52 protein-coding genes and 1 riboswitch (2 of these 53 running past the window's edge) are annotated in these 56414 nt (G+C 74.0%); of the genes, 24 read left to right on the forward strand and 28 right to left on the reverse strand.

Annotation, left to right across the window (positions count from 1 at the left end; all coding sequences use genetic code 11):
• On the reverse strand, positions 1–4 hold the 5' end (the start) of the coding sequence (locus tag AC0VX4_RS08075) for an ankyrin repeat domain-containing protein (RefSeq protein WP_216879637.1). 413 nt of this gene lie to the left of the window's left edge; 4 of the gene's 417 nt are visible here — the first part of the coding sequence; it begins with the start codon at positions 2–4; its stop codon lies beyond the left edge, outside the window.
• A gap of 146 nt (positions 5–150) precedes the next feature.
• On the opposite strand from AC0VX4_RS08075, the gene AC0VX4_RS08080 reads away from it, so the two are divergent.
• The gene (locus AC0VX4_RS08080; RefSeq protein ID WP_475464195.1) at positions 151–1173 is read left to right on the forward strand and encodes an LLM class flavin-dependent oxidoreductase; all 1023 of its coding nucleotides are present in this window, start codon (positions 151–153) and stop codon (positions 1171–1173) included.
• Positions 1170–2486 carry an MFS transporter gene (locus AC0VX4_RS08085; RefSeq protein ID WP_475464196.1) on the forward strand — a complete coding sequence of 439 codons (1317 nt, stop codon included), beginning with the start codon at positions 1170–1172 and terminating at the stop codon, positions 2484–2486. Before AC0VX4_RS08080 ends, AC0VX4_RS08085 begins: the two co-directional genes overlap by 4 nt.
• Positions 2487–2493: 7 nt before the next feature.
• Here the strand turns inward: AC0VX4_RS08085 and AC0VX4_RS08090 are convergent, their stop codons facing one another.
• Genes AC0VX4_RS08090 through AC0VX4_RS08100 form a run of 3 tightly spaced genes read right to left on the reverse strand, consistent with a single transcriptional unit; the run spans position 2494 to position 5641 of the window.
• Entirely contained in the window at positions 2494–3129 is a 636-nt protein-coding gene (locus AC0VX4_RS08090; protein ID WP_475464197.1) for a cation efflux transmembrane domain-containing protein, read from the reverse strand.
• Entirely contained in the window at positions 3126–4262 is a 1137-nt protein-coding gene (locus tag AC0VX4_RS08095) for a GNAT family N-acetyltransferase (protein WP_475464198.1), read from the reverse strand. Before AC0VX4_RS08095 ends, AC0VX4_RS08090 begins: the two co-directional genes overlap by 4 nt.
• Complete coding sequence (locus AC0VX4_RS08100) at positions 4259–5641, reverse strand: glycine--tRNA ligase (protein ID WP_475464199.1); 1383 nt, start codon at positions 5639–5641, stop codon at positions 4259–4261. Before AC0VX4_RS08100 ends, AC0VX4_RS08095 begins: the two co-directional genes overlap by 4 nt.
• A 141-nt stretch (positions 5642–5782) precedes the next feature.
• On the opposite strand from AC0VX4_RS08100, the gene AC0VX4_RS08105 reads away from it, so the two are divergent.
• Positions 5783–6025: an RNA-binding S4 domain-containing protein gene (locus AC0VX4_RS08105; RefSeq protein WP_475464200.1), complete on the forward strand. Its 243-nt coding sequence runs from the start codon at positions 5783–5785 to the stop codon at positions 6023–6025.
• Between the two features lie 52 nt (positions 6026–6077).
• Here the strand turns inward: AC0VX4_RS08105 and AC0VX4_RS08110 are convergent, their stop codons facing one another.
• Positions 6078–6770 carry an alpha/beta hydrolase gene (locus AC0VX4_RS08110; protein ID WP_475464201.1) on the reverse strand — a complete coding sequence of 231 codons (693 nt, stop codon included), beginning with the start codon at positions 6768–6770 and terminating at the stop codon, positions 6078–6080.
• A gap of 80 nt (positions 6771–6850) precedes the next feature.
• Here AC0VX4_RS08110 and AC0VX4_RS08115 point away from each other — a divergent pair, with 80 nt between their 5' ends.
• Positions 6851–7744: an SGNH/GDSL hydrolase family protein gene (locus tag AC0VX4_RS08115; RefSeq protein WP_242934174.1), complete on the forward strand. Its 894-nt coding sequence runs from the start codon at positions 6851–6853 to the stop codon at positions 7742–7744.
• 75 nt (positions 7745–7819) lie between these two features.
• Here AC0VX4_RS08115 and metX read toward each other — a convergent pair whose 3' ends face one another.
• A complete protein-coding gene (gene metX / locus AC0VX4_RS08120) occupies positions 7820–8950 on the reverse strand; it encodes a homoserine O-acetyltransferase MetX (RefSeq protein WP_144819137.1) in 1131 nt (376 codons plus the stop codon).
• On the reverse strand, positions 8947–10314 hold the full coding sequence (locus tag AC0VX4_RS08125; RefSeq protein ID WP_475464202.1) for an O-acetylhomoserine aminocarboxypropyltransferase/cysteine synthase family protein: 1368 nt from the start codon (positions 10312–10314) through the stop codon (positions 8947–8949). Before AC0VX4_RS08125 ends, metX begins: the two co-directional genes overlap by 4 nt.
• 130 nt (positions 10315–10444) lie before the next feature.
• Positions 10445–10560: riboswitch (SAM riboswitch) on the reverse strand.
• A gap of 177 nt (positions 10561–10737) precedes the next feature.
• Here AC0VX4_RS08125 and AC0VX4_RS08130 point away from each other — a divergent pair.
• Positions 10738–11376, forward strand: a complete 639-nt coding sequence (locus AC0VX4_RS08130; protein WP_020625524.1) for a VOC family protein — start codon at positions 10738–10740, stop codon at positions 11374–11376.
• 18 nt (positions 11377–11394) lie between these two features.
• Here the strand turns inward: AC0VX4_RS08130 and AC0VX4_RS08135 are convergent, their stop codons facing one another.
• Positions 11395–12291, reverse strand: coding sequence for a CPBP family intramembrane glutamic endopeptidase (locus AC0VX4_RS08135; protein WP_475464203.1), 897 nt, complete (start codon positions 12289–12291; stop codon positions 11395–11397).
• A gap of 140 nt (positions 12292–12431) precedes the next feature.
• Here AC0VX4_RS08135 and AC0VX4_RS08140 point away from each other — a divergent pair, with 140 nt between their 5' ends.
• Entirely contained in the window at positions 12432–13508 is a 1077-nt protein-coding gene (locus AC0VX4_RS08140) for a phosphotransferase family protein (RefSeq protein ID WP_475464204.1), read from the forward strand.
• Between the two features lie 15 nt (positions 13509–13523).
• Here the strand turns inward: AC0VX4_RS08140 and gatB are convergent, their stop codons facing one another.
• The 11 genes from gatB to AC0VX4_RS08195 all read right to left on the reverse strand — a co-directional run bounded on the left by gatB (position 13524) and on the right by AC0VX4_RS08195 (position 24800).
• Complete coding sequence (gatB, locus tag AC0VX4_RS08145) at positions 13524–15029, reverse strand: Asp-tRNA(Asn)/Glu-tRNA(Gln) amidotransferase subunit GatB (protein WP_475464205.1); 1506 nt, start codon at positions 15027–15029, stop codon at positions 13524–13526.
• The gene (gene gatA, locus AC0VX4_RS08150) at positions 15026–16642 is read right to left on the reverse strand and encodes an Asp-tRNA(Asn)/Glu-tRNA(Gln) amidotransferase subunit GatA (protein ID WP_475464206.1); all 1617 of its coding nucleotides are present in this window, start codon (positions 16640–16642) and stop codon (positions 15026–15028) included. Before gatA ends, gatB begins: the two co-directional genes overlap by 4 nt.
• 8 nt (positions 16643–16650) lie before the next feature.
• On the reverse strand, positions 16651–16947 hold the full coding sequence (gatC, locus tag AC0VX4_RS08155) for an Asp-tRNA(Asn)/Glu-tRNA(Gln) amidotransferase subunit GatC (RefSeq protein ID WP_049146890.1): 297 nt from the start codon (positions 16945–16947) through the stop codon (positions 16651–16653).
• 204 nt (positions 16948–17151) lie between these two features.
• Positions 17152–17676, reverse strand: coding sequence for a GNAT family N-acetyltransferase (locus AC0VX4_RS08160; RefSeq protein ID WP_323663008.1), 525 nt, complete (start codon positions 17674–17676; stop codon positions 17152–17154).
• Positions 17673–18155 carry a thioredoxin domain-containing protein gene (locus tag AC0VX4_RS08165; protein WP_144825341.1) on the reverse strand — a complete coding sequence of 161 codons (483 nt, stop codon included), beginning with the start codon at positions 18153–18155 and terminating at the stop codon, positions 17673–17675. The genes AC0VX4_RS08160 and AC0VX4_RS08165 overlap by 4 nt, the downstream gene beginning before the upstream one ends.
• Complete coding sequence (locus AC0VX4_RS08170) at positions 18152–19069, reverse strand: inositol monophosphatase family protein (protein WP_475464207.1); 918 nt, start codon at positions 19067–19069, stop codon at positions 18152–18154. The genes AC0VX4_RS08165 and AC0VX4_RS08170 overlap by 4 nt, the downstream gene beginning before the upstream one ends.
• Positions 19066–21459 carry an NAD-dependent DNA ligase LigA gene (gene ligA, locus AC0VX4_RS08175; protein WP_475464208.1) on the reverse strand — a complete coding sequence of 798 codons (2394 nt, stop codon included), beginning with the start codon at positions 21457–21459 and terminating at the stop codon, positions 19066–19068. Before ligA ends, AC0VX4_RS08170 begins: the two co-directional genes overlap by 4 nt.
• 40 nt (positions 21460–21499) lie before the next feature.
• A complete protein-coding gene (locus AC0VX4_RS08180) occupies positions 21500–22258 on the reverse strand; it encodes a PP2C family protein-serine/threonine phosphatase (RefSeq protein ID WP_002854360.1) in 759 nt (252 codons plus the stop codon).
• 11 nt (positions 22259–22269) lie between these two features.
• The gene (locus tag AC0VX4_RS08185; protein ID WP_002854368.1) at positions 22270–23409 is read right to left on the reverse strand and encodes an adenylate/guanylate cyclase domain-containing protein; all 1140 of its coding nucleotides are present in this window, start codon (positions 23407–23409) and stop codon (positions 22270–22272) included.
• Positions 23406–23933, reverse strand: coding sequence for a PH domain-containing protein (locus AC0VX4_RS08190; RefSeq protein ID WP_136940746.1), 528 nt, complete (start codon positions 23931–23933; stop codon positions 23406–23408). The genes AC0VX4_RS08185 and AC0VX4_RS08190 overlap by 4 nt, the downstream gene beginning before the upstream one ends.
• 30 nt (positions 23934–23963) lie before the next feature.
• Entirely contained in the window at positions 23964–24800 is an 837-nt protein-coding gene (locus tag AC0VX4_RS08195) for a biotin--[acetyl-CoA-carboxylase] ligase (protein WP_060774707.1), read from the reverse strand.
• 189 nt (positions 24801–24989) lie between these two features.
• On the opposite strand from AC0VX4_RS08195, the gene AC0VX4_RS08200 reads away from it, so the two are divergent.
• The 6 genes from AC0VX4_RS08200 (at position 24990) to AC0VX4_RS08225 (ending at position 32917) form a co-directional block, all read left to right on the forward strand.
• On the forward strand, positions 24990–26573 hold the full coding sequence (locus tag AC0VX4_RS08200) for an acyl-CoA carboxylase subunit beta (protein WP_041103546.1): 1584 nt from the start codon (positions 24990–24992) through the stop codon (positions 26571–26573).
• Positions 26570–26863: a hypothetical protein gene (locus AC0VX4_RS08205; protein ID WP_248073924.1), complete on the forward strand. Its 294-nt coding sequence runs from the start codon at positions 26570–26572 to the stop codon at positions 26861–26863. Before AC0VX4_RS08200 ends, AC0VX4_RS08205 begins: the two co-directional genes overlap by 4 nt.
• 35 nt (positions 26864–26898) lie before the next feature.
• On the forward strand, positions 26899–28587 hold the full coding sequence (locus AC0VX4_RS08210; RefSeq protein WP_475464209.1) for a DUF885 domain-containing protein: 1689 nt from the start codon (positions 26899–26901) through the stop codon (positions 28585–28587).
• Positions 28584–29279 (forward strand): Maf family protein, encoded by a 696-nt coding sequence (locus AC0VX4_RS08215; protein ID WP_475464210.1) that lies wholly within the window; start codon positions 28584–28586, stop codon positions 29277–29279. Before AC0VX4_RS08210 ends, AC0VX4_RS08215 begins: the two co-directional genes overlap by 4 nt.
• A 164-nt stretch (positions 29280–29443) precedes the next feature.
• On the forward strand, positions 29444–31300 hold the full coding sequence (locus tag AC0VX4_RS08220; protein WP_216879627.1) for an acetyl/propionyl/methylcrotonyl-CoA carboxylase subunit alpha: 1857 nt from the start codon (positions 29444–29446) through the stop codon (positions 31298–31300).
• A gap of 171 nt (positions 31301–31471) precedes the next feature.
• Positions 31472–32917, forward strand: coding sequence for an MFS transporter (locus AC0VX4_RS08225; protein ID WP_060774712.1), 1446 nt, complete (start codon positions 31472–31474; stop codon positions 32915–32917).
• Positions 32918–33032: 115 nt separating this feature from the next.
• On the opposite strand, the gene AC0VX4_RS08230 is transcribed toward AC0VX4_RS08225, so the two are convergent.
• Positions 33033–34463: an NAD(P)H-quinone dehydrogenase gene (locus AC0VX4_RS08230; protein ID WP_475464211.1), complete on the reverse strand. Its 1431-nt coding sequence runs from the start codon at positions 34461–34463 to the stop codon at positions 33033–33035.
• 73 nt (positions 34464–34536) lie between these two features.
• Here AC0VX4_RS08230 and AC0VX4_RS08235 point away from each other — a divergent pair, with 73 nt between their 5' ends.
• The 6 genes from AC0VX4_RS08235 (at position 34537) to AC0VX4_RS08260 (ending at position 40270) form a co-directional block, all read left to right on the forward strand.
• A complete protein-coding gene (locus AC0VX4_RS08235) occupies positions 34537–35382 on the forward strand; it encodes a purine-nucleoside phosphorylase (RefSeq protein WP_475464212.1) in 846 nt (281 codons plus the stop codon).
• Positions 35382–37112: a phospho-sugar mutase gene (locus AC0VX4_RS08240; RefSeq protein WP_475464213.1), complete on the forward strand. Its 1731-nt coding sequence runs from the start codon at positions 35382–35384 to the stop codon at positions 37110–37112. Before AC0VX4_RS08235 ends, AC0VX4_RS08240 begins: the two co-directional genes overlap by 1 nt.
• Positions 37113–37132: 20 nt before the next feature.
• Positions 37133–37822 (forward strand): deoxyribose-phosphate aldolase, encoded by a 690-nt coding sequence (deoC, locus tag AC0VX4_RS08245; RefSeq protein WP_145032306.1) that lies wholly within the window; start codon positions 37133–37135, stop codon positions 37820–37822.
• Positions 37823–37880: 58 nt separating this feature from the next.
• Positions 37881–38186 carry a hypothetical protein gene (locus AC0VX4_RS08250; RefSeq protein WP_475464214.1) on the forward strand — a complete coding sequence of 102 codons (306 nt, stop codon included), beginning with the start codon at positions 37881–37883 and terminating at the stop codon, positions 38184–38186.
• 78 nt (positions 38187–38264) lie between these two features.
• Positions 38265–39332 (forward strand): acyltransferase family protein, encoded by a 1068-nt coding sequence (locus AC0VX4_RS08255; RefSeq protein WP_145032301.1) that lies wholly within the window; start codon positions 38265–38267, stop codon positions 39330–39332.
• Entirely contained in the window at positions 39329–40270 is a 942-nt protein-coding gene (locus AC0VX4_RS08260; RefSeq protein ID WP_145032298.1) for an arsenate-mycothiol transferase ArsC, read from the forward strand. The genes AC0VX4_RS08255 and AC0VX4_RS08260 overlap by 4 nt, the downstream gene beginning before the upstream one ends.
• Before the next feature lie 10 nt (positions 40271–40280).
• Here the strand turns inward: AC0VX4_RS08260 and AC0VX4_RS08265 are convergent, their stop codons facing one another.
• Positions 40281–41615, reverse strand: a complete 1335-nt coding sequence (locus tag AC0VX4_RS08265; RefSeq protein WP_475464215.1) for an O-antigen ligase family protein — start codon at positions 41613–41615, stop codon at positions 40281–40283.
• Between the two features lie 126 nt (positions 41616–41741).
• Here AC0VX4_RS08265 and AC0VX4_RS08270 point away from each other — a divergent pair, with 126 nt between their 5' ends.
• On the forward strand, positions 41742–43121 hold the full coding sequence (locus tag AC0VX4_RS08270; protein WP_475464216.1) for a tyrosine-protein kinase domain-containing protein: 1380 nt from the start codon (positions 41742–41744) through the stop codon (positions 43119–43121).
• Positions 43122–43229: 108 nt separating this feature from the next.
• Here AC0VX4_RS08270 and AC0VX4_RS08275 read toward each other — a convergent pair whose 3' ends face one another.
• A complete protein-coding gene (locus tag AC0VX4_RS08275) occupies positions 43230–43805 on the reverse strand; it encodes a hypothetical protein (protein ID WP_475464217.1) in 576 nt (191 codons plus the stop codon).
• A gap of 309 nt (positions 43806–44114) precedes the next feature.
• Between AC0VX4_RS08275 and AC0VX4_RS08280 the strand changes: the two genes are divergently transcribed.
• Together AC0VX4_RS08280 and AC0VX4_RS08285 are read left to right on the forward strand one after the other, a co-directional pair.
• Positions 44115–45002, forward strand: a complete 888-nt coding sequence (locus AC0VX4_RS08280) for a nucleotidyltransferase family protein (RefSeq protein WP_475464218.1) — start codon at positions 44115–44117, stop codon at positions 45000–45002.
• On the forward strand, positions 44992–45324 hold the full coding sequence (locus tag AC0VX4_RS08285) for a PqqD family protein (RefSeq protein ID WP_141843162.1): 333 nt from the start codon (positions 44992–44994) through the stop codon (positions 45322–45324). Before AC0VX4_RS08280 ends, AC0VX4_RS08285 begins: the two co-directional genes overlap by 11 nt.
• A gap of 6 nt (positions 45325–45330) precedes the next feature.
• Here the strand turns inward: AC0VX4_RS08285 and mfd are convergent, their stop codons facing one another.
• Positions 45331–48987: a transcription-repair coupling factor gene (mfd, locus tag AC0VX4_RS08290; protein WP_475464219.1), complete on the reverse strand. Its 3657-nt coding sequence runs from the start codon at positions 48985–48987 to the stop codon at positions 45331–45333.
• Positions 48984–50048 (reverse strand): TlpA family protein disulfide reductase, encoded by a 1065-nt coding sequence (locus AC0VX4_RS08295; protein WP_475464220.1) that lies wholly within the window; start codon positions 50046–50048, stop codon positions 48984–48986. The genes mfd and AC0VX4_RS08295 overlap by 4 nt, the downstream gene beginning before the upstream one ends.
• 183 nt (positions 50049–50231) lie before the next feature.
• Between AC0VX4_RS08295 and AC0VX4_RS08300 the strand changes: the two genes are divergently transcribed.
• Together AC0VX4_RS08300 and AC0VX4_RS08305 are read left to right on the forward strand one after the other, a co-directional pair.
• Positions 50232–50759 carry a DUF2505 domain-containing protein gene (locus tag AC0VX4_RS08300; protein ID WP_101967314.1) on the forward strand — a complete coding sequence of 176 codons (528 nt, stop codon included), beginning with the start codon at positions 50232–50234 and terminating at the stop codon, positions 50757–50759.
• A gap of 83 nt (positions 50760–50842) precedes the next feature.
• Positions 50843–51418 carry an arsenate-mycothiol transferase ArsC gene (locus AC0VX4_RS08305; RefSeq protein WP_437367050.1) on the forward strand — a complete coding sequence of 192 codons (576 nt, stop codon included), beginning with the start codon at positions 50843–50845 and terminating at the stop codon, positions 51416–51418.
• A 46-nt stretch (positions 51419–51464) separates the two neighbouring features.
• Here the strand turns inward: AC0VX4_RS08305 and pth are convergent, their stop codons facing one another.
• From pth to AC0VX4_RS08320, 3 genes are all read right to left on the reverse strand, one after another.
• Entirely contained in the window at positions 51465–52040 is a 576-nt protein-coding gene (gene pth, locus AC0VX4_RS08310; protein ID WP_475464221.1) for an aminoacyl-tRNA hydrolase, read from the reverse strand.
• A 7-nt stretch (positions 52041–52047) separates the two neighbouring features.
• Positions 52048–52686 carry a 50S ribosomal protein L25/general stress protein Ctc gene (locus tag AC0VX4_RS08315; protein WP_141843152.1) on the reverse strand — a complete coding sequence of 213 codons (639 nt, stop codon included), beginning with the start codon at positions 52684–52686 and terminating at the stop codon, positions 52048–52050.
• Positions 52687–52871: 185 nt separating this feature from the next.
• Positions 52872–54182, reverse strand: a complete 1311-nt coding sequence (locus tag AC0VX4_RS08320; protein WP_475464222.1) for an O-antigen ligase family protein — start codon at positions 54180–54182, stop codon at positions 52872–52874.
• 168 nt (positions 54183–54350) lie between these two features.
• Here AC0VX4_RS08320 and AC0VX4_RS08325 point away from each other — a divergent pair, with 168 nt between their 5' ends.
• Positions 54351–55757: a tyrosine-protein kinase domain-containing protein gene (locus tag AC0VX4_RS08325; protein WP_475464223.1), complete on the forward strand. Its 1407-nt coding sequence runs from the start codon at positions 54351–54353 to the stop codon at positions 55755–55757.
• A gap of 162 nt (positions 55758–55919) precedes the next feature.
• On the opposite strand, the gene AC0VX4_RS08330 is transcribed toward AC0VX4_RS08325, so the two are convergent.
• On the reverse strand, positions 55920–56414 hold the 3' portion of the coding sequence (locus AC0VX4_RS08330; RefSeq protein ID WP_475464224.1) for a hypothetical protein. Its footprint extends 177 nt past the window's final position; the window shows 495 of its 672 coding nt (coding positions 178–672); its start codon lies beyond the right edge, outside the window; its stop codon occupies positions 55920–55922.

The following is a 56414-nucleotide window of genomic DNA, read 5'->3' on the forward strand; positions in this document are numbered from 1 at the left end:
TCATGCCCGCCAGTATGGCGGACGCCGCGGCGATCGACCGCGCCGCAGCGACATCTCCGCGGGTCTGCCCGCAGGTGATGTCGCGGGCCGGCGGTCAGACGAGGACCGGCCCCCGGGAACAGCCCCGCCCGCCCCGCGGTTGCACCCGGCATGACCCGCAAACACCTCGGCTTCCTCAACTTCGGCCACTGGATCCACCGGCCCGGCGCCGAACCGGACGCGCGGCAGGCCCTGGACGACGTCGTCGCGATGGCCGTGGCCGCCGAGGACGCCGGACTCGACGGCGCCTGGCTGCGCGTCCACCACTTCCAGCGGATGTTCTCCTCGCCGTTCCCGATCCTCGCCGCGATGGCCGCCCGCACCGAACGGATCAGCCTCGGCACCGGCGTGATCGACCTGCGGTATGAGAACCCCCTGTACATGGCCGAGGCCGCGGCCACCACGGACCTCATCTCCGGTGGCCGGCTCGAGCTCGGCGTCTCCCGCGGCTCACCCGAGGCCGCCCTCGACGGCCAGGCACAGTTCGGCTACACCCTCGACGAGGGGCAGACCTGGGCCGACGTGACCCGCGAGCGCGGACGCCGCTTCCTCGCGGCCGTGCGCGGCGAGGGCATCGCGACGCCGGACCTCACCTCCGGCTGGGCGCACAGCTCGCAGCCGCTGCGGATCGAGCCGCACTCCCCCGGGCTCGCGGACCGCATCTGGTGGGGGTCCGGCTCTGTGGGCTCGGTGGCCGGCGCCGCCGCGGACGGCTACAACATGCTCTCCTCCACCCTGCTCCTGCAGGACGACGGCCGCCCCTTCCACGTCCAGCAGGCCGACCAGATCGCCCGCTACCGGGAGGCCTTCGCCGCGGCCGGCCACGCCGGTCCGGGCCGCACGGCGGTCACGCGCTCCGCGTTCGTCATCCAGGACCGGGAGGACGAGCTGTACTTCGGCCGGGAGCGGGCTTCGCGCGACTCCTCCGGCATGCTCGAGGGCGGCGCCGCCCGCTCCGGCCCGACCTATGCCGGGTCCGCCGAGGAGGTCGCGGAGAAGCTCGCCGCCGACGACGCCGTCGCCGCCGCCGACTGGGTCCTGTTCGCCAACCCCAACCAGCTCGGGGTCGAGTACAACGCGAAGATCTTCGCCGGCTGGGCGGAGGTCTGGCGCCTGCTCGGCTGGGATGCATGAGCGAGGCCCCGCCGCACCTCCCGACCGCCGACGACGGCGTCGCCCGAGCCCGTCGCGCGCGCTGGGCCGTCACCGCCGCCTTCGCGACGAACGGCGCCCTGCTCGGCGCGCTCATCCCGCACTACCCGGAGGCCAAGGCCGCGTTCGGCCTGGACCCGGCCGCGTTCGGCCTGCTCGTCATCGCGCTCGCCGTGGGCGGCACGCTCGCCGGGCCCCTGCCCGCGCCGATCCTGCGCCGGTTCGGCGCCCGACGCGTCATGCTCGCCGGCAGCGTGGCCATCGCCCTGCTCACGACGGCGGCCGGTCTCGTCCTCGACGTCGCCGGGGCGGGCGCGGGGGCCGGGCACGGTGCGGGCACGGCCGCGGCCTGGCCGCTGTGGGTCTTCGCGGGCCTCGTCCTGGCATCGGGGGTGCTCGACGCCGTCGTGGACACCGCCCAGAACGCGCAGGGCCTGCAGGTGCAGACCCGGCTGGCCCGGCCCGTGCTCACGACCATGCACGCCGGCTGGAGCCTCGGAGCGGCCGCCGGTGCCGGGCTCGGCGCCGCGGTCATCACCGTGGGCGGCCCCGCGGCCCTGCACCTGGGGCTCAACGGCGCCGTGTGCGTCGCGGTGCTGCTGGGGGTCCGGCGCCTGTTCCTGGCGGAGGCTCCCGTGGACTCGGCGTCCGCCCGCGACGCCTCGGATCAGTCACCCGCACCGTCGGAGACGTCCGCACCGCCCGCCCCGGCCGCCCAAGCCCTCCCCCGCCGCGCCGCCGTGGCCGTGCTCGTCCCCGCCGTGGTGATCGCGATGGCCGGCTTCGGCGTGGAAGAGTTCGGCAACGCGTGGACCACCCTGTTCCTGATCACCGAGCGCGGCCTGGACCCCGCCGCGGCGGTGCTCGGCGCGTCGACGCTGCTGGGCGCGCAGTTCGTCGGCCGCCTCGCGGGCGACCGCACCCTCGCCGTCCTGGGACGCCGCGGGGCGCTGACGGCGGGGCTGGGCGCCGTCGTCGTGGGGCTGGGACTGGCCCTGGCGCCGCTGCCGGGGCCGGTGGCCGTGCCTGCTGCGTTCGCGGGGCTGGCGCTGGCGGGGCTGGGCTGCGCCGTGGTGGTGCCCGTGGCCTATGCGCTCGGCGACGAGGCGCCCGGGCTCCGGCCGCAGACCGGGCTGGCGGTGACGAGCTGGTGCATGCGGCTGGCCGGGGTCGGGCTCAGCCCGGCGGTCGGGGCGCTGGCCGGCGCCGTCGGTCTGGCACCGGCGCTGACGGTGTTCCTGGGCCTGGCCGCCGTCGGGGCGGTGCTCGCCGCCCGGCTGCCCGCCGCCCCGTAGGAACCGCTCAGTCGTCGTCGACCTCGCCGGCGAGGGCCTGGGCCGCCAGGTGCTCCTCGGTCGCGGCCTCCCAGATCTCCTTGGCGGCGGAGCCGTTGAGCAGCACGAGAAGCACGCCCACGATGATGTCCGCCCAGCCCGATGCCGTCAGCACCGTGATCCCGGACAGGGCGATCAGCACGACGCCGGCCACGAGGTCGTTGCGCGCCGCGAGCCAGGCCGCCCGGGTGAGGGACCCGCCGTCGACGCGGACGCGGGCCAGCAGGACCACGCACACGATGTTCACGAGGAGCGAGCCGACGGCCGCCCCCAGCAGCACGCCCGCGGCCGGCGGCTCGGGGTCGCCGATCTTCGTGGCCGCCATGACGAGCGCCGCCACGGCCGGCAGCACGATGACCCCGGCCATGACCTTGCCGATGACCGCCTGCCGGGCCGCCGTCCACCCGAGCGCCACGAAGATCAGCAGGTTGACGGCGAAGTCCTCGAAGAAGTCGACGGAGTCCGCCACGAGGGCCACCGAGCCGATCCCCACCGCCAGGATGATCTCGACCACCAGGTAGGCGCCGTTGAGCAGGGCCACCGCCAGGACCGTGCCCCGCAGGGTGCGGGCGCGCCGGCGCTCCGCTGCGGCCGCCCGGTTCACGCGCCCGGCGCGTCGTCCACGAACACGTACGTGTCCACCAGCGTCCGCGCCGCGTTGCCGCCGATGAGCCCGTCCACGATCCGCTCCAGCGGGGCCATCGCCTCGTCCACCTCGATCTGCACGGGGTACTGGGCCACGAGCAGGGCGAGCAGGTCGGCCACGGCCTGCAGCGCGTCCTCCTCCCCCAGATCCGGGTCCCAGCCCACGAGCACGTCGGCCGGCGCGTCCTGGCGCTCCGGGGTGTAGGACACCGCGAACGCGCGGATGCGCCCGCCCTCGGCCTTCGGCGCGTCGCGGAGCACGACGGCGCCCGCGGCCCCGGTGGCCGGGCCCAGCAGCAGCTGCTGGGCGGCCCCGACGCTCAGGGTCGACGGGTCCCACGCGTGCACGGCGTCATAGAACGCGGCGACCGCCTGCGTGAGCTCGACGGAGCCGGTCGAGGCCTCCTCGAGGACCACGCCGTCCGGGTGCTCCTCCCCGCGCACATCCGGCAGGCCGATGGCCCCCGGGGCGATCGCGACGCGGCGGGAGCGCTGCACGGGGGTGAAGCCCTGGGCCACGAGGAACGCCTCGGTGCCGGCGGCCAGTGCGGCGGTCTGGGACCGCACGGCCTCCGTGTCCACGGGCGGGCGGCCCGTCGCACCGTCGGCCTCGGTCTGCGGGTCGGCGCCGGCCACTCCGGGCACCAGGGCGTCCTTGGCGAACCGAGCCTTCAGAGCCGTCGTCGGGATGGCGCCGGCGGCGTGCGCCTCCGCGGCGAGCCCCCGCAGGGCCGCCACGAGCGCCCGGCCGATGCCCCGGCGCCGCTCGGCAGCCGCGGTCTCGACGTACAGCCACAGCCGCCGCGGGTGCACGGACGAGGCGTAGACGACGCCGGCCGCCACCGGCACACCGGCGGCCTCGGCCACGAGCGCGCGGCGCCAGGGCCGTTCCGCGTCCTCGGCGAGCATCGCCCGGTCCTGGTGCTGCTGCGCGTTGGCCGGGTCACCCCACACCTCGAGCAGGGCCAGGTCGTCCCCGGGCTGCCAGGGACGCAGCACGATCTCCCCGCCGGCGACCGCGGCGGAGTCGAACAGCGCGCCGCCGTCGTCGTGCCCCGCGGCCCCGGCCGCTCCCGTCACGTCCCCGCTCACTTGACCAGGCGCTCCAGCAGGTAGGACTTCACCTGGGACAGGGCCACGCGCTCCTGGGCCATGGTGTCCCGCTCGCGGATGGTCACGGCCTGGTCCTCGAGGGTGTCGAAGTCGACGGTGATGCAGAACGGGGTGCCGATCTCGTCCTGGCGGCGGTAGCGACGGCCGATCGCGCCGGAGTCGTCCGTCTCGATGTTCCAGAGGGTGCGCAGCTCGGCGGCCAGGGACTGGGTGGCCGGCTGCAGCTCGGGCTTCTTCGACAGCGGCAGCACGGCGGCCTTGACCGGGGCCAGGCGCGGGTCCAGCTTGAGCACGGTGCGCACGTCCACGCCGCCCTTGGCGTTCGGGGCCTCGTCCTCGGCGTAGGCGTCCACGAGGAACGCCATCATGGCGCGGGTCAGGCCGAAGGACGGCTCGATCACGTACGGGGTGTAGTGCTCGTTGTTGGCCTGGTCGAAGTACTGCATCTTCGTGCCGGAGTGCGTCGTGTGCTGGCTCAGGTCGTAGTCGGTGCGGTTCGCGATGCCCATCAGCTCGCCCCAGCCGTCGCCGCCGGTGAAGCCGAAGTCGTACTCGAGGTCGATCGTGGCGTCCGAGTAGTGGGCCCGCTCGTCCGCGGGGACGTCGAACTTCCGCAGGTGCGCGGGGTCGATGCCGAGGTCGATGAACCAGCCCCAGCAGTCCTCCACCCAGCGGTCGAAGTGCTGGCCCGCCTCGGCCGGCGGCACGAAGTACTCGATCTCCATCTGCTCGAACTCGCGGGTGCGGAAGATGAAGTTGCCCGGGGTGATCTCGTTGCGGAACGCCTTGCCGATCTGGCCGATGCCGAACGGCGGCTTCTTCCGGGCCGCGCCCAGCACGTTGAGGAAGTTCACGAAGATGCCCTGCGCCGTCTCCGGGCGCATGTAGTGCAGGCCCTCCTCGTTGTCCACGGGGCCGAGGTAGGTCTTGACCAGGCCCGAGAACAGCTGCGGCTCGGTCCAGGCGCCCTGGGTTCCGCAGTCCGGGCACACGATCTCGGCCATGCCCTCGGCCGGCCGGCCCTTCTTGGCCTCGAACGCCTCGAGCAGGTGGTCCTGGCGGTGCCGCCTGTGGCACTGGGTGCACTCCACGAGCGGGTCGGTGAAGGTCTCGACGTGGCCGGAGGCCTCCCACACCGCGCGCGGCAGGATGATGGAGGAGTCCAGGCCCACCATGTCCTCACGGGAGCGCACGAAGGTCTTCCACCACTCGGCCTTGATGTTCTCCTTCAGCTCCACACCCAGGGGCCCGTAGTCCCACGCGGAGCGCGAACCGCCGTAGATCTCACCGGCCTGGAACACGAAGCCTCGGCGCTTGGCGAGGTTGATGACGTTGTCCAGCGGGGACTTGGCAGCCATGGGGGCATCACTTCCGTACTCATCGGCGGGGCGGGAGGGGATCACGACGACGACGGCACCCGGCCGCCTTCGACGCGGCGGGCCCGTTCCGGCGCGGCGCGCCGGTCGATCCCGTCCAGCCTACCGGCCATGATGGACACCATGACCGAGACGAACGCACCCGACGCCCAGCCCCTGCCCATCCGTGACGCATCCATCCGCCTCGGCCAGGCGCTCAAGCTCGCCTCCCTCGTGGAGGACGGCGCCATGGCCCGCGACGTCGTCACCGACGGGCTCGTCACCGTCAACGGCGCGGTGGAGACGCGCCGCGGCGCCCAGCTGCACGACGGGGACGTCGTGGAGTTCGCCGGCGAGGCGTTCGTCGTCCAGGCCGAGCAGGCCTGAGCCGGCGCCCCGGCAGGCCACCGCGGCGCCGTCGTCGAGCGTGTCCGGTGCGTCAGCCGCGGGGCGGCACCATGTGGGCGAGGTACTCCTTCACGTGGCCCAGCTCCTGCTCGTTGATCGCGTGGCCGAGCCCGGCGTAGACGATCTTCATGAGGTCCACGTGGGCGTTCAGCCAGGCGTGGGTCTCCTCCACCCGGGGCTCGGAGATGATCGGGTCCTCCTGGCCGCGGCCCCAGAAGACCTTCGGTCGGACGCGGGCGACGTCGTCGTCCCGGGTGAACAGCTCACGCAGCCGCGGCTCGGTGAGCTCCGGGTCCACCACGAAGCCGGACAGCGCCACGGTGCACGCGTAGGCCTCCGGATCCAGGCGCAGCAGCGACGTGGCCATCGCCATGCCCTGGGAGAAGCCGAGCAGGGAGACGGTGCGGAAGTCCCCGCGCACGGCCTGCACCCAGGCGTGCAGGGCCTCGACGGCCTCGCGGACCGGCTCGGCGGTGGAGCCCAGCTCGCCCGTGACCGGGTCCTGGGAGAGCGGGAACCAGGCGTGGGAGCCCGGCTGCAGGGGCAGGGGCGCGCGCACGGCGGCCACCGTCACGTGCTCGGGCAGGTGCGGGACGAGGCCGAACAGGTCGTCCTCGTTCGCGCCGTAGCCGTGCAGGACGATCAGCAGGTCCTCGGTGCGCTCGCCCTCGCGGTGGGACCAGCGGACGACGGGCTCGACGGCGGGGGTGGGGTTCGCGTTCACGCCCGCCAGCCTAGCGAGCGGCACGGTCGGCCCCTCCCGGCGGTTGACCCCTCCCGCGCGGGGCGGGCAGAATCCTACCCGTGGGTAACCCATCTTCCTCCCAGCCTCCGCACGCCTCCGACGCGACCCCGGTCGACGAACCCGCCGCCCATCCGTGGCGCCGCTACGTCGCCATCGGGGACTCGTTCTCCGAGGGCATCGGCGACCCGGACCCGGACCGCCCCGGCTACCACCGCGGCTGGGCCGACCGCCTGGCCGAGGAACTCTCCCGCCTGACCCCGGCCGGTGAGGACCTGGCCTACGCCAACCTGGCGGTCCGCGGGAAGCTGCTGGACCAGATCGCCGAGGACCAGGTCGAGCCGGCGCTCGCCCTGCGGCCGGACCTCATCAGCGTCTGCGCGGGCGGCAACGACATCCTGCGCGGCGCGGACCCGGACGAGATCGCGGCCCGGCTGGACGCCGTCGTCGAGCGTCTGGCCTCCGACGGCGCCACCGTGCTGCTGTTCAACGCGACCGACGTGAAGGGCACGCCCGTCATCGGCCGCATCCGCGGCACCGTGGCGATCTACAACGAGAACGTGCGCACCATCGCCCTGCGGCACGACGCGCTGGTGCCGGACATGTGGTCGCTCAAGGACCTCGCCCGGCGGGAGATGTGGGCCGAGGACCGTCTGCACTTCTCCGCGCTCGGCCACCACACGATCGCCGCGATGGTGCTGGACACCCTCGGCGTGGAGCACGGCCTCGAGCACCTGCGCCTCTCCCCGCCGGCGCCGCGCACGTGGCGCGCGGCCCGCGCGTCGGACGCCGCATGGGTGCGCACGCACCTGGCGCCGTGGGTGGTCCGCCGCCTCCGCGGCGTCTCCTCCGGCGACGGCGTCACGGCCAAGCGCCCCGTCCCCGAGCCGCTCTTCGGCGCGCCGATGCCGCAGGGCTCGGACCACACCGAGCCGCTGGACATCGTCGAGCCCTGAGCCCGGCCGGCGGGGACCCGTGGCCGTTTCCCGAACGACAGTGCCGCGACACGCCGCCGTTTCCCGAACGAAAGTTCAGAGGGCGAGGGTGCGCTTGAGCGTGTCGGCCACCTGGCCGTATTCGGTGAGGAAGCCGTCGTGGCCGATGGGCGAGGCGATCGTGTGCACCGGCGGCCGCGCGGGCAGCGCCGCCGCGAGCGCCTCGGACTCGGCCGGCAGGTAGAGCCGGTCCGAGTCGACGGCGGCCACGAACGCCCGGCCCCGGTAGTCCGCGAGCGCCGCCGCCACGCCGCCGCGCCCGCGCCCGACGTCGTGGCCCATGAGGGCCTCGGTGACCACGAGGTAGGAGTTCGCGTCGAACCGGTCGGTGAGCTTGGCCGCCTGGTGGTCCAGGTAGGACTCCACGGCGTAGCGCCCGCGCCCGCCCGGCACCCCGACGACGGCGCCGAACGGGTCCTCGACGCCCTGCGGTTCGCGGCCGAACCGCTGGCCGAGCTCTCCCGCCGTGCGGTAGGTGGTGTGGGCGATGCGCCGGGCGATGCCCAGGCCGGCCACGGGGCCGGGGCCGGGGTAGTAGTCGCCGCCCTGGAAGTCCGGGTCGAGGCGGATGGCCGCGGTCTGGGCCTGCCCCCACGCGATCTGGTCGGCGGAGGAGGCCGCGGTGGCGGCCAGCACACCCACCCCGGCGACGCGCGCGGGGTGGGTCGCGGCCCACTCGAGGGCGCGGGCCCCGCCCATCGATCCGCCGATCACGGCGCGCCAGGCGCCGATCCCGAGGTGGTCGGCCAGGCGCCGCTCGGCCTCGACCGCGTCCCGCAGCGTGAGGAACGGGAACCGGGAGCCCCAGGGCCGCCCGTCGGGGGCCGGCGTCGAGGGCCCGGTGGAGCCGTGGCAGCCGCCGATCATGGCGGGGGCGACCACGAACCACCGGTCCGTGTCCACGGCGCGGCCCGGGCCGACGAGGGCGTCCCACCAGCCCGGCGTCGGGTCCTCCTCGTGCGCGGCCACGTGCGCGTCGCCGGTGAGGGCGTGCAGCACGAGCACGGCGTTGGCGCCGTCGGCGGCGAGGGTGCCCCAGGTCTCGTAGGCCAGCTCGACGTCGGGCAGCAGCCCGCCGGTCTCGGTGCGCAGCTCGCCGACCCGCAGGCGGTGGCGACCGCCGCGGGGCAGCGCGGTGCGCGACGGACGCGTGGCGACGGCGGTCATGCCCGCTCCCCCGCGTCGTCGTCGCCGCGGCGGGCGGCGGCCGCGAAGCCGCGCTCGAGGTCGGCGAGGATGTCCTCGACGTCCTCCACGCCGAGCGAGAGCCGCACCAGGCCGGGGGTGACGCCGGCGGCGCGCTGCTCGTCGTCGGTGAGCTGGGAGTGGGTGGTCGAGGCCGGGTGCACCACGAGCGAGCGGACGTCGCCGATGTTGGCCACGTGGTGGTGCAGGGTGAGCCCGTCCACGAACGCGGCCCCGGCCTCGCGGCCGCCCGCGATCTCGAAGGAGACGAACGCGCCCGCGCCCTTCGGCAGGTAGCGCTGGGCCCGCTCGTGCCACGGGCTGGACTCCAGGCCGGCGTAGACCACGTGCTCGACGTCGTCGCGGCCCTCCAGCCAGCGCGCCACCGCGGCCGCGTTGGCCACCTGCCGCTCCATCCGCAGGGAGAGGGTCTCCAGGCCGAGGTTCACCAGGAACGCGTTGAACGGGGAGATGGCCGAGCCGTAGTCGCGCAGCAGCTGCACGCGCGCCTTGAGGATGAAGGCCAGGTTGGCGCCGAGCGGCGAGCCCACCCCGAGGTCCCGCGCGTAGACGAGGCCGTGGTAGGACTCGTCCGGCTCGTTGAAGCCGGGGTACCGCTCGGCGTGCTGCGCGTAGTCGAACGTGCCGGCGTCGACGATCACGCCCGCGATGGCCGCGGCGTGCCCGCCGAGGTACTTCGTGGCGGAGTGGGTGACGACGTCGGCGCCGTGCTCGATCGGCCGCAGCAGGTACGGGGTGGCCAGCGTGTTGTCCACGATCAGCGGCACGCCGGCCTCGTGGGCGGCGTCGGCGACGGCGCGCACGTCCAGGACGTCCCCGCGCGGGTTGCCGAGGGTCTCGCCGAAGAACGCCGTGGTGTTCGGCCGGACGGCGGCGCGCCAGGACTCGAGGTCGTCCGGGTCGGTCACGAACGTCGTCTCGACGCCGACCTTGGCGAGGGTGTGCTTGAACAGGTTCTGCGTGCCGCCGTAGAGGCTGGCCGAGGCGACCACGTGGTCGCCGGCGCCGGCGACGTTGAGGATCGCGAACGTCGTCGCCGCCTGACCGGAGGCCAGCAGCAGCGCGCCCACACCGCCCTCGAGCGCGGCGATCTTCTCCTCCACCGGGCCCTGCGTCGGGTTGCCGATGCGGGTGTAGAGCGGGTCGAGGTCCTTGAGGGCGAACCGGTCCGCGGCCACCTGGGCGGACGGGAAGTCGTACGAGGTGGTCTGGAAGATCGGCAGGGCGGTCGCACCGAAGGCGTGCTGGCCGACGGCGACGCCCGCGTGGACCTGCGCGGTGGAGAAGCCCCAGGCGTCGGGGGTCGGGGTGGGCTGGTCGGTCATGGCGGACCCTCCTGAAGGGTTCAGGGGCCGGACCCGGCCGCCCCGCCCGCCGGCCGACGTGCCGATCCGCGGACCGGCGTCGTCGAGGTGCCGGAGATGACCCGGCGCCGTCGAGAGGGGCCGTGGGATCGGCCCGCGCTTGCCGGCATCCGTTGTGGGGCCGGCCTGGTCGTCACCCGGGGCACCCCACCGCGGAAGGAGGGTTGCCGGTCAGCATGCCGGGGCCTGTTGCTGACTCTCGTGACCGTGCCTCCGAGTGTAGCCCGCCGCCCCGCCACGATTTCGTCACGCGTGTCACACGCGGATACGCTCTCCGCACGGGGCACCCGACCCGTCAAGGGCTCGACGCCCCTCGACTCGCACCAGGTCAACCCCCGGGGCAGCCCGGGAACGGAGAGGAACAGCGCAGTGCACACCTGTCGCATGGACCACGTGTCCTACGCCGCCGGCCCCGAGGGCCTGGACGCCACGGTCGCCCGCATCGCCGAGACGCTGGGCATCGAGCGGATCAAGGGCGGTGTCCACCCACGTTTCGGCACCCAGAACGCACTGTTTCCCATGACGGAGGGGCAGTATCTGGAGGTCGTCGAGGCCCTGGACCACCCGGCCTCCCTCAGCGCGCCGTTCGGCCAGCTCGTGCGCGCCCGCACCGAGCAGGGCGGGGGCTGGATGAGCTGGGCCGTGGCCACCCCGGACATCGGCCGGTTCGAGCGCCGCCTCGGCCGCGAGGCCGTCCCCGGCAACCGTCGCTTCCCGGACGGCCGCGAGCTGTCCTGGCGGCAGATCGGCATCAAGGGCACCCTCGCGGACCCGCAGCTGCCGTACATCCTGCGCTGGGCCGACGGTCAGGAGGACATGCACCCCTCGCAGGCGGCCGAGCCGCAGGCCACCATCGAGCACCTGAACATCGCCGGCTCCCCCGAGCGCCTCGCCGAGTGGCTCGGCGGCGAGGACGAGGACGGCCAGGTCCAGGACGTGAACATCGAGTACGTCGCGCCCTCCGGCACCCCGGGCATCGTCTCGGTCACCTTCCGCACCCCGAAGGGTGAGATCACGCTCTGAGCGCGGGGGCGGGGCCGCTCAACCGAGCAGCCCCGCCCGCGCCAGCAGCGGGTAGCCGACGAACCCGACGGCGTCCAGCAGCGCGTGCGCGATGACCAGCGGCATCACCCGGCGCACCCGCAGGAACACGAGCGCGAACACCACGCCCATCAGGGCGTTGCCCACGCCCGGCCCGATCCCCTGGTACAGGTGGTACGCCCCGCGCAGCAGCGCGAGGGCGAACACCACGACGGCCGCGCGGGTCGGCAGGTACAGCCCCTCGGCGCTCACCCACGACGACGGCACGGCCGGTGCCGGATCGCGCGCCAGCCCCGCGGCGCGCAGCCGCTGCAGATACCCGAGCCGGTCGACGAGCCAGGCGCCCACGATGACCTCCTCCAGCAGTCCGTGCCGCAGCGCGGAGAGCAGCAGGACCGGCACCTGGTACCAGCTCTGACCGAGCGCCGAGCCGACGATCGCCGTCGTGATCCCCAGGGCACGGCCGGCGGCGTAGACGCCGAGCGTGCCCAGCCCGATGGCCGCGAACAGGCCCAGGCCCCAGGCCAGGTCGCGGCCGGGGCGGCGCAGGTCGAGGCCGAGCACCCGGAACGGGTTCCGGCCGCGCAGGTGCATCAGGTGCAGCACGAGGGCCACCGGCACCAGCGCGAACCCGATGCCGAGCAGCTGGTAGGTCAGGTCGAAGGCCCAGCGGTCGGCCAGGGCCGGGTTGAGGACGGTGGTCTGCTCGCCGAGCGGGGCCTGGGTGGCCTTGTCGATGAGCTGGACGATCGCGTAGACCGCCGACTTCCCCAGGGAGAGGCCGAGGACGATCGCGATCTCCCACCGCACCGTGCGCGCCGAGGGGGCGGGCAGCGCGGGGGCGGGTCGGACGGCCGGGCCGGCCGGGGTGCGGGACGTGCGCGGGGTGGCGGGCATGCCCCCCAGTATCCGCCCGCCCCCTCTCCCCCGGGCGCTTTCGAACGTGAGGGAGGGCCTATCTCCCGTTCGAAGGTCCCCATCCCCCCGATGTCACGTTCGAAAGTCCGGGAGGGAGGAGGGCGGGTTAGCGTGGTCGTGTGGTCTCCCCGCCTGCCCCCAGCGAGCTCGAGCTGGTCCACCGCGCCCTGCAGCACCTCCGCCCCGGCCTCGACCCCGCTCTCGCCCACCGGCTCCGCACAGCCGACTGGGCCGCGGCGTCCGTGGAGGAGGGCGGGCAGTTCCACCGCGTGCTCGTGCTCGAGGACGTCGGCGTCCTCCGGATGACGCGGGCCCACGAGGTCGGCGCCGCCCCGGCCGCGCGGTGGGCGCCCGAGCGGGACCCCGCGGCACACCTGCCCCGGCGCCTGGCCCTCCTCGACGGGCTCGCCGCGGCCCTGGCCGAACGCGACGTGTCGTGGGCCGTCCCGGTCGCCCTCTCGGACCCCGTCCCCGCGGGCCCGGGCGCCGCGGTGCTGCAGCGCTTCCTCCCGGGCGGGCCGCACCCGCCGCACGAGGGCGATCCGGCCGTGCTGCGCGGCGTCCTCGACGATCTCGCCGTCGTGGACGTCACCGACCCGCGGATCGCCCCGCACCTCGGCCGCCCGTTCGCCTTCCGCGGGCCGTGGACGCCGGAGCGCGCCCGGCACGTCGCGGCGCTGCCGGGGGCGGTCGCCGCGCGCCTGGGCGCGTGGGAGGGGCACGACGTCGACGCGCGGCTGGGCGCCGAGGCGTGGCCGGACGCGGTGGCCGCCCTCGCGGACGCGGTGACGACGTGGACCGCCGCGCCGCCCGTGCCGCCGTCGCTCGTGCACGGCGACCTGGCCGGGCACAACATGCGCTGGCGCGCCGTGCCCGAGGACGAGGACCCGCGCGCCCCGCTGCGCTGGGCGCTGGCCGGGGTGCTGGACTGGGACCTCGCGTGCGCGTGGGACCCCGCCCTCAACGTCGCCTACCTGGCGCTGTGGCACAGCGAGGAGAAGGTGCCCGACCTGGCCCGGGACGCGGCCGAGGCGCGCCGGGCCCGCGTGTGGCTCGGGGCGATGGCCCTGGAGACGCTCGACGACGCGGCGGCCCGGGACGCGATCGTCGGCGGGCTGGCCGCGGGGTCCTGGCGGCGCCTGCTGCGCAAGACCCTGCCCCGCGTGGCGCGGGCCCTCACCGCCCTGGACGGCTGAGGGCCCGCGCGGTCGTCAGGACACGCCCAGGCGCTCCAGGACGATCTCGCGGACGCGGCCGGCGTCGGCCTGCCCGCGGGTGGCCTTCATGACCGGGCCGATGAGGGCGCCGACGGCCGCCATCTTGCCGCCCTTGATCTTCTCGGCCACGTCCGGGTTGGCGGCGATCGCGGCGTCGACGGCCTCGGTGAGCGCGCCGTTGTCGGACACCACGGCCAGGCCCTTCGCCGAGACGACCTCCTTCGGGGCGCCCTCACCGTCGGCCACGAGACCGAGCACCTGCTTGGCGATCTTGTCATTGATCGTCTTCGCGGCGATCAGCTCCTCGATCTCCACCACGTGCGCCGGGGTGATCCCCAGCTCGGCGACGGCGACCTCGCGGACGTTCGCCAGGCGGGCGATCTCGCCCATCCACCACTTGCGGGCGGTCGCCGCGGAGGCGCCGGCCTCCACGGTCGCGACGATCTCGTCCAGGACGCCGGCGTTGACGACGTCGCGGAACTCCTCGTCCGAGAAGCCCCACTCGGCCTTGAGCCGCTTGTTCCGCACGGCCGGCAGCTCGGGCAGGGCCGCGCGCACGCGCTCGACCCACGCGGCGTCCACGTGCACGGGCACGAGGTCCGGCTCGGGGAAGTACCGGTAGTCGTCCGCGTCCGACTTCGGGCGGCCCGAGGTGGTGCTGCGGGTGTCCTCGTGCCAGTGGCGGGTCTCCTGCGTCACGGTGCCGCCCGCGGCGAGCACCGCGGCCTGGCGCTGGATCTCGTGGGTGACCGCGTGCTGCACGGCGCGCGTGGAGTTCACGTTCTTCGTCTCGGTGCGGGTGCCGAACTCGGTGGCGCCCTTGGGCATCAGCGAGACGTTGGCGTCGCAGCGGACGTTGCCGCGCTCCATCCGCGCGTCGGAGATGTCGATGGCCTGCACGATGTCCCGGATCGCGGTGACGTAGGCGCGGGCCAGCTCGGGGGCCCGCGCGCCGGCGCCGACGATCGGCTTGGTGACGATCTCGATGAGCGGCACGCCCGCACGGTTGTAGTCGACGAGGGACGCCGAGGCGCCCTGGATCCGCCCGGAGCCGCCCACGTGGGTGAGCTTGCCGGCGTCGTCCTCGAGGTGCGCGCGCTCGATCTCCACGCGGAAGACCTCGCCGTCCTCCAGCTCGACGTCCAGGTGGCCGTCGAAGACGATCGGCTCGTCGTACTGGGAGGTCTGGAAGTTCTTCGGCGTGTCCGGGTAGAAGTAGTTCTTCCGCGCGAACCGGCAGGTCTCGGCGACCTGCGCGTCCAGGGCCACGCCCAGGCGGATCGCGTACTCCACGACCTCGCGGTTGAGCACCGGCAGGGTGCCGGGCAGGCCGAGGTCGAGCGGGGTCACGTTGGTGTTCGGCTCGTCGCCGAACGCGTTGGGCGCCGAGGAGAAGATCTTCGTGGCGGTGTTCAGCTCCACGTGCACCTCGAAGCCCAGCACGGGGTCGAAGCGCTCCATCGCCTCCGCGAAGTCCATGGTCTGCTCTGCGTGGCTCATGCCCGGCCTCCTGCCGTGGTCGCGGTGGTGGCGCGCTGTGCGCCCTTCTCCAGCTCGGGGGCCTCGGCCCACACCGGCCCGCCCCGGCGCTGGGCCACGAGGCGTTCGAGCGCGGCGCCGGCCTCGTACAGGCGCGCGTCCTCGCGCGCCGGCGCCATCAGCTGCAGGCCGTAGGGCAGCCCGTCGACGACGCCGCCCGGCACGGACATGCCCGGGATGCCGGCGAGGTTGGCCGGGATGGTGGCCAGGTCGTTGACGTACATGGTCATCGGGTCGTCCGTCTTGGCGCCCAGCTCGAACGCCAGGGTCGGTGCGGTGGGCGTGAGGAGGACGTCCACCTGCTCGAAGGCGCGGGCGAAGTCCTCCTGCACGAGCGTGCGGACCTTCTGCGCGGAGCCGTAGTAGGCGTCGTAGTACCCGGCGGACAGCGCGTAGGTGCCCAGGATGATGCGGCGCTTGACCTCGGCGCCGAAGCCGGCGGCGCGGGTGGCGCCCATGACCTGCTCGATCGTGCCGCCGCCGTCGGGCACCACGCGGTGGCCGTAGCGGACGCCGTCGAAGCGGGCCAGGTTGGAGGAGGCCTCCGAGGGCATGATCAGGTAGTACGCGCCGAGGGCGGCGTCGAAGCTGGGGCAGGAGACCTCCACGATCTCCGCGCCGGCCTCACGCAGGGCGGCGACGTGCTCGTCGAAGCCGGCCCGGATGCCCGGGTGGAACGCGTCCGCCGGCAGGTCCGTCACGACGCCGACGCGCAGCCCCGCCAGGTCACGGCCGCGGGCCGCGGCGGTCAGGTCCGCCGGCGCGTCGGCCAGGGACGTGGAGTCCTGCGGGTCGGGGCCGCCGATGACCTGCTGCAGCGCCGCGGCGTCGGCCACGGTGCGGGCGGCGGGGCCGATCTGGTCCAGTGAGGAGGCCATCGCGATCAGGCCGTAGCGGGAGACGGCGCCGTAGGTGGGCTTCACGCCGACCGTGCCGGTGAACGCGGCGGGCTCACGGACGGAGCCGCCGGTGTCCGAGCCGAGGGCGAAGGGGGCCAGGAAGGCGGCGACGGCGGCCGCCGACCCGCCGCCCGAGCCGCCGGGCACGCGGTCCCCGTCCCACGGGTTGCGGGTGATGCCGAACGCGGAGTGCTCGGTGGAGCCGCCCATCGCGAACTCGTCGAGGTTGGTCTTGCCGAGGATCGGCAGGCGGGCCTCGCGGAGGCGGGCCACCACCGTGGCGTCGTACGGGCTGAGCCAGCCCTCGAGCATGCGGGAGGCGGCCGTGGTCGGCTGCCCGCGGGTGACGATGTTGTCCTTCACGGCCACGGGCACGCCGGCCAGCGGGTGCAGGGCGTCGGCCTCGGGGCCGCCGGCGGCGCGGATCGCGTCCACCTCGGCGGCGACGGCGAGGGCCTCGTCCGTGTTCACGTGGAGGTAGGCGCGCACGCCGCGGTCGCCGTCGGCGTCGGCGCGCACGTCGCCGTCGTGGGCCGCGATGCGGTCCAGGTGGGCCTGGACGAGCTCCACGGAGGTGGTGGTGCCGGCGCGCAGGCGCTCGGCCATCTGCAGCGCGGTGAGCCGGACGAGCTCGTCGGCGCCGAGGGTCGCGTTCACGTCGAACGTCTCGGTCATGGGGGTGATCACTCTCCGTCCAGGATGGCGGGGACCTTGAACTGGCCGTCCTCGGAGTCCGGCGCCTGGTCGAGGGCCTCCTCCTGCGTGAGCATGCCGGCCGGCACGTCCTCGCGGAACACGTTCTGCAACGCGATGGGGTGGGACGTCGGCGTCACGTCGTCGCCCGCGGCGGCCTGGACCGCGGAGACGTGCTCCAGGATCTTCTCCAGGTCGCCGGACATCGTGTCCAGCTCCTCGTCGGTCATCCGGATGTGGGCCAGGCGAGCCAGATGCTCCACCTGATCCCGGGTGATCTCAGGCATGGATCTCCTCGTGTGACGGGTCGGGGCGGGGTGGACGACGCCGGCGCGGCGGCGGCCACATCGGAATCGAGTCTAGTGCCGGGGCCTGCCCGGCCGCGGCCACCGCGTCGAGGCGGGAGATCCACCCCACCGCGGCGCTCCGGGCCCGCATGACAGGGATTTCCCGCCCCGAAGGGGGTCCCGGTGCCGATGTCCCGCCCGGGGTCAGTCCAGCGCGAGCCGGTAGACGAGGAACGGGCCGGTCTCGTCGGCCGGGTCGAGGTCCGGCACCACGTCCGCGAGGAACCAGTCCCGCTCCGGGACGCGCACGAAGCCGGCGCGCTCGTACATCCGGTGGGCGCCGGTCATGGAGGGCATGGTGGTCAGCACGACGGCGTCCACGTCCTCCTCGGCGCGGGCCCGCGCCACGATCTCGGCCAGCAGGGCGCCGCCCACCCCGCGGCGGTGGAACCGCGGGTGCACGGCGAGCATGCGGAACTCGTACTCCCCGTCGCCGGAGGTCTCGGCCAGGGGCGAGCCGGGCGGGGTGAGCACCACGGACCCGGCCACCTCGCCGTCGATCTCGGCCACGAGCACCTCCGCGCGGCCGGCCCGGTCGGCCACGTCCATGAGGGTCTTCACGTAGGCGTCGTCGGGGGCGATGTGGCCGCCGTCGACATAGGACGCCAGGGTGAGCTCGGCGACCGCCTCGTGGTCCTCGGGGCGCAGCGGGCGGACGAGGGCGCTCATGCGTCACCTCCGGCGTGCTGGCGCAGCGTGTCCTTCAGGCGGGCGCGGGTCGCGTCCGTGGCCACGACGTAGTCGCGCCGACGCAGCCAGGCGGTGGGCACGGCCTGGTGGGGGTGGCCGTCGCGCGCCTCGTGCAGCCCCTCGAGGAACGTCGCGGCGGCCGGCTCCTGCCAGATGTTCACCCAGTAGGCGCGGCCCCGCTCCTGCGCCGTCAGCTCCTTGACCAGCCGCCGCGTGAACGGGCAGCCCGGCCGCCAGAACACGACGACGCCGCCGCCCTCGACGTGCGCCTGCGCGCCGGCGAACGGCCGCGAGCGGACCCGCACCGCCCACCGGTACGTGACCGCGTAGCCGGCCAGGACGAGCCCGGCCACGATCATGCCGACCTGCTGCAGGCGCGTCCCCGCGATCATGAACGTCAGTCCGCCGGCCACGAACAGGACCGGGTAGAACCACGGGTCTCCGACGATCCGCCTCATGCCCTCTCCCCCGTCATGGCGGCCAGGGCGGACCCGTCCACGTCGCCGGCCACCATCCAGTCAGGATGTGCCGTGCCGTCCGCCGAGGCGGGCCGCGTCACCGCGACGCCGGCCTCCTCCGCCACCAACGCGCCGGCGGCCCAGTCGTACTCCTGCGTGCCGAACTCGGCGTACGCGTCCAGGGTGCCGTCGGCGACCATGCACAGGTCCAGCGCCGCCGAGCCGATCCGTCGCACGTCCCCGAACGCGGGCAGCAGGGCCGCGAGCGCCCGCACCTGCAGGGCCCGGCGGGCGGGGTCGTAGCCGAAGCCGGTGGCGAGCAGTCGCCCCGAGCGTCCGGGCAGGGGACCGGTGAGCCGCACGGGGGCGGCATCGCGGTCGGGCAGGTCCACGCCCGCCGTCGTCGCGTCCGCGGTGCTGAAGGCGCCCCGGCCCGCGCTCGCGTACCAGGTGCGCCCCAGCGCGGGCGCCGCCACGACGCCGGCCAGCCAGCGTTCGGTGCCCTCGGCCACCCCCAGCAGGTCGGCGGTCTCGGCGTCCACCGGGCCGGTGACGGCCACCGAGGTGCAGAACTGCGGAAGCCCGCGCACGAAGTTCGTGGTGCCATCCAGCGGGTCGATGGACCAGCGGTACCCGGACGGCTCGGCCGGACGGGTGGCGCCGTACTCCTCGCCGGTGATCTCGTCCGAGGGGCGGTAGCCGGCGATGACCTCCCGGACGGCCTGCTCGGCGCGGCGGTCGTAGTCGGTGACCCAGTCGGAGCCGGAGGACTTCGTCTGCGCGCCGATCTCCTCGATGCCGAGCGGGACGGCCGGGTGGTGACCGGTCCAGCGCCGGGCCAGGACGTCCGCGCCGGCGCGCGCGGCGGCCTTGGCGACCACGAGCAGGCCCGGGACCGTGATGCGCGCGCTCATGCCGAGGCCTCCCCGTCTGCGGCGCCGTCGGTGGCGTCGTCCGTGTCCGCCGGGCGCACCGCGTCCGGGCCGCCGGCCAGCAGCGCCGTGAACCCGGCCTCGTCCAGCACGGGCACACCGAGGGACTGCGCCTTGTCCAGTTTGGAGCCGGCGGCGTCGCCGGCCACCAGGAAGTCGGTCTTCTTGGACACGGACCCGGAGGCCTTGCCGCCGCGCACGAGGATCGCCTCCTTCGCGGAGTCGCGGGAGAAGCCCTCGAGCGAGCCGGTGACCACCACGGTCAGGCCCTCGAGCGTGCGCGGGGTGGACTCGTCCTGCTCGTCCTCCATGACCACGCCCGCCGCGGCCCACCGGTCCACGATCTCCCGGTGCCAGTCCTCGGCGAACCACTCGATGAGCGCGTCCGCGATGATCGGGCCGACGCCGTCGATCTCGGCCAGCCGGTCCCGGTCGCCGGCCTCGGCCGCCGCGCGCAGCGCCGCCATCGAGCCGAACGCCGTGGCCAGCGAGCGGGCCGCCGTCGGGCCCACGTGCCGGATGGACAGCGCCACGAGGGTGCGCCACAGCGGCTGGGACTTGGCCTTCTCGAGCTCGTCGAACAGGCGCAGCGTGTTGGCCGTGGGCGCGGACGGCTTCTTCGCGGTGCCGGCGGTGAAGAAGTACGGCTTGAGCGTGAACACGCCCGAGGGCATCATGCGGCCGTCCACCTTCGTGCGGCCCTCGCGCCACACGCGCACCGCGCCGAGGGAGCGCTGCAGGTCCGTCAACCCGTCCTCGCCCCGGGGGCCCGTGATCTCCTCCGGCGTGCCGGAGGCGAGGTCGAAGATCTCCGCCTCCGCCGTGATGGGGCCCGGGCCCTCGGGCCGGACATGTCCCTCGTGCTCGGCCGGGTCCTCGCCGGGGCCCTGGACGAGCCAGCGGGCGGCCTCCTCGCCGAGCGCCTCCACGTCGAAGGCGCCGCGGCTGGCCAGGTGCTCGACGCGGCCGGCCAGCTGGGCCGGGCAGGAGCGGGCGTTGGGGCAGCGCAGGTCCACGTCCCCCTCCTTGGCGGGGGCCAGCGGCGTGCCGCATGACGGGCAGTGCGCGGGCATGACGAACTCGCGCAGCTCCCGGCCCGCCTCGATCGCCTTCTCACGCAGCGGCAGCACGGGGCCCACGACCTCGGGGATCACGTCCCCGGCCTTGCGCACCACCACGGTGTCCCCGATCAGCACGCCCTTGGCCTTGACCACGTCCTGGTTGTGCAGGGTGGCCAGGGAGACGGTGGACCCGGCCACGGTGACCGGCTCCATCACCGCGAACGGGGTCACCCGCCCGGTGCGGCCCACCGAGACCGCGATGTCCCGCAGCAGCGTGTGCACCTCCTCCGGCGGGTACTTGTACGCCACGGCCCAGCGGGGCACGCGGGAGGTGTGGCCGAGGTAGCGTTGGTCCGCGAACGCGTCCGCCTTCAGCACGATGCCGTCGATCTCGTGGATCAGCTCGTGCCGGCGCCGGCCGTACTCCTCGATCACCGCGACGACGGCGGCCAGCGCCTCCTCGTCCGCGCCCTCCACCCGGCGGGTGTAGGGGCTCACGGGCAGGCCCCAGCCGGCGAGCGCGTCGTACACCTCGTGCTGGGACTCCAGTCCGAACGCCTCGACCGAGCCGATGCCGTGCACGAACATGGCCAGCGGGCGCTGCGCGGTGACCGCCGGGTCCTTCTGGCGCAGGGCGCCGGCGGCGGCGTTGCGCGGGTTCGCGAACGGCGTCTGGCCCTCCTCGGCACGGCGCGCGTTGAGCTCGGCGAAGGCGGCGGAGGACATGAACACCTCGCCGCGCACCTCGAACTCGGCGGGCCAGCCCTCGCCGGAGAGCTCGTGCGGGATGTCCCCGATGGTGCGCACGTTGGCGGTGACGTCCTCGCCCGTGACGCCGTCGCCGCGGGTGGCGGCCTGCACGAGCCGCCCGTCCCGGTAGCGCAGGGCGACGGCGAGCCCGTCGATCTTCACCTCCACGAGCCAGCGGGGCGCCACGCCCGGCCGCACCTGCGTCAGGGCCTGCGCCGCGCGGCGGAACCAGACCTCGAGCTCCTCGATGGAGAACACGTCCTCGAGCGAGTACATGCGGGCCCCGTGCCGGACGGGGGCGAACGCCTCCGAGACCTCCCCGCCGACCTCCTGGGTGGGCGAGTCGTTGGACACGAGCTCGGGGTGCAGGGCCTCGAGGTCCTCGAGGCGGCGGTACAGCGCGTCGTACTCGGCGTCCGAGATCTCCGGGGCGTCCCGCTGGTAGTAGGCGGTCCGGGCGGCGCGGACCCGCTCCACGAGGTCCTCGTACTCCGCCCGCAGGTCCGCGGCGGGGATGTCCTGCGGATCGGGCTGGGCGGCGGATTCCTTGGGGGTGCTCACCCGGCCCAGCGTAGTCGGCGTCCCGGACGGCGCACCCGGGTCAGGGGATGCGCACGAGCACCGCCGTGACGTTGTCCCGGCCGCCGCGCCACAGGGCGGCGCCGATGAGCTTCTCGAGGGCGTCCTCGAGGGTGTCGGCGTCGTCGATCAGCGCGCGGATCTCCTCGTCCAGCAGCTCGCCGGTCAGGCCGTCGCTGCACAGCAGGACGAGGTCCCCGGAGGCGAGGGGGACCTCGGCCACGTCCACCGTGAGCGCCTCGCGTGAGCCGAGCGCGCGGGTGATGACGTTGCGGCGCGGGTGGACGCGGGCCTCGGCGGGGGTGAGCTCCCCCGCGTCGACGAGCATCTGGACTGCCGAGTGGTCCACCGTGAGCTGCTGGAGCACCGGCGAGCCGACGGGCCGCAGGTACACCCGGGAGTCGCCGACGTTCGCCACGGCCCAGCGACCGCGTTCCGTGTCCAGGCAGGCCAGCACGGTGAGGGTGGTGCCGGAGCGCCCCAGCCCGGCCTCGACGACGGCGGCGTCCGCCTCGTGGATCAGGTGGCCGAGGTCCTGGGGCGTGTGGGCCGTGCCCGGGGCGAGCACCTCGGGGGCGCGGCGGCGCAGGGTCTCGATCGCGGCGGCCGAGGCCACCTCGCCGGCCTCGTGCCCGCCCATGCCGTCGGCCACGGCGGCGAGCACCAGCGGCTCCCCCACCACGGTCCACGCGTCCTCGTTCAGGTCGCGGACGGCGCCCACGTGGGTGGCGCCGGCGGCCTGGGGGCGCGGCGCGGACGGAGTCTCGGGGCGGGGGTCCACGGGGTCCTCGATCAGTCGGCGAGCAGGGTCTGGGCCGACCCGTCCAAGAGCAGGGAGGGGCGGACCTCTCCGAACCCGCGGACGATCCTGGGCGGCTGCGGGACGAGCACGAAGCGCTCGTCCCGGGACAGGGCCGCAGCGGTCATGGCGTCCACGAGCACGGTACCCGGATCGGCCAGGGACGTCAGCCGCGCGGCGAGGTTCACGGTGGGCCCGTAGATGTCCCCCATGCGGGAGAGCACCCGTCCCCATGTCAGGGCGACGCGCGCCGAGGGCAGCTCCTCGTCCGCGGCGATGGTCTCGGCCAGGGAGAGCGCGATCGCGGCGCCGGCCTCGGGGGTCTCGGCGTTGAACATGACCTCGTCGCCGATGGTCTTCACGAGCCAGCCGCCGCCGGCGGAGATGGTCTCCGCGGCGAGGGACTCGAAGCGGAGCACCATGCGGGCCAGCGTCCGGTCGTCCATGGTCCGGGAGAGCGTCGTGTAGGAGACCATGTCCGCGAAGCCGACGGCGCGGGCCAGCGGCAGCGGCGCGTCCGACTCGGAGCCGTCGCGGCCCTCGGCGCTGGCCGCCAGCCCGGCCTCCACGCGCACGGTCAGTCGCTGGACGGCGCGGTTGAGCTGGCGCCGGTAGACGATCCGCATGGCCTTCTCGAGCGGTCCGACCATGTCCGGGAGCATGTCGACGACGGCCCGCCGCGCCTCAGGGTCCGTCAGGTCCTCGGAGGCGATCTTGTCCTCCACGAGCGCCTCGATCTGCCACACCACCATGCGGTCCGTCATCTGTCCGATCGAGCGGGCCAGCGAGATGGCGGTGTCCTCGTTCAGCGTCCCCGAGCGCACGAGCGTGAGCACGGACTCGAACGCCTCGATGTCCGCCTCGGTGAAGGCCTTGTGCCCCTCCGGCGATGTCGGGTAGCCCAGCGCACGCCAGATCTTCCGGGCGGAGGCCATCGAGACGCCGAGGCGCTGCGCCACCTCCCGTGAGGTGTAGGCGCGCGGGCCCACCACCAGGCCGGCGTCGAGCGTGCGCATCGCGCTCGTCCAGCCGGCGGGCTGGGCGGACCGCTCCTCGACGTCGCGGGCGGTCGTGTCCTCGGCCGGCGGGACGATCGGCAGCGGTGCGGTGTCCGGTGTCTCCGGACGGCTCATCGGAGGTCTCCTGTCGGGACGGGGGCGGGCCAGGTCCTGGTGCGGGCCTGGCGGGTGAGGTGGGCCAGGGCCTCCTCGAAGCGCGCGGCCTCGGGGACGTCGCGCAGCCGCCAGTGGACCTGGCGGGCGGGCTCCTGGAAGAGGATGTGCAGGTCTCCGGCGCCCGAGCCGCGGCGGCGCCGCTGCACGTCGGCGATGGACACGAGCGGCATGGCGGCCCCGGAGCCGCCGACGCCGGCGCGCTGGAGGATGCGGCGGTCGGTGACCACGGTGCGCCGGACGACCCAGCGCCACAGCGGACGGACGGTGCCGGGGAGCAGGACGAGCGCCGCGACCACCCACGCGGCCGCCTCGAGCACGGCGCGGTTCGCGGCGACGATCCCGGGCAGGTCGGGGCGTGCGAGCACGCCGACGGCCAGGCCGAGCAGGAACGCGACGGCCACGAGGACCGCGGCGGGGCGCAGCAGCGCGCGCGGGTGGGTGCGGGTGCGCACCATCACCTGCTCACCGGGCTCGAGTCGCACGGCGGTCACCTCCTGACCGGGACGGGTGTGTCATGCGCCGCGATGGACGTCTCCGCGCAGGTGGGCCACGTCCCCCGCACTGACCTCGGTCTCGATTGTGCCACGATCCGGTGTGACGTGCCTCACGCGCAGGGTGCCGCCGGGACCGAGGCCCACGGCCGTGCCCTCCAGCACGCCGCCGCCGGGCAGCTCGGCGCGCACCGCGCGGCCCAGCGTGGAGAGCCGGTCCGCCACGGCCGCCACGGCGGGGTGATGCCCGTCCACGGCCGCCGTCTGCCCCGCCACGCCCGCCGCGAAGCGGTCCACGGCCGCCACGACGGCGTCGCGCAGCTCGACCGCGAGGTCCCGGGGCGCGGGCACGGCGTCCGCGCCGATCCACTCCGCCAGATCCGTGGCGGTGTCCACCGGGGCGGCCCCGCGGTGGTCCAGGTTCACGCCCATCCCGACGACGACGCCGGGCCCCTTGCCGTCCGAGGACAGTGCCACCGTGGCCAGCACGCCGCACAGCTTGCGCCCGTCCGTGGCGAGCACGTCGTTCGGCCACTTCACGTGCGTCGGGACACCCCGGGCCGCGAGGCGCTCGGCGACCGTGGCGGAGGCGACGAGCGAGAGCCAGCTCAGGTGGGCCGGGGAGACCGGCACCCCGCCGGACTCGGGACGCAGGTACACGGACAGGGCGAGCGCCGCCCCCGGGGCAGCGCTCCACACGCGGGAGTGCCGACCCCGGCCGGCCCGCTGGTCCGCGGTGGCCACGGCCGCACCGTGCCGGTGCCCCTCGCGGTCCAGCCGCGCGAGGAGCTCATCCTGCGTGGAGCCGGCGGAGTCCAGCCAGGTCAGGTCCGGTGTGGGGGCGTCGTCGGGGTGCATGCCCCTAGATATACACGGCGTCCCCGGGGGCGGGCTGAGCGGGCCGATCCGCCGCCGGGACGCGCGGACGGGCGGTCCGGGCCGACGTCCTCGCCGTTTGTGGGCTTCCTCCAACGGAGGGCGTCCGCGGCGGCCCGTACACTGGCCGACTGAGCCTCCGCATCTGGCGGACCACCACAAGGAGGACGTGTGACCGATCCCGATCTGACCACCACGGCCGGCCGGCTGGCCGACCTGCATCGGCGGCTCGAGGCGACGGCCGCGCCCGGCGGCCCGGACGCCGTCGAGCGCCAGCACGCCCGCGGCAAGCACACCGCGCGCGAGCGGATCGACCTCCTCCTGGACGAGGGCTCCTTCGTGGAGCTGGACGCGCTGGCCGTGCACCGCACCACCGCGTTCGGCATGGACGCCAAGCACCCGGCCGGCGACGGCCTGGTGTCCGGCTTCGGCACCGTGGACGGGCGCCAGGTGGCCGTCTACTCCCAGGACTTCACCGTGTTCGGCGGCTCGCTGTCCGAGCGCAACGGGCAGAAGATCGTGAAGGTCCAGGAGTTCGCCGCGCGCAACGGCTGCCCCGTGATCGGCATCCTCGACGGCGGCGGCGCGCGCATCCAGGAGGGCGTGGCCTCCCTCGCCCAGTTCGCGGACATCTTCCGGAACAACGTCCTGGCCTCGGGCATGATCCCGCAGATCTCGCTGATCATGGGCCCCTCCGCCGGCGGCGCGGCCTATTCGCCGGCCCTGACGGACGTCGTGGTGATGGTGGACCAGACCTCGCACATGTTCATCACCGGCCCGGACGTGATCAAGACCGTCACGGGCGAGGACGTGGACATGGAGACCCTCGGTGGCGCCCGCTCGCACAACGCCACCTCCGGCACCGCCCACTACATGGCGTCCTCGGAGGAGGACGCGATCGCCTACGTGCAGGAGCTGCTCGAGCTGCTGCCCTCCAACAACCTCGCGGAGGCCCCGACCTTCGAGGCCGCGGACCCGGAGCCCACGGACGAGGACCTCGCCCTGGACGAGATCGTCCCGGACTCCGCCAACCAGCCCTACGACATGCTCGAGGTCATCGCCTCGATCGTGGACGAGGGCCACCTGCTGCAGCTGCAGGAGCTGTACGCGCCCAACGTGATCACCGGCCTGGCCCGCCTGGACGGCATGAGCGTGGGCGTCGTCGCGAACCAGCCGATGCAGTTCGCCGGCACCCTGGACATCGCCGCCTCGGAGAAGGCCGCGCGGTTCGTGCGCTTCTGCGACGCGTTCAACATCCCGATCATCACCCTCGTGGACGTGCCCGGGTTCCTGCCCGGCACGGACCAGGAGTTCAACGGCATCATCCGTCGCGGCGCCAAGCTGATCTACGCCTACGCCGAGGCCACCGTGCCGAAGCTGACCGTGATCACGCGCAAGGCCTTCGGCGGCGCGTACATCGTGATGGGCTCCAAGAAGCTCGGCGCGGACCTGAACCTGGCCTGGCCGAGCGCGCAGATCGGCGTGATGGGCGCCCAGGGCGCCGTGAACATCCTGTACCGGCGCGACCTGAAGGCGACGGCGGAGGCGGGCGGCGACGTCGACGCGCGCCGGGCCGAGATCGTGGCCGACTACGAGGCCGAGCTGCTCAACCCGTACCAGGCCGCCGAGCTGGGCTACGTGGACGCCGTGGTGCCCCCGCACGCCACCCGCGGCCAGCTCATCCGCGCCCTGCGCGCCACCCTGCACAAGCGCGAGGCCCGCCCCGCCAAGAAGCACGGGAACATGCCGCTGTGAGCGCCGCGCTGGGTCCGGGCACCCCGGACGAGAACGACGCGTCCACGCAGGCCACGCCGGCGCCGGCCGACCCGCTGCAGCTCAGCGGCCCGGAGCTGGAGCCGGAGGAGATGGCCGCGCTGGCCGCCGTCCTCGAGGCGGCCGCCGCCGCCCGGGCCGAAGCCGCCCGGCTCGCCGCCGAGGCCGCCGACCCCCGCCCCCTGGACCGCACGCTCCGCCGTCGCGGCGACCTGGGCCTGTGGGCCCGGCCCGGCCGCGGCCAGTGGCGTCAGGGCGCGGGCCCGCAGTGAGCCGGGAGGCGGGCGGCAGCGCCTAGAGTGCCGGTATGACCCAGCACACCTCCGAGGCCGCCGCCGACGGCGCCCGCACCCCGTCCGCCATTGACGCGCTCGCCGAGCGCTACGTGACCGACCTCCTCGCCCTGCATCCGGACACCGCCACCGAGCTCGGCTTCCCGGGCCGGGAGACCGAGTACACGGACTTCTCCCCCGCCGGCGCCCGCGCGGACGACGAGCTCAACGCCCGCCTGCTCGAGGAGCTGGCCGCGCTCAAGCCGCAGGACGAGACGGACCGCGTCACGAAGGCGGCCATGCAGGAGCGCATCGGCCTGGAGCGCGAGATCCACGCGACCGGCCGCACCGAACTGAACAACATCGCCTCCCCCGCCCAGGGCATCCGCGCGGTCTTCGACCTCATGCCCACGGACACCGCGGAGCAGTGGGGCCACATCGCCGGCCGCCTCGAGAACCTGCCGGCCGCCCTGCGCGGCTACACCGAGTCCCTGCTCGCCTCCCGCGACGCCGGCCACGTGGCCGCGGTGCGCCAGGTGGACATCGTGGTGGAGCAGGCCCGCGCCCACGGCGCCGCGGGCGGGTTCTTCCCGGGCCTGGTCGAGCGGGCCGAGGCAGCCGACGTCGTGGACGACGCCCTGGCCGCCCGCATCCGCTCCGGCGCGGACGCCGCCGCGCAGGCCTACCGCGACTTCGCGGACACGCTCGAGGCCGAGCTGCGCCCGCACGCCCCGGAGGCGGACGGCGTCGGGATCGAGTACTACCGGCTGGCCTCCCGCGTCTTCCTCGGCGCCGAGATCGACCTCGAGGAGACCTACCGCTGGGGCCAGGAGGAGCTGGCCCGCATCATCGCCGCGCAGCAGGCGGACGCCGAACGCATCCGGCCGGGCGCCACGATCGAGGAGGCGCGCGCGATCCTGGACGCGGATCCGGAGCGCACCCTGAAGGGCACCGAGGCCCTGCGCTCGTGGATGCAGCGGCTCTCCGACGACGCGGTCGAGGCCATGAAGGAGCACTTCGAGATCCCGGCCCCGATGGACCGGCTCGAGTGCATGATCGCCCCCACCCAGGAGGGCGGCATCTACTACACCGGCCCCTCGGACGACTTCTCCCGGCCCGGCCGCATGTGGTGGTCCGTGCCCCCGGGCGAGGACGAGTTCACCACGTGGGCGGAGACCACCACGGTCTACCACGAGGGCGTGCCGGGCCATCACCTGCAGATCGCCACCGCCATGATGAACCGGGAGAACCTCAACCTGTGGCGCCGCAGCTTCTGCTGGACGTCCGGCCACGGCGAGGGCTGGGCGCTGTACGCGGAGAAGCTCATGGAGGAGCTCGGCTTCCTCGACGATCCGGGCGACCACCTCGGCATGCTGGACATGCAGCGCATGCGGGCGGCCCGCGTGGTGTTCGACATCGGCTACCACTGTGGCTTCGATGCCCCCGAGTCCGACGGCGGCGGCGCGTGGACCCCGGAGAAGGGCTACGCGTTCCTGGCCAAGCACCTGAGGATCTCCGAGGGCCAGCGGCGCTTCGAGTTCACGCGCTACCTCGGCTGGCCGGGGCAGGCGCCGGCGTACAAGGTGGGTCAGCGCATCTGGGAGCAGATCCGCGCCGAGCACGAGCAGGCCGAGGGCGCCGAATTCGACCTCAAGGCCTTCCACACGCGGGCCTTGCGCCTGGGCGGCATGGGCCTGGACACCCTGCGGGAGGCGCTCGCGTGATCCCGCACGACGACGGCGCGGCCGGCCCCGGTGCGGGCCTGCGGCTGGTGCTCGGCTCGGCCTCCCCCGGCCGGGCGGAGGTCCTGACCCGGGCGCGGGTGCCGTTCCGCGTCGTCGTCTCGGGGGTGGACGAGGCGGCCGTGGGCGCGGCGGCGGGCGACCCGTCGCCGGCGGAGCTGGCGGGCCTGCTGGCGGAGGCCAAGGGCCGTGACGTGGCCGCCCGTGTGGCGGCCGCCGGCGTCGACGCGCCCACGCTCGTGCTCGGCTGCGACTCCGTGTTCGAGTTCGAGGGCCGCGCCCACGGCAAGCCCTACGAGCCCGAGGTCGCCGTCGAGCGGTGGCGGGCCCAGGCCGGCCGGGAGGGCGTGCTGCACTCGGGCCACTGGCTGGGCCTGGTGCTGCCGGAGCCCGGGGCCGGGTCCGGGGTGGCCGCGGAGGCGGGCGTGGTGTCCGCCGTCGTGCGCTTCGGCGCCGTCACCGAGGCCGAGATCCGGGCCTACGTGGCCACGGGCGAGCCGCTGCACTGCGCGGGCGCGTTCACGGTGGACGGCGCGGGCGCGGCCCTCGTGGACGGCGTGGACGGGGACCCCAACGCGGTGATCGGGCTGTCCGTGGCGTGGCTGCGGCGGGCCACGGCGGCCCTGGGTCAGGACGTCACCCGATTGTGGGAACCCTCCAACGCGCAGCGCTGATCCGGCGCGACAGGGCCGCGTGCCTCGGAGGGTTCCGCCACAACGAGTAGGGTGCTGGTCAGAGTCGGCGCCGTCCCGCGCCCTTCGCCCCACCGGGTGAGGGGCACGACCCCGGACGTGGCGCCCGCACCCCCAGCCGTGATCGTCCGAGGAGTCCATCGCCCATGAGCATCGCCGACGCACCGCAGGCCTCGGTCGTCCCGCCCGTCGACCCCGCGGCGGAGCGCCGGTTCTCCCGGGTGCTGATCGCCAACCGCGGCGAGATCGCCGTGCGCATCATCCGGGCCTGCCAGGACGAGGGGCTGACCTCCGTGGCCGTCTACGCCGAGCCGGACCGGGACGCCCTGCACGTGAAGCTCGCAGACGAGGCCGTGGCCCTCGGCGGGGAGACCGCCGCCGACTCCTATCTGGTGATCGGCAAGATCCTCGACGCCGCCGAGCGCGCAGGCGCGGACGCCGTGCACCCCGGCTACGGCTTCCTCTCCGAGAACGCGGACTTCGCGCGCGCCGTGACCGACGCCGGCCTCGTGTGGATCGGACCGCCCGCCGAGGCGATCGACCGGCTGGGCGACAAGGTCTCGGCCCGCCAGCTGGCCACCAAGGTCGGTGCCCCGCTGGCGCCGGGCACCACCTCCCCCGTGACCGGCACGGAGGAGGTGGTCGCGTTCGCGGACGAGTTCGGCCTGCCGGTGGCCATCAAGGCGGCCTACGGCGGCGGCGGCCGCGGCATCAAGGTGGCCCGCACGCGCGAGGAGATCCCCGAGTTCTACGAGTCCGCGGTCCGCGAGGCCGTGGCCGCGTTCGGCCGGGGCGAGTGCTTCGTGGAGCGCTTCCTGGACAAGCCGCGCCACGTGGAGACGCAGTGCCTGGCGGACGTGCACGGCGACGTCGTCGTGATCTCCACCCGCGACTGCTCGCTGCAGCGCCGCAACCAGAAGCTCGTGGAGGAGGCCCCGGCGCCGTTCCTCACGGACGAGCAGAACGCCCGCCTCGTGGAGTCCTCCAAGGCGATCCTGCAGGAGGCCGGCTACGTCGGCGCGGGCACGTGCGAGTTCCTCGTGGGCCAGGACGGGACCATCTCCTTCCTCGAGGTGAACACGCGCCTGCAGGTGGAGCACCCGGTCTCCGAGGAGATCACCGGCATCGACCTCGTGCGCGAGCAGTTCCGCCTGGCCCGCGGCGAGGCCCTCGGCTACACGGACCCGCAGCCCCGCGGCCACTCGATCGAGTTCCGCCTCAACGGCGAGGACCCGGGCCGCAACTTCCTGCCCGCCCCCGGCCGGCTCACCACGTTCCGCATGCCCAGCGGCCCGGGCGTGCGCGTGGACTCCGGCGTGGTGGAGGGCGAGACCGTCTCCGGGGCCTTCGACTCCATGGTCGCCAAGTTGATCGTCACCGGCGCGGACCGCCGCCAGGCCCTGCAGCGCGCCGCCCGCGCCCTGCGCGAGGCCGAGATCGTCGGCATGCCCTCGGTGCTGCCCTTCCACCGCGCCGTGGTGCGCGACCCCGCCTTCGCCCCCGAGATCGCCGGCTCGGAGGAGCCGTTCTCGGTGCACACCCGGTGGATCGAGACGGAGTTCGCGAACCACATCGAGCCGAGCGCCCTCACCCCGGCGGAGCCGGCCCCCCGCGAGGCGCGCCACACCGTGACCGTGGAGGTCAACGGCAAGCGCGTGGACGTCACCCTGCCCACGTGGGGCGAGGCCCTGCACACGATCTCCGGCGCCGCCCAGCGGGCCGGTGCGGGACGACGTCGGCCCCGCGGCAAGCGCGGCGCGCCGGTGGCCGCGGCCGTCAGCACGGACGCGCTGACCGCCCCGATGCAGGGCACCGTGGTGAAGGTCGCCGCCGAGAACGGCCAGACCGTGGCCGAGGGCGACCTGATCGTGGTCGTGGAGGCCATGAAGATGGAGCAGCCGCTCGCGGCCCACCGCGCGGGCGTGGTCAGCGGGCTCGAGGTCGAGCCGGGCCAGACGGTCACGGCCGGCACGGTGGTCGCCACCATCGCCGACGCGGAGTGAGCCGCCGGCGACGACGGCGGGGAGCGCCGTCGTCGCCGACTGGTTCCACATGGTGGACGACGGGGACGTGACTCTCGCAGATCGGCGCGAACAGGCTTAGCCTGACACGCATCTTCGTCTCACATCGTGGTCGATTGCGACCCCCTGTGCCCGTCATACCAGGGAGACACCATGTCCCACTCCACCCCGCCCGTGAACCCGGGCGCCCCCACCGCCACCACCGATCTCACGTCGGACGCGGTCGCCGCTGCGGAGGAGGTGCCCCGCTCGCGGGTCATCATCGCCTCGCTCGTGGGCACCTCGATCGAGTTCTACGACTTCTACATCTACGCCACGGCCGCCGTCTCGGTGTTCCCGCTGATCTTCTTCGCGGGCGGCGATGACAACACGGCCCTGCTGGCCTCCATGGCCACCTTCGGCGCGGCGTTCGTCGCCCGGCCGCTGGGCGCCGTCGTCTTCGGCCACCTGGGCGACCGCGTGGGCCGCAAGACCACGCTCATCGGCTCGCTGCTGACCATGGGCATCGCGACGTTCCTCATCGGCCTGCTGCCCACGTACTTCCAGATCGGCCTGTGGGCGCCGGCCATGCTGACGCTGCTGCGCTTCTTCCAGGGCCTGGGGCTCGGCGGCGAGTGGTCCGGCGCCGCCCTGCTGGCCACCGAGTACGCCAAGGACGGCAAGCGCGCGCAGGCGGCCATGTGGCCGCAGCTCGGCGCGCCGATCGGCTTCCTGCTGGCCAACGGCCTGTTCCTCACGCTCGTGCTCGGCTTCGACCACGACTCCACGAGCCCGGTGCTCGACGGTCCGTTCCTCACGTGGGTGTGGCGCCTGCCGTTCCTGCTCTCGATCGTGATGGTGGCCGTGGGCCTCTACGTCCGCGTCAAGCTCGAGGAGACCCCGGTCTTCCAGCGCGCCCTCGACCGCGACCAGCGCGTGAAGGCGCCGCTGGGCGAGGTGTTCCGCCGCAACTGGTGGGAGCTGATCCTGGGCACCTTCGTCATGTACGCCACCTACGTGCTCTTCTACCTGATGACCACGTGGATCCTCTCCTACGCGATCGGCAAGCCGGCCAACGGCTTCCTGGGCGTCCCCTACGCCGAGTTCCTCGTGCTGCAGCTGGTCGGCATCCTGTTCTTCGCGGCGTTCGTGCCGGTCTCCGGCCTGCTGGCGGACCGCTTCGGCCGCCGCCCCACCCTGATCGTGATCTCGGTGCTCATGGTGCTGTTCGGCCTCTCGTTCGGCCTGTGGCTCTCGCCGGAGAACATGGGCGTGGGCGCGGAGCTGAACGTGCCGCTGATGCTGGCGTTCCTGGCCACGGGCATGACGCTCATGGGCCTGACCTTCGGGCCGATGTCCGCGGTGCTGCCCGAGCTGTTCCCCACGAACACGCGCTACACCGGCTCCGGCATCGCCTACAACGTGTCCTCGATCCTCGGCGCGGCGCTGACCCCGTTCATCGCCGCCTGGCTGGTGCAGAAGTTCGACGTCTCCTACGTCGGCTACTACCTGGCCGCCGCCTCGGCGATCACCGTCATCGCACTGGCGCTCTCCCCCGAGACCCGGCACACGGACCTCGACACCGTCACCTCGGCCCGCGAGCGCCGCGCCGCGCGCTGACCCCGGCCCCCGCCGGCCCGGGCCCCCGCCCGCACTGTCGAACGTGACATCGGGGGAATGGACGACTTTCGGTCGTGAGACAGGCCCTATCTCACGACCGAAAGTCGTCTCTGGGTCAGATGCGCACGTGGAGGCGGCGCGCCGCCTCCGCGATCGACCCGGACATCGACGGGTACACGGTGAAGGTGTCCGCGAGGTCGTCCACGTGCAGCTTGTGCGTGACCGCGAGCGCGAGCGCGTAGATCAGCTCGGAGGCGCGCGGCGAGACCACCACGCCGCCGATCACGGTGCCGGAGCCCTGACGCGCGAAGATCTTCACGAACCCCTCCTCCGCGCCGGACATCTTGGCGCGGGGGTTTGTGTGGAAGTCCAGGCGCAGCACGTCCGCCTGGTACTGGCCGGAGTCCACCTGCGCCTGCGTGACGCCCACGGTGGCGATCTCCGGCGAGGTGAAGATGTTCGAGGCCAGCAGGTGCGGGCGCAGCGGCTTGAGGGCGTCGCCGAGCAGGTGGGCCACGGCGATGCGCCCCTGCATGGCCGCCACCGAGGCGAGGGCGAGCTTGCCCGTGCAGTCGCCCGCCGCGTAGATGCTCGGCACGGACGTGCGGGAGACGCCGTCCACGAGCACGTGGCCGGAGCCGGACAGCTTCACGCCCACGTCGTCGAGGCCGAGGCCCGCCGTGTTCGGCACGCCACCGACGGCCACCAGCGCGTGGGAGCCCTCGATCGACGGGGTGTCCTCGGCCCCCTCGCCGGAGAGGTGCACGCGCACGCCGGTCTCGGTCCGTTCGACGGACTCGGCCCGGGAGCGGGAGACCACCCTGAGGCCGTTGCCCTCGAAGACCTTCTCGAGCAGCTCGGCGGCGTCGGCGTCCTCGCCGGGGAGCACGCGGTCGCGCGAGGAGACGAGGGTGACCTTGGCGCCGAGGCGGTTGTAGGCCGAGGCGAACTCGGCACCGGTGACGCCGGAGCCCACGACGATCAGGTGCTCGGGCAGGTCCTTGAGGTTGTAGACCTGCTTCCAGTTGAAGATCCGCTCGCCGTCCGGGACGGCGGTGGGCAGCTCGCGGGGGCTCGCGCCGACGGCCACGAGGATCGCGTCCGAGGTGATGATCTCGGGCTCGGCGCCGGCGTCGGCGTCGTCGAGGGCGCGGACGGACACCTCGTGGGGGCCGACGACGCGGCCCACGCCGTCGATCACCCGGACCCCGACCCGCTGGAGGCCCGCGCGGATGTCCGAGGACTGCTCGTGGGCCAGGTTCAGGATGCGGTGGCCGACCCGGCCCATGTCCGCGTGGGCCTCGGCCCCGCCGAGGTCCACCCCCAGGTCCACGGAGGCGCCCACGCGGCGCATCGAGTCGGCGGCGGCGATCAGCGTCTTGGAGGGGACCACGTCCGTGAGGACGGCCGCGCCGCCCACCCCCTGGCGCTCGACCAGGGTCACGCGGGCGCCCAGCTTCGCGGCCACCATGGCGGCCTCGTAGCCGCCGGGGCCGCCGCCGATGATGGTCAGGGACGGGATGAAGGTGCTGTTTTCCTCGGTCACGGGCTCCATTGTGTCCGCCGCGGACGGGAAAGTCCTAGCCCGCGGCCACGGGACACCGCCTAGACTCCACGACGTGACCGACCAGACCAGCATCCCCTCCCCCGACTCCCCCTTGACCGGCGACCATCCGGGCTTCGCCGAGGCCCGCGCGGCCGCCGACACCATCGCCCGGGCGACGGGCGTGGCGGAGCACCGCGTCGCCGTCGTCCTCGGCTCCGGCTGGGGCGAGGCCGCCGGCCTGATCGGCGACGAGGTCGCCGCCGTGCCGCTGGCCGAGGTGCCCGGCTTCCACGCCCCGAAGGTGCCCGGCCACACCGCGGTGATCCGCTCGGTCCGACTGCCGGACGGCACGCACGCCCTCGTCTTCGGCTCGCGCACGCACTTCTACGAGTCCCGTGACGCCCAGGCCGTGGCGCACACGGTCCGCACCGCCGCCGCCGCCGGGGCGCGCACCGTGGTGCTGACCAACGGCTGCGGCGGCCTGGACCCGGAGATCGCCCCGGGCACCCCCGTCCTGATCGCGGACCACATCAACCTCACCGGCGCCACCCCGCTCGCCGGCGCCACGTTCGTGGACCTGACCGACCTCTACTCCCCGCGGCTGCGCGCGATCGCCCGCGAGGTGGACCCGTCCCTGCGCGAGGGCGTGTACGTCCAGTTCGCCGGCCCGCAGTACGAGACCCCCGCCGAGGTGCGGATGGCGCGCACCCTCGGCGGCGATCTCGTCGGCATGTCCACGGCACTGGACGCGATCGCGGCCCGTCACGCCGGGCTGGAGGTGTTCGGCATCTCGCTGGTGACCAACCTCGGCGCCGGCATCTCGGAGACGCCGCTGTCCCACGCCGAGGTCGTGGAGGCCGGTCAGGCCGCCGGCCCGCGCATCGCGCGCCTGCTCGCGGACATCGTGGGGCGGCTCTGATGCCCGCGCATCCCCCGCACGACGACGTCGCCGCGCTGCCGGAGGACGTCCTCGCCCGGGCTGAGCGGTGGGCGGCGGAGGACCCCGATCCCGCGCACCGGGACACCCTGCGCGCCGAGCTCGACGCGGCCGCCGGCGTCGGCCCGGAGGCCGCGGCCGCCCGGGCGGCGCTCGCCGCCCGCTTCGCCGGGCCGCTCGCCTTCGGCACCGCCGGCCTGCGCGCGGAGGAGGGCCCGGGCGAGTCCCGCATGAACCGGCTCGTGGTGCGCCGCACCGCGGCCGGTCTGGCCGCCCACCTGTGGGACGGCGTCGGGCAGGACGCGGCCCCGCCGCTGGCCGTCGTCGGGTACGACGCGCGGCGCGGTTCGGCCGCCTTCGCCGCGGACACGGCCGCCGTCCTGACGGCCGCGGGCGTGCAGACCGTCCTGCTGCCGGATCCGCTGCCGACGCCGGTGCTCGCCTTCGCGGTGCGCCATCTCAGCGCGGACGCCGGCGTGATGGTCACGGCCAGCCACAACCCGCCCGCGGACAACGGCTACAAGGTCTACCTCGGCGGGCGGCTCACGGACGAGGCGGGTCGGGGGGCGCAGATCGTCTCCCCCGCGGACGCGCAGATCGCCGCCCGCATCGACCACGCGGCGTGGGCCACGGACATCCCGCTCGCCGACGACGGCTGGACCGTGGCCGGGCCGGACCTGCTGGAGGCCTACCGCGCGGCAGCCCTCGGCGTGCTCGACGACGACCGGCACGGCCACCGCGACCTGCGCGTGGTCTACACGCCCCTGCACGGGGTGGGCGGCGCCGTGGTCCCGGGCCTGCTCGAGGACGCCGGCTTCGGCCCCGTCCACGTGGTGGCCGAGCAGGCCGCCCCGGACCCCGCCTTCCCCACGGTGGCGTTCCCCAACCCGGAGGAGCCGGGGGCGATGGACCTCGCCCTCGCCCTGGCCGCCGACGTGGACGCGGACCTGGTGATCGCCAACGACCCCGACGCCGACCGCCTGGCCCTGGCCGCGCCCGTCACCGACGCGGACGGCGTGCGCACGTGGCGGATGCTCTCGGGCGACGCCGTCGGGACGCTGCTGGGCGCGCACGCGATGCCGGCCCTGCACGCGGCCGGCCGCAGCGCCGCGAACTCCGTGGTCTCCTCCCCGCAGCTGGCCGCCCTGGCCGAGGCGAAGGGGGTGACGCACCACGTCACGCTGACCGGCTTCAAGTGGATCTCCCGCGCCCCGGACCTCGGCTTCGGCTACGAGGAGGCCCTCGGCTACTGCGTGGACCCGGACATGGTGCGGGACAAGGACGGCATCACGGCCGCCCTCATGGCCGCGGAGCTGGCCGCCGCTCTCAAGGCGCAGGGACGCGGCCTGACGGACGCCCTGGCCGACGTCGACGCGGTCACCGGCGCCATGCCCAGCGCCCAGGTCTCGGTCCGCGTGGCGGACCTGTCCCTGATCGCCCGCACCATGGCGGCCCTGCGTCAGCAGGCGCCGGCCACGCTCGCGGGCGAGCCGGTCACCGTGCGCCGGGACCTGGCCGCCGGCGGGGACGGGCTGCCGCCGACGGACGCGCTGCTGTTCGCCACCGACTCCGGCACCCGCGTTCTCGTGCGGCCCTCCGGCACCGAGCCGAAGCTCAAGTGCTACCTCGGCACCCGGGACGCCGACCCGGCCGCGGCCGCCGAGCGGCTCGAGGCGCTGCGCGCCGAGGTGACGGCCCTCGTGGGCGGCTGAGCCTCGGTAGGCTGGCGGACATGACCGTCTCCCTCACCACCGCCGAGCTGGCGAAGTACATCGACGCGACCGCCCTGAAGGCCGACACCTCGGAGGCGGACGTGCGCCGCCTCGTGGCCGAGTCCCGCGAGGCCGGGGTCAAGAGCGTCTGCATCAACCCCGTGTGGGTGCCGCTGGTGGCCGCCGAGCTCGCGGGCTCGGACGTGCTGACCTGCACCGTGATCGGCTTCCCCCTCGGCGCCAACGCCTCGGAGGTCAAGGCCTTCGAGGCCCGGCAGGCGATCGACGCCGGCGCGGACGAGGTGGACATGGTCCTCGACGTCGCCGCGGCCCGGGCCGGGGACCGCGCCCGGCTCGTCGCTGACGTCCGCGCCGTGGCCGAGGCCGCGCATGCGGGCGGCCCCGCGGGCGACGGCGGGGCGCTGCTCAAGGTGATCGTGGAGACCGCCCTGCTGGACGACGACGCGATCGTCCTGGCCTGCGAGGCCGCGGTCGAGGCCGGGGCGGACTTCGTCAAGACCTCCACGGGCTTCTCCACCGCGGGCGCCACCGTCGAGCACGTCGCGCTGATGCGCCGCACCGTGGGCGAGGACATCGGAGTGAAGGCCTCCGGCGGGGTGCGCACCCGCGCGGACGCCCTGGCGATGATCGAGGCAGGTGCCACCCGGATCGGGGCCAGCTCCGCGCTTGCTATCCTGGGATCCGACTGACTCGCATCACTTCGGCCGGGCGTCTGCCCCGGCCGGGACCGCACCGAAGGAGCATCACGTGATCCGCAACGGCAAGGCCATCGACCACTCCAACGTGGGCGGCGTCTGGGGTTCCCTGATCGCCTTCATCGTCGCCTTCGGCGTGTTCCTCGGCTGCCTCTACGCCATGGGCTTCTGGTCGCTCGAGTCGGTCTGGGTCCCCGGCCTGATCGCGCTGGCCCTGGCCACCGTGGCCTTCATGATCCCCCAGGTGTTCCTGGGCCGCAGCGACACCGTGGACACCACCGCCATCCACACCCGTCCCGCCGTCGAGCACGCCGCCACCGGCGCCCACGCCGTCGAGACCGGCGCCGCGCACCGCTGAGCCGTCCCGGAGTCGAGGATCGCTGACACCGGTCGTCCGGCCGCCGCGCGCCGAAGGGCGTCCACCCGCAACACGGGGGTGGACGCCCTTCGGCTTGTCTCCATCGCGGCGGTGGTGCTGGGTCACGCGTACCTGACGGACCTCACCTTCAGCCGGTACCTGGAGATCTGGCGGATGCCGCTGTTCTTCTTCCTCACCGGCTACTTCTGGACGCGCGGCCGCCCCTGGGCCAAGGACGTGCGGGGCCGCTTCCGGAGCCTGATGGTGCCGTACCTGGTGTGGGCGGCGCTCATGTCCGTGGCGGCGTTCGCGTGGTTCGCCGACGACCCCGACCTGCTGCGGCGCCTGGTGCTCACCGGCTGGTACGGGGGCGCGGACCAGGAGCCCCCGTGGTGGGCGTTCTGGTTCATCTCCGTCCTGTTCTTCACCACGGTGCTGCGCCGGTTCCTCGAGCGCTTCCCGTCCGCCGTCGCCTGGGCGGTGGGCCTGGCCGGGCTGGCGTGGGCCCACCTCGTGCCGGACTCCGCGATCGCCCGCACGCCGCTGGGCGTCGGGCTGGCCCTGCCCTGCCTGCTGTTCGTCCTCAGCGGGGAGATGTTCCGCCGCCGCGTCCAGCCGCACGTGCGGCGCCATCGGACGCTCATCGGCGTCGGCCTGGTGCTGCTCGGGCTGGTCGCGGTCCGGCTGGGCCTGGAGCCGCCCAACATCAAGTTCGGCGGCTTCGGCACGCCGGTGCTCACCCCCGCCGTGGGCGTCCTGATGTCCGCGGGGATGGTGCTCGTGTTCGGTTCCATGGTGGAGAGGCTGCTGCGCTCCTTCGCCCGACGCACCGGGACGGGTCAGGCCCTGCGCCGCGTCATCACCGCCCTGGTCCGGACGGGCACGGTGGTGGTGCTGCTGCACGGCTGGGTGCTGATGTGGCTCATGCGCCACGGCGTGGAGGACAACGCCGCCAAGTTCGCCCTCGCGCTCGCCCTCAGCTGGGTGGCAGGCCTCGCCCTGCTCGCCACCCCCCTGTCCAAGCCGTTCACGGGGGCGCGCCGCCGCTGGTACCCGGTGCACCGCCTGCGACGCGTGGAGCCCCCGCACCCCGTCACGTCCGCGCTGCCGCGCGTCACGACCGCCTCGGAGAGGACACACCCATGAGCAGGGATCATCGCCCCCCGATCCGCAATCCGTTTCTGCCGCCGACCCCGGAGGAGCTCGAGGTGCCGGCCCGCGACGGCGGCCACCCGGCGGGTGACGGCGGTGACGTCGGCGCCCCGGCGGCCTCCACGGCGCGGGAGGATCGCCTCGCCGAGTTCCGGCTCGGCTCGGCGTTCCGCCCCCACCCGGCCGACCCCGCCGCGCCGCGGCAGCGTGCGACGCCGGCCGAGCGCACGGCGGCTCCCGCGACCGCCGCGGCCGCTGAGCCGGCCGCGCCTGCCTCACCGGCCACCAGTGCCCCCGGCGTCCTGCCGAGCGCCCGCGTCCTCGTCGTGTGCACGGGCAACATCTGCCGCTCCGCCTACGTGGAGTACGCGCTGCAGGCGCAGCTCAACGCCCTGCTCGGCGACCGGGCTCGCGCGAAGGTCACGAGCGCGGGCACGGAACCGAACCAGGCGCTGACCGTCCCCGGACCGCTGCTCGACCTCGCGCCGAGCCGCCGCGTCCGCGCCGCGCTGACACAGCATCGACCGCAGCAGCTGACCGGGCGTTCGCTGGCGGGCCAGGACCTCGTGCTGACCGCGACGGACGACCACCTGGACGAGGTGCTGCGCGAGGACCCCGCCGCGGTGCGCCGGACCTTCACGATCCTCGGCATCGGCACCCTCCTGCGCGACCACGGCGAGGAGCTCGCCGCTGCGGTCCCTCCGGGCGCGGGCGTCACCGCGCTCGTGACCGCGCTGGCCGAGCTGCGCTCCCGCCTGATCGCCCACGGAGAGCAGCCGGACGCGGATCTGCCGGACCCGTTCCGCGGCCCCGCCGAGGGCTATGCCGCGATGGCGCAGACCGCGCAGCCGATCGTCGAACTGCTGGCGTGGGAGATCGCCCGGGCCCTGGACGGGGACCTCGTGGAGGACGAGGACCCGACGGGCGCCTGACCGGCCGACGTCAGAGATCGGGGACGGCGTGCCCGCCGGAGGACGGTGCGCGCTGCCCCCGGCGCGCCGCGGCCAGGACCCGACGACGGCGCCGCTCGAGCACCTCGCTCTCGAGCGGGGCGTCCCGCTCGTCGAGCCAGAGGGTCGCGCCGGCGGCGACGATGAGCATGCTCGGGATCGTGATGAACACCTCGCCCAGCTGGGTCGCGGAGACGAACACGACGACGGCCGCCGCCTCCACCGCCACGCGCGAGGGGGTGCGCAGCCGGGCGCTGAACAGGCGCAGCCCGAAGAACGCGTAGGCGCCGAGGACGGCGAGGAGGAGCACGACGCCGCCCTCGGTGTAGAGGCCCGCGTAGGAGTTGTGGTAGTGCCACGTGGCACCGCCGAAGTCCACGTACGCCGTGGTGAGGCCCCGGCCGTACCACGGCGTCTCCGCGACGCGCACGGCGGTCTCGGCCTGGATGTTCGAGCGCAGCCAGTCCGTGCCGGTGCGGTCCGCGAAGACGGCGATGCGGGCCAGGTTCTCCTCGGCGAACGCGACCGCCCAGGCGAGGACCGCCAGCAGGACCAGGCGTAGACCCGCCCCCATCCGCGGCGTCAGCCAGAGCCACACGACGGCGCAGGCGAAGCCCGCCATGGAGGTGCGGGAGCCCGTGAGGACGACGCACACCGCGGCGGCGACGAGCAGGATCAGCTTCCACCGCCGCGTCCGCACGAGGGCGAGCGCCAGGACCGGCATGGCCGCGTAGTAGAGGCCCGCCACGTTCTTGTCCGCGAGGACGCCGGTCAGGAAACGGCCGTAGGGCGCGGGGACGAGGCCGGCGTAGAAGAGGGGCACGTTCAGGGCCAGGGCGGCGCCGAGCCCGACGGCCAGCGAGCGCAGGCTGAGCCGGCCGCCGGCGATGCAGCCGACGAGCCCGACGAGGGCCGCCATCCGCACCCACCGGCGCAGCCACTCCAGGTCCGGGATGCCCTGGGACACGGAGACGATCGCGAGGAACAGCAGCACGGCGACGGCGAGCACGGCGGTCAGCCCGAGGGCGGAGACATCGCGGCGGGACCGTCGGCACAGCGCCAGGGCCAGCAGCAGGAGCATGCCCGCCTCGTTCAGCGGGAGCGCCACGGGGCCGAGGGGGACGCCGAACGCCTCCATGGCCAGCAGGGCTCCGAGCAGCAGTTCGGGGATGCGCAGGGGCTCGCGCGGGACGGCGGCGTCCTGGTCGGCCGACCACACGGAGGTGCCGCGGGCGGCGGCGCGGGCGTGCCTCTCCCGCTCCGCCTGCAGGGCCACGTAGCGGGGGTCGGAGTGCCGCGGTCCGTGCGCGTCCTGCCCCACCGTCATGACCGCTCCTCCATCGACCTGCCGGGGCACATCTCCACCCCACGCTCAGCGTAGACGAGTGCAATGGAATGGGCTGTACCGCTTGTTAGAGTGAGCTGAGTCGCTGCCCTCCGATCCTGGGACCCCATGAACGTCATCGATTTCCTCCGTGTGCTGCGCGCGAACCGCCTGGTGATCCTGGGGTGCGCCGCCCTGGGCCTGGCGATGGGCCTCCTCTACTCGCTGCTGCAGCCCACGCTGTACACCGCGACCTCGACCGCGTTCGTCACGGTGGAGGGGGAGGCGAGCATCTCCGGCACCGAGACCGCCCAGACCCGCGCCCAGTCCTACATCCCCCTGATCAACAGCCGCACGGTCCGTGAGCGGATCGCGGCCGAGGGCTTGGACACCGTCGGCGCGACCATGAGCGCCGCCCTGGTGCCGAACTCGAACCTCATCACGGTGTCCGCCGTGGCCCCCGATGCGCAGCAGGCCGCCGCGCTGGCCAACGGGGCGCTCGTGGCGACCGCCGACGTGGCGAACGAGCTCGATCCGACGTCCAACGTCACGGTCACGGCCATGGAGGACGCCCTCGCGCCGGCCGCCCCCTCGAGCCCGGACCACGTCCGCCACCTGCTGTACGGCCTGGGCGCAGGCCTCGTCCTCGGTCTGGTCGTCGCGTTCCTGCGGCGGCTGCTGGACGTCAACGTGCGGACGACGACGGACGCCCAGGTGGCGGGCGGGGCGGGCCTGCTCGGCGCCATCCCCCTGGATCCCAGCATGAAGGCGGAACGCACGGCGCCGATGGCGCCCCTCTCCCCCCGCGCGTCGGAGGCGGTGCGCCAGCTGCGCACCAATCTGCGGTTCGCTGCGGTGGACGATCCGCCCCGCACCATCGCGTTCACCAGCTCGAACCCCGGCGAGGGCAAGTCGACGGTGATCGGCAGCCTGGCCCTGACCGTGGCGGCCGCCGGCCAGCCGGTGATCCTCATCGACGCCGATCTGCGTCGCCCCCGCCAGGCCCTGCAGTTCGGCGTCGACGGCCGTGTGGGCCTGTCCGAGGTCCTCAACGGGGACGTCGCCCTCCAGGACGTGCTGATCCCCGTGGGTGAGGACGGGCTGCTCCTCCTGCCTGCCGGCCGCACTCCCCCGAACCCGTCCGAACAGCTCGGCTCCGAGCGGATGAGGGACCTGCTCACCGCCCTCGCCGAGACGCACATGGTGCTCGTGGACGCCCCGCCCGTGCTGCCCGTCACGGACTCCACCCTGCTCGCCGCGGCGGTGGACGGCACCGTCCTGGTGGTCCGCCACGGCGAGACCCGCAAGGAGCACCTCGAGGTGGCCCGGGACATGCTCGCGGGCGTCAACGCCCGGGTGCTCGGCGTCGTGCTCAACGGCACCCCGGCCTCCGGTGTGGGCTCGGACTACTACGGCGGGGGCTACGGCGCGGACGGCGGCAGCTATGACGTCTACTACCAGGCGCCCCGGGACGCCGCCGACGCCGCGGCCGACGCGTCGCGACGCTGACCGCGCCCGGCTGCGGGGCCAGGTCGTCGCACCGACGGCGCAGGCCCGGGGATGCAGAAGGGCCCCGCCTCTGAGGAGGCGGGACCCTTCGCGGTGGCGCTCAGAAGATCAGCAGACAGCCGACGGCGGGGTGGCCGTGAAGCAGGCCTTGTGCACCGCGGCCTCGGTGCACAGGTTGGCCACGGGCTGGCTACCCTTGACCAGAGCCACGCCCAGAGTGGCGCGGATGCAGCCGGCATCGTTGGCCGAGTTGCCGGTGTTGCTCACGACGAACCAGAACGTGCGGGTGTCCCCGGCGGTCCCGGAAGGCTCGAGGATCAGCCGGTCGCTGTTGCCATTCAGCTGCACGCCGCCCAGGCACGGATCCTTGTCGAAGATCATCAGCTGGGCACCGGTGTACGTGCCCTTCTTCTCGAAGTCGATGAGCACGCTCTTCGCAGACAGTCGGATCCGGCCACGCGTCGGGTTGGTCACGGTGACGGAGAAGCCGTAGGCGTGCTTCAGCTTGCCACCTCCACCAGCCGAATTGCCGGGGTACTTCACCGGTTCCGTGCTCGCGGTGTTGACGCACGAGGGGGAGGCGGCGGCGAACGGGGCAGCGGCGACGGCGGCGACCGCCGGAACCGACCACGCGATGCCAGCGGTCACCTTACGGCGGGAGAGGGGGGAGGTGCTCTTCTGCATGGCTTCACTCGTTTCGAGTCGAGGTGTGGCTTTCGCGGCCGAACGGGGTCAGGAGTCACGCGAGTGGACGGAGCACCGCGGCCTACTCGGTGAGCATCAGCTGTGGGGCTCGTCAGTTGATTCTAAACACGCTGCACAGCCTAGTACCAGTCCACTCGCATGCGCCTCACGGGCGCCCGAGATGTCACCCCCGGAAACAAGGGGATTCCGTGCGTCGACTCGGGAATCCACGCGAAGTCCACTGAGGGCGAGCTGTGTACCAAGCACGGTCGACGGCGGCCCTCCTTTCGGTGGACTAAGCTCCCGGCCATGGGGGAACGAGCCACGGGACAGCGACCGGCCGCCCCGCCGTCCTTGGACCTCGAGGTCCGCGTCCGCCTCGCCCACGCCCGCATCGCGCATCTGCTGGACCGGGCCGGCATCCGCAGCCTGCACCTCAAGGGCTACGCCACCGAGCCCGGCGTCTACCCCGATCACCGCCGCAGTTCGGACGTGGACCTGCTGGTCCATCCGGCCGATGCCGCCGCCGTCACCGCGCTCCTGCGCTCCCACGGCTGGGAGCCGGTCGCCACCTTCTCGGAGGGGTCGATCTTCCAGCACGCGGCCACGCTCTGGCATGACCAGCTGGGGTACGTGGACGTGCATCGACTCTTCCCCGGACTCGGCCCGTCCCCCGAGGCGGCCTTCGACGCCCTGTGGAGCGAGCGCACCCACCTCGTGATCGCCGGCCGGCCCGTTCCGGTGCCGAGCCCGTGCCACCAGCGGCTCGTCGTCATCGTCCACGCGGCCCGCGACCCGTATCGCGGCGCGCACGACGTCCGGCACATCCGGGAATCCCTGCCCGCCGAGAGCTGGGCCGCCCTGCGGCAGGAAGCCCACCGCCTGGACGCGGGTGCGGCCTGGCACGTCGCCACGGGCGAGGCCGCCGACGGCGCCGACACCCGGCAGCTGACCCTCTTCGCGGCGCTGCACGAGAGCCAAAGCGGTCTCGAGCTGTTCCGCACCCGGTGGCAGTCGGCCGCCACGGCGCGGGAGCGGGCTGCCCTCGTGGCCCGCACGATCCCGGTGAACCGCCCCCATCTGCAGATGCGCCTGGGCCGGCCTGTCACCCGCGCGGACCTGTGGCGCGAGCAGCGCGCCCGGCTCGGCGCACTCGCCGGCTGGGCCTGGACGAAGGCGGTGCGCCGTGACCGTTGAGACCACCGAGGGCTGGGCCCTCGCCCCCGACATCGCGTGGGCCCGCACCGCCGGCGGCCAGACCGCCGTCATGACGCTCGAGGCCGGTCAGCCGCTGCTGTTGAGCGCCTCGGGCGACGTGATCTGGGACGTCCTCGTGGGCGGCCGCACCCCGGCGGACGACCTGGTCGCGGATCCGCCGGCGCCGCTGTCGACGACGGACGTCACGGTCCAGGTGGCGGAGGCGTTCGGCCTCGACCCCGCCGACGTCGCAGCCGACGTCCACGCCTTCCTCGAGATGCTCGAGGCGCACGGCGTCCTCGTCCGCGTGCGGACGGCCTGACCCGGCTCAGCCCTCCGGCGCGAAGATCGCGTCGACCACCTGCTGCGCCCACTCGAGCAGCGGGACGTCCACGAGGTCCTGACCCATGACCGGCTTGGTCTTGGGCCGCGGGATGAGGACGCCGTTCAGGGCCGGCTTGACCTGGGCGCCCTTGTACATGCGGGTCAGGCGCATCTGACGGGACTCCGGCAGGTCCGCGACGGGGCCGAACTTCACGTTCTGCCCCAGCAGCATCACCTCGGTGACGCCCGCGGCCCGCGCCCGGTTGCGGAACCGGGCGACGGCGACGAGCGCCTCCACCGGCTCCGGCAGCGGGCCATAGCGGTCCTTGAGCTCCTCCACCACGGCGTCCACGGCGGCGTCGTCCGCGGCCTGGGCGAGGTTGCGGTACATCTCCAGGCGCAGCCGCTCCCCCGGCACGTAGTCGTGCGGCAGGTGGGCGTTGACCGGCAGCTCCACCTTCACCTCGGCGGGCGCGGTGTCCTCCTCGCCCTTGAAGTCGGCCACGGCCTCGCCCACCATCCGCAGATACAGGTCGAAGCCCACGCCGGCGATGTGCCCGGACTGCTCCCCGCCCAGCAGGTTGCCGGCGCCGCGGATCTCCAGGTCCTTCATGGCCAGCTGCATGCCCGCGCCGAGCTCGTTGTGGGTGGCCACGGCCTTGAGGCGTTCGAGGGCCACCTCGCCCAGGGGCTTCTGCGGGTCGTACAGGAAGTACGCGTACGCCCGCTCGCGGCCACGGCCCACGCGGCCGCGCAGCTGGTGCAGCTGCGAGAGGCCGTAGCGGTGGGCGTCCTCCACGATCAGGGTGTTGGCGTTGGCGATGTCCAGGCCGGTCTCGATGATCGTGGTGGAGACGAGCACGTCGAACTTCCGCTCCCAGAAGTCCACCATGATCTGCTCGAGCCGGGCCTCGCTCATCTTGCCGTGGGCGACGGCGATCCGGGCCTCCGGCACCAGCTCGGCGATGCGCTTGGCCACCTTGTCGATGGTGGTGACGCGGTTGTGCACGTAGAACACCTGGCCCTCGCGCATCAGCTCGCGGCGGATGGCCGCGGTGACCTGCTGGTCCGAGTACGGGCCCACCGAGGTGAGCACGGGGTGGCGCTCCTCCGGGGCGGTGGCCAGCGTGGAGGTCTCACGGATGCCGGTGAGGGACATCTCGAGGGTGCGCGGGATGGGCGTGGCGGACATGGCGAGCACGTCCACGTTGGTGCGCATCTTCTTCAGCGCCTCCTTGTGCTCGACGCCGAAGCGCTGCTCCTCGTCCACGATCACCAGGCCCAGGTCCTTGAACTGCACCTGGTCGGAGAGCAGCCGGTGGGTGCCGATCACCACGTCCACCTCACCGTGCGCGAGCCCCTCGACGACCTCCTTGGACTCCTTGGCGGTCTGGAACCGGGAGAGCGCGGCCACCTTCACGGGGAAGCCGGCGAACCGGTCGGAGAACGTCTGGTGGTGCTGGCGGGCGAGCAGCGTCGTCGGGACGAGCACGGCCACCTGCTTGCCGTCCTGCACCGCCTTGAACGCGGCGCGCACGGCCACCTCGGTCTTGCCGAAGCCGACGTCCCCGGAGACGAGCCGGTCCATGGGGACGGCCGCCTCCATGTCCTTCTTGACGTCCTCGATGGTGGTCAGCTGGTCCGGCGTCTCGATGAACGGGAACGCCTCCTCCAGCTCGCCCTGCCACGGGGTGTCCGGGGCGAACGCGTGGCCGCGCGAGGCCATGCGGGCCGAGTACAGACGGATGAGCTCGCCGGCGATCTCGCGGGTGGCGCGCTTGGCCTTGGACTTGGTCTGCGCCCAGTCCGAGCCGCCCATCTTGGACAGCGACGGCGTCTCCCCGCCCACGTAGGTGGAGATCAGGTCGAGCTGGTCGGTGGGCACGAACAACCGGTCGCCGGGGGCGCCGCGCTTCGAAGGCGCGTACTCCAGCACGAGGTACTCGCGGTAGGACTCCTCGGCGCCGGGGGCGGTGCGCGGGCCGCCGGTGACCTTGCGGCGCTGCAGCTCCACGAAGCGGGCGATGCCGTGCTGGGAGTGCACCACGTGGTCGCCGGGCTGCAGGGTCAGCGGGTCGACGGCGTTGCGCCGCTTCCGGGCCAGCCGCGCTCCGGGGGCGCGCGTGCCCGCGGTGCGGTGCCGGCCGAACAGGTCGTGCTCCGTGATCAGGGCGATCTGCGCGTCCGGGATCGTGAAGCCGGAGCCGACGGGCGCCGTCGCGATGGAGACCCGCCCCGGGGCGAGGTCCGCGGGCAGGGGCCCGTCCACCACGGAGGCCGTGAGGCCGGCCTCCGCGTTGAGCTCGGCGAGACGGCGGGCGGAGCCGGGGCCGTCGGTGAGGACCACGGCATGCCACCCCTCCGCGAGCCGGACGCGGGTGTGCGCGACCATGGCCTCGATGTCGCCCGAGAAGGTCTGCGCGACGCCGAGCGTGGCGCGCAGGGTGGCGGCGTCGGGCAGCAGCTCCTCGTCCGAGACCAGCGCGGTGACGGACCAGAACCCCTGGTCCTGCTCGAGGGCGGCCGCGCGGAGTTCGGCCACCGTGAGGAAGCCTCCCGCGGCGGACTGGTCCGCCCCGGCCACGTCCACCGGGGCGACCGCGCCCTGCGCGGCGCCGGCCCACGCGGCCTGGAGGAACTCCTCGTTGGTGGCCAGCAGGTCGTCGGCGCGGCCGCGCAGGCGCTCGGGCTCCACGAGGACGGTCAGCGAGCCTGTGGGCAGCATGCGGGGCAGCGACGTCATGGCCTCGGCCAGCAGCGGGGAGAGGGACTCCATGCCCTCCACGGCCACGCCCTCGGCGATCCGGTCCAGCATGTCCGCGGCGGCGGGCATGGCCGGGATCAGCTCCTTCGCGCGCCGGCGCACGTGGTCCGTGATCAGCAGCTCGCGGCACGGGGGCGCGTACAGCTCGGAGGGGTGGCCCGAGCCGTCCTCCGTGGTGTCCTCGAGGGAGCGCTGGTCCGCCACGGAGAACCAGCGCATCTGCTCCACCTCGTCGCCGAAGAACTCGATGCGCACGGGGTAGTCCTCGGTGGGCGGGAACACGTCGATCAGCCCGCCGCGCACGGCGAACTCGCCGCGTCGGCTGACCATGTCCACGCGCGAGTAGGCGGCGTCCGCGAGCGCGGCCACCACGCCGTCGAAGTCCCGTTCCTCTCCGGTCCGCAGGGTCACCGGGCTCAGCTCGCCGAGCCCGGCCACGAGGGGCTGCAGCACGGCGCGCACGGGGGCGACGACGATGCGCAGCGGGCCCTCCGCGTGCTCCTCCGGGTGGGCGAGGCGGCGCAGCACGGCCAGGCGCGCGCCCACGGTGTCCGAGCGCGGGGACAGGCGCTCGTGGGGCAGCGTCTCCCAGGACGGGAACAGCGCGGCGGCGCCGGCGGGGGCCCAGGCGGCGAGGTCGGTCACGAGGTCCTCGGCCTCGCGGGTGGTCGCGGTGACCACGAGGACGGCGGCGCGCTCGCCGTGGCCCTCGGCCAGCGCCTCGGCCAGGACGGTCAGCAGGGGCGCGCGGGCGCCGTCGGGCAGACCGATCTCGAGTTCGACGCCTCGGGACTCGAGCGGCCGGGAGGCGGAGGCGGCGGCCGCCTCGAGCGCGCGTTCGGCGCGCAGGCGCGGCAGCAGCGGGGCGAGGACGGGGGTGGTCTCGGGGGCGCTCATGCGCGGACCTCCGGGGTGGCGGTGGAGCCGTCCGTGGCGGCGGGCAGTTCGGCGGTCATGATCTCCCGGATCTCTTCGAGGAAGGCGAGGACGTCGTCGGCGCCGCCCACCGGGCCGCCGGCGGTGAGCCGGTCCGTGCCGAGCAGCACCGCGGTGGGGAACGAGTGCAGGCCGAGGGCCTGCGAGGCGGCGCCGGCCGGGTCGGCGAGCACGAGCGACGCGTCGACGGCGCCGCTGCGGATCGCCCCCTCGGCGCCGGGGGCGTGCTGGGGCATGAGGACCCGCAGCCGGACCGGCCCGAGCGCGTCCTTGAACTCGTCCAGCCGTTCGATCACCCGCGCGCAGGAGCCGCACCCCGTGGACAGGCGCAGGGCCACCACGGCCCCGTCCGCGACCAGCCGGTGCAGACCGATGTACTCGCCGTCCGCGACCACGACGGCGTCCGGGAACGGGTGGCGTTCGGGCTCGGCGCCGTCGGCCGGGTCGACGGCGGCCGGGGCCTCGGGCGTGGGCGTCGCCGGGGCGGCGTCGGGTGCGGCCGGGACGGACTCGCGCCCGGCCAGGAACGCGGCGGTCGCGAGCAGCACGGACACGAGCAGGGCCCACGCCCACGCCCCGGCGCCGAAGGCGGTGAGAGGCTGCCAGGCCAGGCCCGCGCCGTGCACCGCCAGCGAGACGATCCCCTCGGCCAGGGCCAGGACGGCGAGGGCCAGGAAGACGACGTTGCGGACCACGGTGGTGCGGGAGATCGGGGCGGCCGAGGCCTCGCCGAAGCAGCCGCACGAGACGCCGTCGTCCTGGGCCCGGACCACGAGCGCGAGGAAGGCGGCGAAGAGGGCCACGGCCACCAGGCCGACGACGGGACGCAGCAGGGTGAAGGGCTGCAGGAGGGCGACGGCGAGCAGCAGCTCGAGCCAGGGGAACGCGCGCGCCAGGGCGGGGGCCGCGAACGGGCGGGGCACCCTGAGTCGGGTGAACGTGGCCTGCACGTCCTCGCCGGAACGGAGCTTCGCCGTCCCGCTCAGGAGCATGATGAGGGCCACGGCCCAGAGTGCCGACATGGCGGACACACCTTCCAGGGGGTTCACGAGGGGTCGCGCGGCCGGTCCCGGCACCGTGCACGGGACCCGGGTCGCGGAGGCCAGCATATAAGGTGAGGGATGGACGCCCATCGCCGTCGGCGAACCGGTGCCGGCCCTCTCACGGCCCGCCGGGCGCGGCCCGATTCGACCCGAGGAGACACCGTGGCCTTTTCCGCTCAGCAGTCCATCCCGCACCCGCCGGCGGCCGTGGCGGCCGCCCTGGCGTCCGAGGACTTCCACCGTTCCGTGGTCGAGTCCTTCGGCGGCTCCCTGGTCTCGTTCTCCGTCGAGGGCTCCCCGGAGGGCGCGATGACCGTGACCGCTGTGCGTTCCCTGCCCGCGGACCGCATCCCGGACCGTGTCCCGGACATGGCCCGCAAGCTCATCGGCTCCGCCCTCCAGGTGGAGCAGGTGGAGCGCTGGGACGCGCCCGCCGCGGACGGCTCCCGCGCCGGCACCACCACCATCACCGTTCCCTCCGCCAAGGCGACGGCGGACGGCGCCCTCCGCCTGACCGCCGCCGGTGAGGGTTCCCAGTTCTCCGTGGACGGCACCCTCGTCTGCCGGATCCCGCTGGTGGGCTCGAAGCTCGCCGCGAAGGCCGAGCCGATGGTCGGCAAGGTCGTCAATCGCCAGGCCCGGGCGCTGTCCTCGTGGCTCGAGCGTGACGGCGGAGCCGCGCGCGGTTGATCTCGTTCTCCCGTCGCCCGGCGCTGTCGAGCTCGGCTCCGCCTGCCCGGCGGGGGCGCCGGGCCCTCCCCTCGCCGGACGCCGTGCTCATCGTGTGCACCGGCAACGTGTGCCGCTCGGCCTATGCGAGCCGGGCCCTGCAGGGCCGGTTGGCGGCTCTGGTCCCCGGCCGGGTGGAGGTCGGCAGCGCCGGCTCCCAGCCGAACCAGGCCCTGACGGTGCCGCCGCCGCTCGTGCGGCTCGGCGCCGAGGCCGGCGTCACCGGGCTGGAAGGCCACCGTCCCGCCGCGTTGCAGCCGTTCATGGTGGCGGAGGCGGATCTCGTGTTGGCCGCGGCTCAGGAGCACATGCGCTTCGCACTCCAAGAAGTGCCGCAGGCCGTCGCGCGGGTGTTCACCGTGCTGGAGCTCGCGGCGCTGGTCCGCGCGATGGACCAGCGGGACGGGCGGGACTGGATCCCCGCCGGTCGCGGAGTGCGTGCCTTCGCCGCCGAGGCGGCCCGCCACCGGGCCCTCGCGCGGTCGACCGCCCAGCCCCTCGACGTCGTGGACCCGTTCCGCGGGCCGGTGGAGGGGTACGCGGAGATGATCCAGATCCTGGATCCCGCCCTGGAGACCATCGCGGACGCTCTGGCCCGCGCCGTGAGCCTCGCGGGCTGAGACCCGGACGCGCCCCGCGCGTCGGGCACGCCGCGAGGCGGGGGGCTCAGTGGAACGCCTGCTGGGCGGCCTCGAGCCCGTCCGTGACGAGCTTCTCCACGGCGTCCGCCGCGCGGTCCACGTGCAGCGGCAGGACGTCCTGCTCGGGCTTGGTGAAGGGGCGCAGCACGAAGTCGGCGACGTCCATGCGGCCCGGGGGCCGGCCGATGCCGACGCGCACGCGGGCGTAGTCCTTCGTGCCGAGCGAGGCGGTGATGGACTTCAGGCCGTTGTGGCCGCCCTCTCCCCCGCCGCGCTTGAGGCGCAGGGTGTCGAACGGGATGTCCAGCTCGTCATGGACCACCACGAGGTCCTCGGGGCCGATCCCGTAGAAGGACGCCAGCGCGGAGACGGGGCGTCCGGAGACGTTCATGTAGCCGGTGGACTTCGCGAGCACGACCCGCGGTCCCCCGATGCCGAGGCGGCCCGTGGCCACCACGACGCCGGCCCGGTGGCGGGTGAACCCGACCCCCATGCGGGAGGCGAGCTCATCCGCCACCATCTGGCCGACGTTGTGACGGGTGCGCTCGTACTCGGGCCCGGGATTGCCGAGCCCGACGATGAGCGTGGTCCCCGTCGTCACGGCGTGATCAGTCCTCGGAGCCCTCGGACTCGCCCTCGGCGGGCTCGCCCTCAGCGGACTCGGCGGCCTGCTCCTCCTGCACGGACTCGTCGCCGAGGTCCTGCTCGACGACCTCGCTGACGGTGGCGATGACGATGTCGTCCTCGAGCTGCAGGGTGGCGCCGGCGGGGACCTGCACGTCCGTGGCGTACACGTGGTCGCCGGCCTCGCGGCCCTCGATGGAGATGGTGACGGCCTCGGGCAGGTCGGTGGCCTCGGCCTCGACCGGCACGGTGACGTAGTCCAGCACGTAGTCGTTGCCGGGGGCGACCTCGCCCTCGACATGCACGGTGACCTCGACGATGACCTTCTCGCCGCGGCGGACCTCGATGAGGTCCAGGTGCTCCACGGTGTCCTTGATGGCGTGGCGCTGGATGTCCTTGGGCAGGACCAGGTGCTCCTCGCCGGCCTCGTTCACGACGGTGAGCAGGGCGTTGGGGTTGCGGACGGCCAGGGTGGTCTCCTGGGCCGGCAGCAGCAGGTGCACGGGATCCTGGCCGTGGCCGTAGACGACGGCGGGGATCAGGCCGGCACGGCGGGCCTGGCGGGCGGCACCCTTGCCGAAGTCGGTGCGGCGGGTGACCTTGATCTTGAGCTGGTCAGACATGATGCGTCCTCCTGTGGGGGTCTCGGCCGCGCAGCCGGGGGCGGCGCGGGATGCGGCCAGGAGGGGGCTTCAGTGCCGCAGCGGGCCAGCATGCTGACACGCGGCGGCGGCCTCGTCGATCACGGAGCGCGCGCTCCCTCGCCTGGGCAACCTGGACAGGATAGCACCGGTGATGCTCGTCGCGCTCAGCGGTTCGCTCGTCGGGACCGCTCCACGATGCGGTCCAGCTTCCGGCGGTGGGCCCGGTCCTTCGCGGGTGCGCCATGGGATTCGTCACTCTCCTGGGCGCTCAGCAGCAGGCCGCAACCGAGGACGACGGCACCGAAGATCGTGATGAACACCTCACCCAGCTGGAGGGAGGTCACCAGGATGATGAGCGCGGCCCCCTCGACAGCCACGCGGGACGGCGAGCGGTGCGTCCGGGCGAAGGGCCGCAGGCACAGCCAGAGGTAGGCGCCGACCACGACGACCAGGAACGGCCAGCCGCCCTCCACGAGGAGCCCCAGGTAGGAGTTGTGGAAGAACATGGTCACGCCGTCCAGCTCCACGAAGGCCGTGGAGAGGCCCTGGCCGAAGAAGGACGTGTCCGCGACCTTCTCCGCGGACGCCTCCTGGATCTGCGCACGGAACCAGTCCGTGCCCGTGCGGTCTCCGAAGATGCCGAGGTCGGCCAGGTTCTCCTCGGCCCAGCTGACGAACCAACCCATGACGACCCCCAGTGCGATACGCAGGACCCGCCCCAGGTAGGGGCTCACGAGGATCCACACGACCGCGCAGAGCAGCGCGGCCATCGAGGTTCGCGAGCCGGTGAGGAAGGTCAGGGCGGCACCGGCACCCAGCACGAGGAGTTTCGGGCCCATGCGCTGCATGGTGGCCACGAGCAGCACCGGCAGGAGCGCATAGAAGAGGCCGGAGACGTTCTTGTCCCCCAGGAAGCCGGTGAGGTAGCCCCCGTAGGTGTCCGGGGCCAGGCCCGCGTAGAAGAGGGGCACGTTGATCAGTGCACCGACCGTCATCCCGTAGAGGATGCCCTTGATGTCGATCCGCTCGCTGGCGATGGCGTAGATCAGCAGGATCAGGAGCGTGATCCTCGTGGCGCGACGCGTGGGGTCGAGGTCGTTGTGCACGGTCACCGCGACGAGATACGCCACCAGGGCCAGTGCGACGAGGGCCAGCACGCCGTAGTGGGAGAGGTCCCGGCGGGGTTGCCGGAACGAGGCCAGGAGGAGCAGAAGGATGGCCGAGAACTCCGCGAACGGGATCGGCAGGCCGGGAGCAGTGAACGCCTCCATCACCAGGCCGATGGCCAGCACGGCCTCGAACAGCCGCGGCGAGGCCGACGTGACCAGCGGATTCCACGGGGAGCGGGTCCACGCGGCCTGACCGTCCTCGACGAGGCCGAGTGAGGCGTGACGCCTGGCAGGCCGGGCCTCGGGTGGCGCGACGGCCCCCACAGCGCGGGCAGCCGTCCGGTCACGGGGCGTGCTCGGGCGCATGGTGCGGAACCTTTCGTGGACGCCGGGCAATACTCGGCTCAGCGTAGCGCGGTGGCGGGCCTCGTCCTCGGGGCCTCAGAGCGCACGGTGGGTGTTGGTACCGTGGACCTGTGCGTTTCCTGGCCACAACGGCCCGCGCATCCCCGTCCATGACCCCCGAGGTGCTCCGTGACGATCGTCGACTTCTTCCGCCTCCTGCGCGCCAACCTCCTGCTGCTCCTGGCAGCAGCCCTTGTGGGGGGTCTGTTGGGTTGGGGCTACTCCGCACTGCAGCCCCGGATCTACGCATCCGAATCTCAGGGGTTCCTCGCCGCCCGGGCTGCAGATCAGAGCCTCATCACCAGCAACCTGCCCGCCGAGAGCCGGGCTCAGGCCTACGTCGCCCTGATCAACAGCGAGGCCGTGCGTGAACGCGTGGCACAGGACACGGGGCAGGACGGCGACGGCTCGCTCTCCGCGGTGCTCGTCCCCGAGTCCAGCATGATCAAGGTGACCGCCACCTCGACCGATCCCGAGACCGCCGCGCAGCTGGCGAACAGTGCACTGCAGGCGACGGCGGACGTGGCGGCGGACGTGGACAAGAACAGCCCGCTGGAGGTCGTGCCGCTGTCCGATGCCCGCGTGCCCTCTGCCCCCGTGAGCCCTGACACCCGGCGCAACGTCCTCTTGGGCGCGGTGGCCGGACTGGGTGCGGGACTCGCCATCGCCGTGCTCCGTCGTCTCCTGGACGTGAAGGTGCGCAGCCGCGCCGACGTGAAGGAGATCACCGGCGCCGGCGTCATCGGGGCCGTCCCGGAGAACGCGTCCCTGACCCGCACGGGCGAGGAGGCCGTGGACCTCGACCCCCGGGCCGGCGAGGCCATCCGGGCGCTGCGCACCAATCTCAAGTTCGTCTCCGTCGACGAGCCGCCCCGCGTCGTCTCATTCACGAGCGCGGACCCCTCCGAGGGCAAGTCGACCGTCGCATCGAACCTGGCCCGCGCCCTGGCCCTGGCCGGCGAACGGGTGCTCGTGGTGGACGCCGACCTGCGGCGGCCCCGGCAGCACGACCTCTTCCAGGTGGCGGGCGACGTGGGCCTGTCCGAGGTGCTGGCCGGTGAGGTGCAGCCGGACGACGCCCTCGCGGCGACCGGCATCCCGAACCTCACGCTGCTTCCCGCCGGCCGGACGCCCCCGAACCCGTCGGAGCTGCTGGGCTCGAAGCGCATGCGGGCCCTGCTGAAGCTGGCATCGGAGGACTTCTTCGTCATCGTCGACTCCCCTCCCCTGCTGCCCGTCACGGACGGCTCGCTCCTGGCCACGGCCGTGGACGGGACTGTGCTCGTGGTGCGTCAGGGGCGGACCCGCAAGGACCACCTGGAGGCGGCTGTGGAGAATCTCGCCGCAGTGGACGCGCATCTGATGGGCGTCGTGATGAACGGCGTCGCGCGCTCCCAGCGCGGCGGCGGCTACTCCTATGGCTACGGGTACGAGAGCACGTACCACAAGTCCCACGAGAAGTACCTGAAGGGAACCGGCGCGGCCGGCAAGGGCGGAAAGAAGTCCCGTCGGGCCGCACGCGCGAAGAAGGGCTGACGCCAGTCCCTCCACGCGCTGGGGCCCGCACCTTCCGGTGCGGGCCCCACTACGTCTGTGCGCGCCTGCCAGTGCTGGCGGCGGCCTCGTCGATCACGGCGCGCGCTCCCTCGCCTGGGCAACCCGGACAGGGTTGCACCCACGCGACGGGGGCGGGTCGGCTCAGAGGCTGTGACTCTGCACCTGCGCCGCGTCCTCGGCATCCGGCGTGGCTGCCGAACGCCCCTGAGCGCGGGGAGGGTAGGGGCCGCTGTCGCCGTTGCGGCGCTCGAAGTGCAGGGTCTGGGGCGACCGCGGGCCGTTGGGCCCGTCCGGATCCACGACGATCTCCCGGTACGCCCAGTAGTCCAGGGGCACGCACCTGCCCCCCTCCATCTGAGAGAAGCTACTGGTGTACACATGGAAGTTCTCTAGGTAGAGCCGCCCGTCATCCTTGACGTTCTTCGGGTCGATGGTGCCGGTGTACGTCCAGGTGTAGGGGGTGTACATGAAACCGTCGGCCTTGATCTGCGGATCACCCGTCTCAGGACGCCCCCACTTCGCGGAATGCTGGGCGCCTGCACTCCAGGTGATCTTGTTCTGCTTGACGTGGTCACCGCGCACCCAGTAGACGAGCTTGGCGCCACTGTAGCTGGCGTCCTTCGAGACGTCGTAGAG

The organism is Micrococcus sp. 63XJN7_8_ISO-PGPR-S23-253 (assembly GCF_056173425.1).

Coding starts and splice junctions, on each gene's coding strand:
- AC0VX4_RS08320 (WP_475464222.1), bottom strand. CDS start 54,182: ATGCGCCCGAGCACGCCCCGTGACCGGACGGCTGCCCGCGCTGTGGGG.
- AC0VX4_RS08265 (WP_475464215.1), bottom strand. CDS start 41,615: ATGACGGTGGGGCAGGACGCGCACGGACCGCGGCACTCCGACCCCCGC.
- AC0VX4_RS08220 (WP_216879627.1), top strand. CDS start 29,444: ATGAGCATCGCCGACGCACCGCAGGCCTCGGTCGTCCCGCCCGTCGAC.
- AC0VX4_RS08125 (WP_475464202.1), bottom strand. CDS start 10,314: ATGACCGACCAGCCCACCCCGACCCCCGACGCCTGGGGCTTCTCCACC.
- gatA (WP_475464206.1), bottom strand. CDS start 16,642: ATGACCGAGACGTTCGACGTGAACGCGACCCTCGGCGCCGACGAGCTC.
- AC0VX4_RS08275 (WP_475464217.1), bottom strand. CDS start 43,805: ATGCAGAAGAGCACCTCCCCCCTCTCCCGCCGTAAGGTGACCGCTGGC.
- AC0VX4_RS08315 (WP_141843152.1), bottom strand. CDS start 52,686: ATGTCTGACCAGCTCAAGATCAAGGTCACCCGCCGCACCGACTTCGGC.
- AC0VX4_RS08130 (WP_020625524.1), top strand. CDS start 10,738: ATGGACCACGTGTCCTACGCCGCCGGCCCCGAGGGCCTGGACGCCACG.
- AC0VX4_RS08295 (WP_475464220.1), bottom strand. CDS start 50,048: ATGTCGGCACTCTGGGCCGTGGCCCTCATCATGCTCCTGAGCGGGACG.
- AC0VX4_RS08270 (WP_475464216.1), top strand. CDS start 41,742: ATGAACGTCATCGATTTCCTCCGTGTGCTGCGCGCGAACCGCCTGGTG.
- AC0VX4_RS08165 (WP_144825341.1), bottom strand. CDS start 18,155: ATGAGGCGGATCGTCGGAGACCCGTGGTTCTACCCGGTCCTGTTCGTG.
- AC0VX4_RS08195 (WP_060774707.1), bottom strand. CDS start 24,800: ATGCACCCCGACGACGCCCCCACACCGGACCTGACCTGGCTGGACTCC.
- AC0VX4_RS08100 (WP_475464199.1), bottom strand. CDS start 5,641: ATGGCTGCCAAGTCCCCGCTGGACAACGTCATCAACCTCGCCAAGCGC.
- gatC (WP_049146890.1), bottom strand. CDS start 16,947: ATGCCTGAGATCACCCGGGATCAGGTGGAGCATCTGGCTCGCCTGGCC.
- AC0VX4_RS08105 (WP_475464200.1), top strand. CDS start 5,783: ATGACCGAGACGAACGCACCCGACGCCCAGCCCCTGCCCATCCGTGAC.
- AC0VX4_RS08170 (WP_475464207.1), bottom strand. CDS start 19,069: ATGAGCGCGCGCATCACGGTCCCGGGCCTGCTCGTGGTCGCCAAGGCC.
- AC0VX4_RS08085 (WP_475464196.1), top strand. CDS start 1,170: ATGAGCGAGGCCCCGCCGCACCTCCCGACCGCCGACGACGGCGTCGCC.
- AC0VX4_RS08225 (WP_060774712.1), top strand. CDS start 31,472: ATGTCCCACTCCACCCCGCCCGTGAACCCGGGCGCCCCCACCGCCACC.
- AC0VX4_RS08185 (WP_002854368.1), bottom strand. CDS start 23,409: ATGAGCCGTCCGGAGACACCGGACACCGCACCGCTGCCGATCGTCCCG.
- AC0VX4_RS08135 (WP_475464203.1), bottom strand. CDS start 12,291: ATGCCCGCCACCCCGCGCACGTCCCGCACCCCGGCCGGCCCGGCCGTC.
- AC0VX4_RS08080 (WP_475464195.1), top strand. CDS start 151: ATGACCCGCAAACACCTCGGCTTCCTCAACTTCGGCCACTGGATCCAC.
- deoC (WP_145032306.1), top strand. CDS start 37,133: ATGACCGTCTCCCTCACCACCGCCGAGCTGGCGAAGTACATCGACGCG.
- mfd (WP_475464219.1), bottom strand. CDS start 48,987: ATGAGCGCCCCCGAGACCACCCCCGTCCTCGCCCCGCTGCTGCCGCGC.
- AC0VX4_RS08160 (WP_323663008.1), bottom strand. CDS start 17,676: ATGAGCGCCCTCGTCCGCCCGCTGCGCCCCGAGGACCACGAGGCGGTC.
- gatB (WP_475464205.1), bottom strand. CDS start 15,029: ATGAGCCACGCAGAGCAGACCATGGACTTCGCGGAGGCGATGGAGCGC.
- metX (WP_144819137.1), bottom strand. CDS start 8,950: ATGACCGCCGTCGCCACGCGTCCGTCGCGCACCGCGCTGCCCCGCGGC.
- AC0VX4_RS08240 (WP_475464213.1), top strand. CDS start 35,382: ATGCCCGCGCATCCCCCGCACGACGACGTCGCCGCGCTGCCGGAGGAC.
- AC0VX4_RS08210 (WP_475464209.1), top strand. CDS start 26,899: ATGACCCAGCACACCTCCGAGGCCGCCGCCGACGGCGCCCGCACCCCG.
- AC0VX4_RS08260 (WP_145032298.1), top strand. CDS start 39,329: ATGAGCAGGGATCATCGCCCCCCGATCCGCAATCCGTTTCTGCCGCCG.
- AC0VX4_RS08280 (WP_475464218.1), top strand. CDS start 44,115: ATGGGGGAACGAGCCACGGGACAGCGACCGGCCGCCCCGCCGTCCTTG.